The 57,671-nt window shown below is 41.9% G+C and carries 48 protein-coding genes and 1 tRNA gene (1 of these 49 running past the window's edge); 17 read left to right on the top strand and 32 right to left on the bottom strand.

Annotated features, from left to right (window positions below):
- The 10 genes from pepB to trmJ all read right to left on the bottom strand — a co-directional run.
- Positions 1 to 860, bottom strand: partial view of an aminopeptidase PepB gene (gene pepB, locus BTN98_RS01465; protein WP_060999009.1) — the 5' portion only. 424 nt of this gene lie to the left of the window's left edge; only the first 860 of its 1,284 coding nucleotides appear in the window; its start codon is at positions 858 to 860; its stop codon lies off the left edge, out of view.
- A gap of 146 nt (positions 861 to 1,006) precedes the next feature.
- Entirely contained in the window at positions 1,007 to 1,204 is a 198-nt protein-coding gene (iscX, locus tag BTN98_RS01460; protein WP_060999007.1) for a Fe-S cluster assembly protein IscX, read from the bottom strand.
- A gap of 121 nt (positions 1,205 to 1,325) precedes the next feature.
- Positions 1,326 to 1,664, bottom strand: coding sequence for an ISC system 2Fe-2S type ferredoxin (fdx, locus tag BTN98_RS01455; RefSeq protein WP_060999006.1), 339 nt, complete (start codon positions 1,662 to 1,664; stop codon positions 1,326 to 1,328).
- A 2-nt stretch (positions 1,665 to 1,666) separates the two neighbouring features.
- The gene (gene hscA, locus BTN98_RS01450; RefSeq protein ID WP_060999004.1) at positions 1,667 to 3,520 is read right to left on the bottom strand and encodes a Fe-S protein assembly chaperone HscA; all 1,854 of its coding nucleotides are present in this window, start codon (positions 3,518 to 3,520) and stop codon (positions 1,667 to 1,669) included.
- Between the two features lie 33 nt (positions 3,521 to 3,553).
- Complete coding sequence (hscB, locus tag BTN98_RS01445; RefSeq protein ID WP_060999042.1) at positions 3,554 to 4,069, bottom strand: co-chaperone HscB; 516 nt, start codon at positions 4,067 to 4,069, stop codon at positions 3,554 to 3,556.
- Between the two features lie 88 nt (positions 4,070 to 4,157).
- Positions 4,158 to 4,481, bottom strand: a complete 324-nt coding sequence (gene iscA, locus BTN98_RS01440) for an iron-sulfur cluster assembly protein IscA (RefSeq protein ID WP_060999002.1) — start codon at positions 4,479 to 4,481, stop codon at positions 4,158 to 4,160.
- 16 nt (positions 4,482 to 4,497) lie between these two features.
- Positions 4,498 to 4,884, bottom strand: coding sequence for a Fe-S cluster assembly scaffold IscU (gene iscU, locus BTN98_RS01435; RefSeq protein ID WP_060998999.1), 387 nt, complete (start codon positions 4,882 to 4,884; stop codon positions 4,498 to 4,500).
- A 33-nt stretch (positions 4,885 to 4,917) separates the two neighbouring features.
- Positions 4,918 to 6,132 (bottom strand): IscS subfamily cysteine desulfurase, encoded by a 1,215-nt coding sequence (locus BTN98_RS01430; RefSeq protein ID WP_060998997.1) that lies wholly within the window; start codon positions 6,130 to 6,132, stop codon positions 4,918 to 4,920.
- A 31-nt stretch (positions 6,133 to 6,163) separates the two neighbouring features.
- Positions 6,164 to 6,679, bottom strand: coding sequence for a Fe-S cluster assembly transcriptional regulator IscR (gene iscR / locus BTN98_RS01425; protein WP_060998996.1), 516 nt, complete (start codon positions 6,677 to 6,679; stop codon positions 6,164 to 6,166).
- Positions 6,680 to 6,788: 109 nt separating this feature from the next.
- Positions 6,789 to 7,529 carry a tRNA (cytosine(32)/uridine(32)-2'-O)-methyltransferase TrmJ gene (gene trmJ, locus BTN98_RS01420; protein WP_060998994.1) on the bottom strand — a complete coding sequence of 247 codons (741 nt, stop codon included), beginning with the start codon at positions 7,527 to 7,529 and terminating at the stop codon, positions 6,789 to 6,791.
- Positions 7,530 to 7,773: 244 nt separating this feature from the next.
- On the opposite strand from trmJ, the gene suhB reads away from it, so the two are divergent.
- Positions 7,774 to 8,574 (top strand): inositol-1-monophosphatase, encoded by an 801-nt coding sequence (gene suhB, locus BTN98_RS01415; RefSeq protein ID WP_060998992.1) that lies wholly within the window; start codon positions 7,774 to 7,776, stop codon positions 8,572 to 8,574.
- A gap of 133 nt (positions 8,575 to 8,707) precedes the next feature.
- On the opposite strand, the gene secF is transcribed toward suhB, so the two are convergent.
- From secF to queA, 5 genes are all read right to left on the bottom strand, one after another.
- The gene (gene secF, locus BTN98_RS01410) at positions 8,708 to 9,655 is read right to left on the bottom strand and encodes a protein translocase subunit SecF (RefSeq protein WP_060998990.1); all 948 of its coding nucleotides are present in this window, start codon (positions 9,653 to 9,655) and stop codon (positions 8,708 to 8,710) included.
- A gap of 12 nt (positions 9,656 to 9,667) precedes the next feature.
- Complete coding sequence (gene secD, locus BTN98_RS01405) at positions 9,668 to 11,521, bottom strand: protein translocase subunit SecD (protein WP_060998989.1); 1,854 nt, start codon at positions 11,519 to 11,521, stop codon at positions 9,668 to 9,670.
- A gap of 36 nt (positions 11,522 to 11,557) precedes the next feature.
- Positions 11,558 to 11,896 carry a preprotein translocase subunit YajC gene (gene yajC / locus BTN98_RS01400; RefSeq protein WP_060998987.1) on the bottom strand — a complete coding sequence of 113 codons (339 nt, stop codon included), beginning with the start codon at positions 11,894 to 11,896 and terminating at the stop codon, positions 11,558 to 11,560.
- A 26-nt stretch (positions 11,897 to 11,922) separates the two neighbouring features.
- Positions 11,923 to 13,092, bottom strand: a complete 1,170-nt coding sequence (gene tgt / locus BTN98_RS01395; protein ID WP_065190122.1) for a tRNA guanosine(34) transglycosylase Tgt — start codon at positions 13,090 to 13,092, stop codon at positions 11,923 to 11,925.
- Positions 13,093 to 13,341: 249 nt separating this feature from the next.
- Positions 13,342 to 14,394, bottom strand: a complete 1,053-nt coding sequence (gene queA, locus BTN98_RS01390; protein WP_060998983.1) for a tRNA preQ1(34) S-adenosylmethionine ribosyltransferase-isomerase QueA — start codon at positions 14,392 to 14,394, stop codon at positions 13,342 to 13,344.
- Positions 14,395 to 14,657: 263 nt separating this feature from the next.
- Here queA and BTN98_RS01385 point away from each other — a divergent pair, with 263 nt between their 5' ends.
- Positions 14,658 to 15,155: a CBS domain-containing protein gene (locus tag BTN98_RS01385; RefSeq protein ID WP_060998981.1), complete on the top strand. Its 498-nt coding sequence runs from the start codon at positions 14,658 to 14,660 to the stop codon at positions 15,153 to 15,155.
- 60 nt (positions 15,156 to 15,215) lie between these two features.
- On the opposite strand, the gene aceA is transcribed toward BTN98_RS01385, so the two are convergent.
- From aceA to BTN98_RS01370, 3 genes are all read right to left on the bottom strand, one after another.
- On the bottom strand, positions 15,216 to 16,523 hold the full coding sequence (gene aceA / locus BTN98_RS01380) for an isocitrate lyase (protein WP_060998979.1): 1,308 nt from the start codon (positions 16,521 to 16,523) through the stop codon (positions 15,216 to 15,218).
- A gap of 38 nt (positions 16,524 to 16,561) precedes the next feature.
- Entirely contained in the window at positions 16,562 to 18,175 is a 1,614-nt protein-coding gene (gene aceB, locus BTN98_RS01375) for a malate synthase A (RefSeq protein WP_060998978.1), read from the bottom strand.
- A 679-nt stretch (positions 18,176 to 18,854) separates the two neighbouring features.
- Positions 18,855 to 19,757, bottom strand: a complete 903-nt coding sequence (locus BTN98_RS01370) for a hydrogen peroxide-inducible genes activator (protein WP_060998976.1) — start codon at positions 19,755 to 19,757, stop codon at positions 18,855 to 18,857.
- 132 nt (positions 19,758 to 19,889) lie between these two features.
- On the opposite strand from BTN98_RS01370, the gene BTN98_RS01365 reads away from it, so the two are divergent.
- Complete coding sequence (locus BTN98_RS01365; protein WP_060998974.1) at positions 19,890 to 20,501, top strand: peroxiredoxin C; 612 nt, start codon at positions 19,890 to 19,892, stop codon at positions 20,499 to 20,501.
- A 234-nt stretch (positions 20,502 to 20,735) separates the two neighbouring features.
- Complete coding sequence (locus tag BTN98_RS01360) at positions 20,736 to 21,476, top strand: copper homeostasis protein CutC (protein ID WP_060998972.1); 741 nt, start codon at positions 20,736 to 20,738, stop codon at positions 21,474 to 21,476.
- 88 nt (positions 21,477 to 21,564) lie between these two features.
- Here the strand turns inward: BTN98_RS01360 and phoU are convergent, their stop codons facing one another.
- The 4 genes from phoU to BTN98_RS01340 are packed head-to-tail and all read right to left on the bottom strand — an operon-like array spanning position 21,565 to position 27,031.
- Entirely contained in the window at positions 21,565 to 22,272 is a 708-nt protein-coding gene (phoU, locus tag BTN98_RS01355; RefSeq protein WP_060998970.1) for a phosphate signaling complex protein PhoU, read from the bottom strand.
- A gap of 11 nt (positions 22,273 to 22,283) precedes the next feature.
- Positions 22,284 to 23,120, bottom strand: a complete 837-nt coding sequence (pstB, locus tag BTN98_RS01350; RefSeq protein WP_060998968.1) for a phosphate ABC transporter ATP-binding protein PstB — start codon at positions 23,118 to 23,120, stop codon at positions 22,284 to 22,286.
- A gap of 30 nt (positions 23,121 to 23,150) precedes the next feature.
- Positions 23,151 to 24,788: a phosphate ABC transporter permease PstA gene (gene pstA / locus BTN98_RS01345; RefSeq protein WP_065190121.1), complete on the bottom strand. Its 1,638-nt coding sequence runs from the start codon at positions 24,786 to 24,788 to the stop codon at positions 23,151 to 23,153.
- A 14-nt stretch (positions 24,789 to 24,802) separates the two neighbouring features.
- Complete coding sequence (locus BTN98_RS01340) at positions 24,803 to 27,031, bottom strand: ABC transporter permease subunit (protein ID WP_060998964.1); 2,229 nt, start codon at positions 27,029 to 27,031, stop codon at positions 24,803 to 24,805.
- A gap of 177 nt (positions 27,032 to 27,208) precedes the next feature.
- Between BTN98_RS01340 and BTN98_RS01335 the strand changes: the two genes are divergently transcribed.
- The 3 genes from BTN98_RS01335 to ppx all read left to right on the top strand — a co-directional run bounded on the left by BTN98_RS01335 (position 27,209) and on the right by ppx (position 31,446).
- Positions 27,209 to 27,715 (top strand): glycine cleavage system transcriptional repressor, encoded by a 507-nt coding sequence (locus BTN98_RS01335; protein ID WP_060998962.1) that lies wholly within the window; start codon positions 27,209 to 27,211, stop codon positions 27,713 to 27,715.
- A gap of 115 nt (positions 27,716 to 27,830) precedes the next feature.
- Positions 27,831 to 29,930, top strand: coding sequence for a polyphosphate kinase 1 (ppk1, locus tag BTN98_RS01330; protein ID WP_060998960.1), 2,100 nt, complete (start codon positions 27,831 to 27,833; stop codon positions 29,928 to 29,930).
- Positions 29,920 to 31,446 (top strand): exopolyphosphatase, encoded by a 1,527-nt coding sequence (gene ppx / locus BTN98_RS01325; protein ID WP_060998955.1) that lies wholly within the window; start codon positions 29,920 to 29,922, stop codon positions 31,444 to 31,446. The genes ppk1 and ppx overlap by 11 nt, the downstream gene beginning before the upstream one ends.
- A gap of 255 nt (positions 31,447 to 31,701) precedes the next feature.
- Here ppx and BTN98_RS01320 read toward each other — a convergent pair whose 3' ends face one another.
- The 6 genes from BTN98_RS01320 to BTN98_RS01300 all read right to left on the bottom strand — a co-directional run bounded on the left by BTN98_RS01320 (position 31,702) and on the right by BTN98_RS01300 (position 40,139).
- Positions 31,702 to 32,712 carry a PstS family phosphate ABC transporter substrate-binding protein gene (locus tag BTN98_RS01320; RefSeq protein WP_082732185.1) on the bottom strand — a complete coding sequence of 337 codons (1,011 nt, stop codon included), beginning with the start codon at positions 32,710 to 32,712 and terminating at the stop codon, positions 31,702 to 31,704.
- 27 nt (positions 32,713 to 32,739) lie between these two features.
- Complete coding sequence (gene phoR, locus BTN98_RS01315; protein WP_060998953.1) at positions 32,740 to 34,071, bottom strand: phosphate regulon sensor histidine kinase PhoR; 1,332 nt, start codon at positions 34,069 to 34,071, stop codon at positions 32,740 to 32,742.
- Between the two features lie 153 nt (positions 34,072 to 34,224).
- Positions 34,225 to 34,914 (bottom strand): phosphate regulon transcriptional regulator PhoB, encoded by a 690-nt coding sequence (gene phoB / locus BTN98_RS01310; protein WP_060998951.1) that lies wholly within the window; start codon positions 34,912 to 34,914, stop codon positions 34,225 to 34,227.
- A gap of 178 nt (positions 34,915 to 35,092) precedes the next feature.
- Complete coding sequence (locus BTN98_RS01305) at positions 35,093 to 38,629, bottom strand: SbcC/MukB-like Walker B domain-containing protein (protein WP_420874917.1); 3,537 nt, start codon at positions 38,627 to 38,629, stop codon at positions 35,093 to 35,095.
- The gene (locus BTN98_RS20560) at positions 38,590 to 38,889 is read right to left on the bottom strand and encodes an AAA family ATPase (protein WP_240616101.1); all 300 of its coding nucleotides are present in this window, start codon (positions 38,887 to 38,889) and stop codon (positions 38,590 to 38,592) included. Before BTN98_RS20560 ends, BTN98_RS01305 begins: the two co-directional genes overlap by 40 nt.
- Before the next feature lie 17 nt (positions 38,890 to 38,906).
- Entirely contained in the window at positions 38,907 to 40,139 is a 1,233-nt protein-coding gene (locus BTN98_RS01300; RefSeq protein WP_060998946.1) for an exonuclease SbcCD subunit D C-terminal domain-containing protein, read from the bottom strand.
- Positions 40,140 to 40,348: 209 nt separating this feature from the next.
- Between BTN98_RS01300 and BTN98_RS01295 the strand changes: the two genes are divergently transcribed.
- From BTN98_RS01295 to rdgC, 3 genes are all read left to right on the top strand, one after another.
- On the top strand, positions 40,349 to 40,834 hold the full coding sequence (locus BTN98_RS01295; protein ID WP_060998944.1) for a VOC family protein: 486 nt from the start codon (positions 40,349 to 40,351) through the stop codon (positions 40,832 to 40,834).
- A 252-nt stretch (positions 40,835 to 41,086) separates the two neighbouring features.
- The gene (locus BTN98_RS01290) at positions 41,087 to 42,313 is read left to right on the top strand and encodes an NAD(P)/FAD-dependent oxidoreductase (RefSeq protein WP_060998941.1); all 1,227 of its coding nucleotides are present in this window, start codon (positions 41,087 to 41,089) and stop codon (positions 42,311 to 42,313) included.
- A 106-nt stretch (positions 42,314 to 42,419) separates the two neighbouring features.
- Complete coding sequence (rdgC, locus tag BTN98_RS01285; RefSeq protein ID WP_174545296.1) at positions 42,420 to 43,331, top strand: recombination-associated protein RdgC; 912 nt, start codon at positions 42,420 to 42,422, stop codon at positions 43,329 to 43,331.
- Between the two features lie 78 nt (positions 43,332 to 43,409).
- Here the strand turns inward: rdgC and BTN98_RS01280 are convergent, their stop codons facing one another.
- The gene (locus BTN98_RS01280; RefSeq protein ID WP_060998939.1) at positions 43,410 to 44,573 is read right to left on the bottom strand and encodes a permease; all 1,164 of its coding nucleotides are present in this window, start codon (positions 44,571 to 44,573) and stop codon (positions 43,410 to 43,412) included.
- A gap of 313 nt (positions 44,574 to 44,886) precedes the next feature.
- On the opposite strand from BTN98_RS01280, the gene trhP reads away from it, so the two are divergent.
- Positions 44,887 to 46,278 carry a prephenate-dependent tRNA uridine(34) hydroxylase TrhP gene (gene trhP, locus BTN98_RS01275; RefSeq protein WP_060998938.1) on the top strand — a complete coding sequence of 464 codons (1,392 nt, stop codon included), beginning with the start codon at positions 44,887 to 44,889 and terminating at the stop codon, positions 46,276 to 46,278.
- A gap of 5 nt (positions 46,279 to 46,283) precedes the next feature.
- Positions 46,284 to 46,538, top strand: coding sequence for a YfhL family 4Fe-4S dicluster ferredoxin (locus BTN98_RS01270; RefSeq protein WP_060998937.1), 255 nt, complete (start codon positions 46,284 to 46,286; stop codon positions 46,536 to 46,538).
- A 94-nt stretch (positions 46,539 to 46,632) separates the two neighbouring features.
- On the opposite strand, the gene mepA is transcribed toward BTN98_RS01270, so the two are convergent.
- Positions 46,633 to 47,469: a penicillin-insensitive murein endopeptidase gene (gene mepA, locus BTN98_RS01265; protein ID WP_231730706.1), complete on the bottom strand. Its 837-nt coding sequence runs from the start codon at positions 47,467 to 47,469 to the stop codon at positions 46,633 to 46,635.
- A 911-nt stretch (positions 47,470 to 48,380) separates the two neighbouring features.
- On the opposite strand from mepA, the gene fdnG reads away from it, so the two are divergent.
- From fdnG to selB, 5 genes are all read left to right on the top strand, one after another.
- Complete coding sequence (gene fdnG / locus BTN98_RS01255) at positions 48,381 to 51,395, top strand: formate dehydrogenase-N subunit alpha (RefSeq protein ID WP_146106999.1); 3,015 nt, start codon at positions 48,381 to 48,383, stop codon at positions 51,393 to 51,395.
- 3 nt (positions 51,396 to 51,398) lie between these two features.
- Positions 51,399 to 52,274, top strand: a complete 876-nt coding sequence (gene fdxH / locus BTN98_RS01250) for a formate dehydrogenase subunit beta (protein WP_060998929.1) — start codon at positions 51,399 to 51,401, stop codon at positions 52,272 to 52,274.
- The gene (locus tag BTN98_RS01245) at positions 52,271 to 52,906 is read left to right on the top strand and encodes a formate dehydrogenase subunit gamma (protein WP_060998926.1); all 636 of its coding nucleotides are present in this window, start codon (positions 52,271 to 52,273) and stop codon (positions 52,904 to 52,906) included. The genes fdxH and BTN98_RS01245 overlap by 4 nt, the downstream gene beginning before the upstream one ends.
- Positions 52,907 to 53,008: 102 nt before the next feature.
- Entirely contained in the window at positions 53,009 to 53,899 is an 891-nt protein-coding gene (fdhE, locus tag BTN98_RS01240; RefSeq protein ID WP_060998924.1) for a formate dehydrogenase accessory protein FdhE, read from the top strand.
- 17 nt (positions 53,900 to 53,916) lie between these two features.
- The gene (selB, locus tag BTN98_RS01235; RefSeq protein WP_060998922.1) at positions 53,917 to 55,851 is read left to right on the top strand and encodes a selenocysteine-specific translation elongation factor; all 1,935 of its coding nucleotides are present in this window, start codon (positions 53,917 to 53,919) and stop codon (positions 55,849 to 55,851) included.
- 5 nt (positions 55,852 to 55,856) lie between these two features.
- Here selB and BTN98_RS20225 read toward each other — a convergent pair.
- Both BTN98_RS20225 and BTN98_RS01230 read right to left on the bottom strand, forming a co-directional pair.
- A tRNA-Sec gene (locus BTN98_RS20225) sits at positions 55,857 to 55,951 on the bottom strand.
- Positions 55,952 to 56,058: 107 nt separating this feature from the next.
- Entirely contained in the window at positions 56,059 to 57,039 is a 981-nt protein-coding gene (locus BTN98_RS01230; protein ID WP_060998920.1) for a sugar-binding transcriptional regulator, read from the bottom strand.
- Between the last annotated feature and the right edge of the window lie 632 nt (positions 57,040 to 57,671).

Here is a 57,671-nt window from a genome sequence, read left to right as displayed (position 1 = left end):
CCATCAGCTAACACTAATCGACCTTCAGCATCGGTATTAAGTACTTCAACTGTTTTTCCGTTTTTATACTTAATGATATCGCCAAGTTTTAATGCACGGCCTGAAATCATATTCTCAGCACAACATAGAATCAGTTTAATTCGCTTATTAAGCCCACGCGCCATCGCTAACGCTAATCCTCCCGTCGCTAAAGCTGCACCGCCCATATCCGCTTTCATTGCTGTCATACCCGTAGAAGGCTTAATGCTATAACCACCGGAATCAAAGGTAATACCTTTACCAACAACACAAGCGAAGACTGGCGCATTCGCATCACCGGTTGGGTTGTAATCTAAACGTAGCATCGCCGGGCGGTGATCAGAACCACGACCAACGGCATGAATACCATTCCAACCTTCATCTAATAAATCATTACCTTTAACGATTTTATAGGTAACATGTTCAGGAGCTAATGATTTAATGAACTCACCAGCACGAGCAGCCAATTGTGAAGGCGCAACTACATCTGCGGGTTGGTTAATAATATCGCACACCCAATTAATGGTTTTGATCCGTGCTTGCAATTCCGCTTCATCAAGCGCCGGTAAGGCCGACCACTGCACAGTATTGTTTGCTTTAGGATTACGGTAGCCTTGTAAGAACGCCCAAATTGCATCTAAGCCCCATGCCATGCCGGTTAAATTAACGGCTTTAATGCCTTGCGCGTCCAACCGACGACCAGCACGTTGAATATCGCCAAAAAGATCATTGGTCGTGACATGAATCACACAGCCTTCAGCACCAAAACTAATTAATGCATTGGTTCCCCACTGTGAACCTGCAGCTTGATGAGAAAGACCCACAGACATTATGGTAGACATTGATACGCTCCTTGATAAATATCACACAGCCAAAGCAATGAAACAAAGCTGATCACTGCGTTATTGTTATTCTATTTTTTCTCTAATAAGACTATGCTTATCAACCTTGAGAGGCAACAATAAAACAGGATTTTTCGGTATAGTGATTATTGCTCGTCAATCCAACACATCTGTACGGCTTCTAAAATCTTTTCATTGCAGTGATCAATATCATCATCAAATTCATCCAATGCAATAATCCACTCGCGAAGATCAGTAAAGCGAACTTGGGTTGGATCAACATCAGGGTGAAGTTCAATCAACTCAATGGCGATATCACGCGAATCAATCCATTGTAAGCTCATAATAAATCCTCATTTTTTTAATAAAAATAACAAATAAACTTAACTATCACTTGAATAAATGACCCTAATCAATAGCTAAAAAAATAGGTCACCACAATGGCGACCTATTTAGCTGTTTCGATTAATGTGCTTCGGAAGCAAGATTGACCGTATAACGTGGAATATCAACCACTAAATCTTCATCTGCTACACATGCTTGGCAGCTTAAGCGAGATTCAGGCTCCAGTCCCCATGCTTTATCGAGCATATCATCTTCAAGTTCATCGCTCTCATTTAGAGAGTCAAACCCTTCACGAACGACAACATGACACGTTGTACACGCACAAGATTTTTCACACGCATGCTCAATTTCAATACCATTGCGCAATGCAACATCTAGGATTGTTTCGCCAGATTGTGCGTCTAAAATTGCGCCTTCAGGGCAATGTTCTTCATTAGGTAAAATTATAATCTTAGGCATGCTTAAACCTCATCAATAGACTGACCAGCTAACGCTTGACGAATAGATTGATCCATTCGGCGTGACGCAAATTCTTGGCTGGCCTTATCAGTTTTCTTAATTCCTGCTTCAATTGCACGAGTATCTCCACTCTGACGTAATTGAACCAGTTCCATCATTACAGTTTCTAACTCATCGCGCTCTTGAACACTTAATAAGGTTTCACCATCTGTAGCCAATGCAGCGATTAAGCCCTCAAGTACACGATCAGCTTCAACCTGTTGTTCCGCTAACGCACGCGCATCTTTATCATCTTGAGCAAATGTCATTGAATCGCGGAGCATGGTTGCAATCTCATCATCAGAAAGACCATACGATGGCTTCACTTGAATTGATGATTGCACACCGCTACTTTTTTCCATTGCTGTTACCGACAACAAACCATCCGCATCCACTTGATAAGTGACACGAATATGAGCAGCACCTGCCGCCATTGGGGGAATACCCCGCAAGGTAAATCGAGCTAATGAACGGCAATCATTCACCATTTCACGCTCACCTTGAACAATGTGAACCGACATCGCTGTTTGGCCATCTTTAAAGGTGGTGAATTCTTGAGCGCGCGCCACTGGTAACGTAGTGTTACGTGGAATAATTTTCTCAATCATTCCGCCCATGGTTTCAATGCCTAATGACAATGGGATCACATCAAGTAGCAACATCTCTGAGTCGGGTTTATTACCCACCAGAATATCAGCTTGAATAGCTGCACCAATCGCAACCACCTGATCAGGGTCAATCGAGGTTAATGGCGTTTTACCAAAGAAAGTACCCACTAATTCACGCACTAATGGTACGCGGGTTGAACCGCCGACCATCACGGTTTCAATCACGTCATCAATAGTGATATCAGCATCTTTAAGTGCACGACGACATGCAAATAGGGTTTTTTTAATTAATGGGGTTACTAGTGTATTAAATTGCTCACGAGTGATGTCTCCCTGCCAACCTAGTACATTGATGGCAACGCTATCAGCGTTACTCAAAGCCACTTTAGCTTGTTGAGCAGCATCGTGTAATTCACGACGTTGTTGCGGGGTTAATACTTCCGTTAACTGAGCTTGAGTTAATATCCAATCAGCAATTAGCTGATCAAGATCATCACCACCTAATGCAGAATCACCACCGGTCGCTAATACTTCAAACACACCTTTAGACAGACGTAGAATCGAAATATCAAACGTACCACCACCAAGATCATAAACAGCAATTACACCTTCTTGACCAGAATCAAGACCATAAGCAATGGCTGCTGCCGTTGGTTCATTAAGTAAGCGCAAAACATTTAAATTGGCTAACTTAGCCGCATCTTTTGTACCCGCTCGCTGAGCATCATCAAAATAAGCCGGCACGGTGATCACAACACCTTCAAGATCGCCGCCTAAGCTTTCTACTGCACGCTGACTTAATGATTTTAAAATTTCAGCAGAGATTTGCACCGGATTCATCGCACCTTGGCGAGTCACTAACTGCGGTAAGCCATTTTCTGATGCGGTAAATTGATAAGGTAATTGCGGATAACGTTGCTCAATATCAACCAATGAGCGTCCCATAAGACGTTTTACCGATAAAATAGTATTGACAGGATCACGTTGCGCATACGCACGCGCAGCATCTCCCGTTAACACATGTTTGTCAGTATAGTGAACTACTGAGGGTAAAATTGAACGTCCTTCAGCATCTTTTAATGTTTCTGCAACGCCACTACGGACAGTTGCCACTAATGAGTTTGTCGTCCCTAAATCAATACCTACCGCTAATTTTTGTTGATGCGGTGCTGCACTTTGACCGGGTTCAGAAATCTGTAAAAATGCCATTATCATTCCTGTCTAAATAACGCAAGTTGCTGATTAGTCAAATAATGATTCTTCAAGACGTTCGACTTCATCACGCAACTTAACAATAAACTTTAACTTACGTACTGCATCTGCAGCTTCAAACCAATTTTCTTGATTAAGCAATTGTGCCAGCTTATGTAGCTGTTGTTGATACATAATTGCAGCTTGTTGTTCAAAATCTACTAATGCAGATTCAGGATCAGCACGCTCAGAAATCGCCTCTAATGCTTCCCGCAGCTCCATTTGCTGCATCAAGAAATCCATATCTTGCAGTGTCTTTTGCTCACCACGAATATCTTCATCACGTTCAGCAAGCATATATTCCGCACGAGAAACAGGGTTCTTTAACGTTTGAAAAGCATCGTTAATCTGAGCCGCTTTTTGTACCGACAATAATCGATCACGTTCAGATGCTGTAGCAAAGTTATCTGGATGGAATCGACGTTGTAACTCACGGAATTGTGTTGCCAATAAACCGCCATCAACATCAAATTGAAACGGCAATCCAAATAATTCGAAATGATTCATAATCGCAACCATATATAAAAAATAAACCTGACAACTCACTCGCCATAATGGCGACCAGCAGCCAGGTTTAATAAAACACTATGCGCAATTATACGTTGAAGCTTTCACCACAACCACATTCGCTAGACACGTTAGGGTTATTAAATTTAAAGCCTTCATTAAGGCCCTCTTTGGCGAAATCAAGCTCGGTACCATCTAAGTAAACCATGCTTTTAGCATCAACGATAATTTTTACGCCTTGCTCTTCAAAGACCTGATCCCCTTCGTCAAGGTTATCAACGAACTCAAGGATATACGCCATACCCGAACATCCTGAAGTGCGAACTCCGAGGCGCAAACCGATGCCTTTGCCACGGTTAGCTAAAAAACTCGATACGCGACTTGCAGCCGCTTCAGTGATAGTAATGGCCATACTTCAAACCTCAGAATTATTTTTGTTCGTGTTTCTTCTTATAATCGCTAACTGCTGCTTTAATTGCATCTTCTGCAAGAATTGAACAGTGAACCTTAACTGGCGGTAACTCAAGCTCTTCTGCAATTGCAGAGTTCTTAATTGATGCCGCTTCGTCTAATGTTTTACCTTTCACCCACTCGGTGATCAGTGAACTTGATGCGATAGCAGAACCACAACCGTAAGTTTTAAACTTTGCATCTTCAATGATGCCTTCTTCAGTCACTTTGATCTGAAGTTTCATTACATCGCCACAGGCTGGTGCACCCACCATACCGCTACCAATGTTTTTATCGTCGTTGTCAAATGAACCCACGTTACGCGGATTTTCATAATGATCGATGACTTTTTCACTATATGCCATGATAAATTCCCTCGAATAATGTCTAACCGCAGATTAGTGGTGTGCCCACTCAACCGTATCTAAATCAATGCCGTCTTTGAACATATCCCAAAGAGGTGACATTGCACGTAGCTTGTCGACTGCTTGTTTAATTTGAACTACAGCGTAATCAATTTCTTCAGCCGTTGTGAAACGACCAAAAGAGAAACGGATTGAACTATGTGCTAGTTCATCATTTAGGCCTAATGCACGTAGTACATAAGAAGGCTCTAAGCTCGCAGATGTACATGCAGAGCCCGATGATACTGCAAGATCTTTCAATGCCATTAATAATGACTCACCTTCAACAAACGCAAAACTGATGTTTAGGTTGTTGGGAATACGGTGCTCAATATCACCATTGATAGACATCTCTTCGATACCTTCAAGGCCTTTTAGCAAACGCTCACGCATATCAACAGCGTGTTGGTAATCTTGTGCCATTTCTAGCTTAGCAATACGGAATGCTTCGCCCATACCAACAATTTGGTGTGTCGGTAGAGTACCAGAACGGAAGCCACGTTCATGACCGCCGCCGTGCATTTGCGCTTCAAGACGAATACGAGGCTTACGACGTACATATAATGCACCAATGCCTTTAGGACCGTAAATCTTGTGCGCAGAAAATGAGATTAAGTCCACTTTCATTGTTTGAACATCAATCGGCAGCTTACCTGCAGATTGTGCAGCATCAACATGGAAAATTGTCTTGTTTTCACGACAAATTTCACCAATGGCAGCGATATCTTGAACAACACCAATTTCGTTGTTCACATGCATAATAGAAACCAGCACAGTATCTTCACGCATTGCGTCGCGTAGTTTAGCCAAATCAATAAGACCATTTGATTCAGGCTCAAGGTAAGTTACCTCATAACCTTCACGCTCTAATTGACGACATGGGTCAAGAACCGCTTTGTGCTCAGTTTTACATGTAATAACGTGCTTACCTTTCTTATTGTAAAAGTGGGCAGCACCTTTAATTGCAAGGTTATCAGATTCTGTAGCACCTGATGTAAACACAATTTCACGGGGATCGGCGTTGATTAGCTCAGCAATATACTCGCGAGCAGTATCAACCGCTTCTTCCGCTTGCCAGCCATAACGGTGTGAACGTGACGCAGGATTACCAAACGTACCATCCATTGTTAAACACTGAACCATTTTATCAGCAACACGTGGATCAACAGGGCAAGTTGCAGAGTAATCAAAATATATTGGCAGTTTCATTTTCTTCTCCGAAAACACGAACGTCTGGTCTCTAGGAGCGGACATCGACACCGATAGGGGCGCTGTCGTGTGATTTTTTATTTGCAAATGATGTTTTATTATTACCTTGTAGGATTACATCCTGACGATCAGCAATTGTTTGTACATCATTATCCTTCATCAGCTCACCAAGAGTGATGTTATTTAAAAATCCGCTGATGCGATCACTGAGATCATGCCATAAGGTATGAGTTAAACAACGAACACCACCTTGGCAACCACCTTTACCTTGACACTTAGTGGCATCAACTGATTCATCTACTGCTGCGATAACCATACCAACAGCAATATTGGCGGCATCTTCACCGAGGCGATAACCACCACCTGGACCGCGAACACTTGTTACTAAGCCCGCTTTACGAAGACGCGAAAAGAGTTGCTCTAGGTAGGACAACGAGATCCCTTGACGTTCTGAAATATCAGCCAACGGTACTGGTCCATTATGTGAATGCAATGCTACATCTAACATTGCCGTCACTGCGTATCTTCCTTTTGAAGTCAACTTCATAACATGGCTACCTACTTGAATTTATAGAGGCAGTCTCTCATACCCGACCAATTTGGTCAAGTATTTAACCCACTAAAACAGTAGGTCTTTCGCTGGCTTGCGAAAGCAGTTATTTATTGTTCTTCTCTAAGGTTTCAATCGTCTTTTCTACTGACGACAGAATGCCGCGTAAAATATTTAGTTCCTGCTGCTCAGGGCGAGCGCGGGTAAACATACGGCGTAATTTTACCATTACCATGCCAGGGTGATTTTTATTAATAAATCGCGTTTGGCTGGTCACTTTTTCAAGATGCTGATAAAACCGTTCAAGTTCATCAGCACGTGGGTATTCATCAACAACCGCTGTAGATTGATGCTTAGTCGCATCAAGGTATGCCATACGAACTTCGTAGGTTACCGTTTGAACTGCCATCGCAAGGTTCAATGAACTATATTCAGGGTTAGCTGGAATATAAACATGGCAATGACATTTTTGTAATTCTTCATTAGTCAGGCCAGTACGCTCACGGCCAAATAATATGGCTACTGGGTGCTGTTCAGACTCTGTAATAACTTTAATGCCATTTTCACGAGGATCTAATTGTGGCCACTCTAAGGTGCGAGAACGTGCACTTGAGCCAACAACTAATCCGCAATCCGCAACGGCTTCATCTAATGTTTTTACAATTTTAGCGTTCTTAACCACATCGGCGGCACCGGCTGCTAAAGCAATTGTATGACTGTCAATTTCACAGGCGGGATCAACAAGAACAAGGTTGGTTAACCCCATTACTTTCATTGCGCGAGCTGCAGAACCGATATTTCCAGGATGTGACGTGCCAATGAGGACAACGCGAATTTTATCTAACATGATGTCGCTATATTCCAGTCTAATTTAACGCTCAGAGATAGTAGCACAGCCATAACAAAAATGAAGAAAACATGTCTATTTGATGGTTGTTATTAGTTATTACTGTCATCAATAAATAAAATACCGTCATTATTCATTTTTTCAGCACTCGCTAACGTCGAAAAAATAACCACTTCCTTTTTTTTATAGCTCTGTTATACTCGCCGCCGCTTTTTAGTTCTTTAACATCCGTTGGGAAAATCCTATGCATCCGATGCTTAATATTGCCATTCGCGCTGTGCGAAAGGCTGGTGACCATGTCATTAAATCTCTAGAAAAACCTCAATCTATTGAGGTTGCTAATAAAGGTAATGATGTTGTTACCAATATCGATCATGAAGCAGAAGCTATCATCATCGAGACAATCCTAAAATCTTACCCTGATCACTGCATCATTGCAGCTGAGTCTGGTACGAAAGAAGGACGTGACAAAGAGTGTCAGTGGATTATTGACCCAGTGGATGGCACCAAGAACTTCGTTCGCGGTTATCCTCACTATGCAGTTTCTATCGCACTACGCATGCGTGGTCGTACAGAAGTTGCTGCAGTTTACGACCCAGCTCGTAACGAACTATTCACGGCTACTCGTGGTGCAGGCGCACAACTTAATAGCCTACGTCTACGTGCATCTCAGCCACGTGATCTAACAGGTACTGTGTTAGCAACAGGTCTTCCTTTTGCTGCTAAACAACACGCTGAAAGCTACCTAAAAATCCAAAATGCTTTATTTGTAGAATGTGATGACATGCGTCAATCAGGTTGTACTGCATTGGATCTTTGTTACCTAGCTGCTGGCCGTGTTGACGGTGTATTCAAGTTAGGCCAAAAGCCTTGGGAACTTGCTGCTGGTGAATTAATCGCGCGTGAAGCTGGTGCTATCTGTGCTGACTTTACGGGTAACACTAACTACCTAACGACTGGTAACATTGTTGCTGGTAACGCACGTGTAGTTAAGCCAATGCTTGCTAAAATCCGTGAATTCGGTAGCGACGCTCTGGCTAAGTAATCATTGATTACAACCCGCTAATAAAACGCCCTGCTGGTTAACAGCAGGGCGTTTTTTGTTGCCTATAAAAAACGGAGTCCGAAGACTCCGTATAATTAATGATGACTTTACCGATAGTAAAAGCTACTTACGGCTATGGCATCACATCAATTTCTTCACCTTCTTTATCTAATGGTGTCGGCATTAAGTGCTCACGGGTGATACCCAATTTAAGCGCTAACGCTGATGCCACATAGATTGAAGAGTAAGTACCGACGGTAATACCAATCAATAGTGCTAATGCAAACCCTTGAATCATTGCACCGCCTTTTAAGAACAGTGCAATAACAACAAACAAGGTGGTGCTGGAAGTAATTAATGTTCGGCTCAATGTTTGAGAAAGAGAGCTGTTCATAATTTCTTTAGCGGTTTGTTTGCGCATCTTACGGAAGTTTTCTCGAATACGGTCAAACACCACGATAGTATCGTTAAGTGAATAACCCACTACCGTTAGCAATGCCGCCACAATCGTTAAATCAACTTCAATTTGTAGAATCGAAAAAATACCAACGGTAATGATAATATCGTGTGCCAATGACAACACCGCACCTGCGGCTAAACGCCATTCAAAACGCACTGATACATAAAGCAAAATACACAGTAAAGCGATAAGAATCGCCAAGCCACCCGCTTCGGCTAATTCATCACCCACATTAGGGCCGACAAATTCTATTCGACGCATTTCAACTTGCTGACCTGTACCAGTTTTTAGGGCATCAATGATCTGGTTACCCAGAATTTCGCCTTTAATTCCATCACGAGGTTGCAACCGCACCATCACATCACGCGCAGTACCAAAGTTCTGCACGATAGCATCGCCAAAGCCTGATTTTGCCAATGACTCTCGAATTAACGGTAAATCGGCCGGCTCTTTAAAGCTCACTTCAATCAGCGTACCGCCAGTAAAGTCTAAGCCCCAATTCAAGCCTTTGGTTGATATTGTTGTAATAGAAGCTGCAATCATCATTAGCGAGAAAATAAACGCTAATTTTGACCAACGCATAAAATCGATAACTTTATCGCTATTTAATAACTGTTTCATTTATGCGTCCTCCTAGATTGACAACTTATCTATGCGTTTACCGCCATAGATTAAGTTAACCACAGCACGAGTACCGACAATTGCGGTAAACATCGAGGTTAAAATACCGATCGATAATGTCACTGCAAAACCTTTAATTGCACCTGTACCGACAGCAAACAAAATAATTGCTGTCATTAAGGTGGTGATATTGGCATCGGCAATGGTACTAAACGCATTGGCATAACCTTGTTGGATCGCTTGCTGAGGGCTTCGACCTTCACGTAATTCTTCACGAATACGTTCAAAGATAAGCACGTTCGCATCAACGGCCATACCGACGGTTAATACAATACCGGCAATACCTGGCAAGGTCATGGTTGCACCAGGAATCATCGACATCACACCAATAATCAATACCAGATTCATCATCAATGCACAGTTGGCAATTAAACCAAAACCACGGTAGTACAATAAGGTAAATAGCATTACTGCAACCATCCCCCAGATACACGCCTGAATACCCATATCGATATTTTGTTGACCCATAGATGGGCCAATTGTACGTTCTTCAACGATCGAAATAGGCGCAATCAAAGCACCAGCACGTAACAATAGTGCAAGGTTATGTGCTTCTGGTTGAGAATCAATACCTGTAATGCGGAAGTTACGTCCAAGTGCCGTTTGAATGGTCGCTTGGTTGATCACTTCTTCGTGCTTTTCAAGTATCACTTTACCTTCAGGTGTACGATTACCGCTGTCTTTGTACTCAGTAAATACTGTCGCCATTAATTTGCCGACATTATTACGTGAAAACGCCGTCATTTTGCTGCCGCCTTCAGTATCTAGCGAAATATTCACCTGTGGACGACCATATTCATCTGCACTTGAGGTTGCATCTGTAATATGAGAACCCGCTAGAATAACGCGTTTTTTCAATACTGCTGGACGACCATCACGGGTCATCTTCACTTCACTGCCCGCAGGTACTCGTCCTGCTGCGGCTGCACCAAGATCAGCATTACTATCAACTTCACGGAACTCAAGCGTAGCGGTTGCACCTAAAATTTCTTTCGCGCGCGCAGTATCTTGAACACCAGGTAGCTCAACCACAATCCGGTTAGCGCCCTGACGTTGTACCAATGGTTCGGCAACACCTAATTCATTAACACGGTTACGTAAAATAGTAATGTTTTGCTCAACAGCATAATTGCGAATTTCTTGAAGACGCGCTTCAGAAAAACCAGCTGTTAAAACAAAACGTCCTTTGGTATCAGTTTCAGTAAATACCATATCAGGATGAAGTGGCTCTAATACCGCTTTTGCTTGCTCTAATTGAGCAGCATCACGTAAACGTACAGAGACCGTTTGTTTGGTTTTATCGATGGCACGATAGCGAATTTTCTGTTGGCGTAGTTCAGCTCTGAAGGTTTCTTCTTGCTGGCCTAATAGTTTTTCCATCGCCGCATCCATATCCACTTCCATAAGGAAATGAACACCACCACGCAAATCAAGACCAAGCTTCATTGGTGTAGCACCAATTGCTTCTAGCCAAGACGGTGTTGAAGGTGCGAGATTGAGTGCAACAATATAGTTGTCACCTAATTCACTATTTAGAATATCGCGAGCGCTGATTTGAGTATCAGTATCGTTGAAGCGGACCAGTATTGAGCCTTTTTCAAAAACAACTGACTTATAAGGGATATTGTTCTTTTTTAAATCTTCGGTGACAGTATCCAAAGCGCTCATAGTAACTGAGGCGCCACGCGCCCCAGTTACTTGAATCGCTGGATCTTCACCGTATACGTTGGGAAGTGCATAAAGCAAACCTATAATTAGTGCGAACAACACTAATAAGTTCTTCCACAGAGGGTATCGGTTAAGCACTGCTATGATCCTTCAAAGCGAATGTTTTTTAGCGTCTTATAGAGACTTCATTGTGCCTTTTGGCAAAACTGCAGTAATGAAGTCTTTTTTGATAGTTACTTCAGTATTGTCGTTTAGCGCAAGAACGATGTAATCACTTTCAGATGATGACTTAGTAATGCGGCCTAAAAGACCACCGTTAGTCATTACTTCATCGCCTTTACTCATAGAGCTCATTAGCGTCTTGTGTTCTTTAACACGCTTAGCTTGTGGACGGTAAATCATGAAGTAAAAGATAACAGCAAACAGACCCAGCATAATGAATAACTGGTACGGTGAACCACCTTGAGCAGCGCCTTCAGTTGCTGCATGTGCTTGAGAGATAAAAAAGCTCATTTATAACGTCCTCGATTTATTATGATTTATACAATTTGTAATGGTGGAACTTCACGGTCACGACGCGCGTAGAATTCTTCTACAAATGCATCGAAACGATCTTCTTCAATCGACTTACGAATACTTGCCATTAAACGTTGGTAGTAACGTAAGTTGTGAATAGTATTTAAGCGAGCACCTAGAATCTCATTACATTTATCTAGGTGATATAAATACGCTTTTGAATAATGACGACAAGTGTAACAGTCACAATCAGGATCTAGTGGTGTTGTATCTGTTTTATGTTTCGCATTACGGATCTTGATCACACCGCCAGTCACAAACAAGTGTGCATTTCGCGCATTTCGCGTCGGCATTACACAGTCAAACATGTCGATACCGCGACGTACACCTTCAACTAGGTCTTCAGGCTTACCTACACCCATTAGGTAACGAGGCTTGTCTTCTGGTAGTTGTGGACATGTGTGCTCAAGAATACGGTGCATGTCTTCTTTTGGCTCACCAACCGCCAAACCACCAACAGCATAACCATCAAAGCCAATCTTCGTTAGACCTGCAACTGACACATCACGTAGATCTTCGTACACACCACCTTGAACAATACCAAATAGTGCATTTGGATTTTCAAGCTTATCAAAGTGATTACGGCTACGTTGAGCCCAACGAAGAGACATCTCCATCGACTTTTTAGCTTCATCGTGAGTCGCTGGGTATGGCGTACATTCGTCAAAGATCATTACGATATCTGAACCAAGGTCTTTTTGAATTTCCATCGACTTTTCAGCGTCCATGAAAATCTTGTCACCGTTAACAGGGTTACGGAAATGAACACCTTCTTCAGTGATTTTGCGTAGTGCACCAAGGCTAAATACTTGGAAGCCGCCTGAATCGGTTAAGATTGGGCCTTTCCATTGCATAAAATCATGCAAGTCGCCATGCATCTTCATCACTTCTTGTCCAGGACGTAACCATAAATGGAACGTATTACCTAGAATGATTTGAGCACCAGTATCTTCCACTTCTTCAGGTGTCATGCCTTTTACAGTACCGTAAGTACCTACAGGCATAAATGCTGGTGTTTCTACTGTTCCACGTTCAAACTGCAAACGACCGCGACGTGCGCGACCTTGAGTTTTATCTAATTCAAATTTCACAAGACCTCCAAAAGCCAGAGAAACAATCTGACAGGTTCCCATTACAGGATTAAGCCCCACAGGCGATTGCCTGATCAGCCACAAAAATAATGGCCGTATAACGACCATTGCTACTGACAACCTCAAATTACTAGCAATGATAGTAACGTTCAGCCGCAGCAAAAAGCATTTATTATGTTGTAAATTCTACAGAAATAAATTTATCTCATGTAGCAGAGGCAACAAAGGCTGCAATTGTAACAAAAAGCAGCCTAAATACTTAATTTTTAATAAGTGTTAACGTAATCAATATCACATATTTTTACGGGTAATAAACATCGAATCGCCGTAACTAAAGAAACGATATTGATTAGCAACCGCTTGATGATAAGCATTCATCGTATGCTCATAACCAGCAAATGCACTTACCAACATAATTAAGGTTGACTCTGGTAAGTGGAAGTTAGTGATTAATACATCCACTAACTGGAATTGGTAACCTGGGTAAATAAAGATTTCAGTATCACCAAAAAATGGTTTTAGTTCAGTGCCATTTTTAACCGCATCTTGCGCCGCACTTTCTAATGAACGTACTGACGTGGTACCCACAGCAATAATACGACCACCATTAGCACGAGTTTGATTAACCGCAGTCACCACTTCTGGTGGTACTTCAACATATTCAGAGTGCATGTGATGATCATTAATGTCATCAACACGTACCGGTTGAAAAGTACCTGCGCCAACATGGAGAGTTACAAAAGCAAAATTAACCCCTTTGGCTTTTAAATCAGCCATCAGTTTATCGTCAAAATGCAAACCCGCCGTTGGTGCAGCGACTGCACCAGGTTTAGCGTTATATACCGTTTGGTAACGCTCTTTATCGGCATCTTCGTCGGGGCGATCAATATAAGGCGGTAAAGGCATATGCCCTACCTGATCTAAAATTTCTAGCACCGTTTTATCACTGTTAAAACGAATTTCAAACAGTGTATCGTGGCGGGCAACCATTTCGGCAGAAAACTCACCATGCTCACCTAATAATAATTCATTACCAGGCTTTGGTGGTTTAGATGCGCGTACGTGAGCCAAAATAGATTTATCATCTAACATGCGCTCAACTAACACTTCAATTTTACCACCAGACGCTTTATGACCATACATACGCGCAGGAATAACACGGGTATTATTAAAAACTAATAAATCCCCAGCCTCAACGAGGTCTAACACATCTTTAAAACCTTTATGTGCTAATTCACCGCTATTGCCCGTCATATGTAGCAAACGACTCGCAGTACGCTCAGGTTGTGGGTAGCGAGCAATCAGCTCGTCTGGTAACTCAAAATCAAAATCAGAAACTTGCATCGTAATACGCCTTCAATAACAGCAGGCAGGCATTATACTTAACTCCACCAAAGATGCGAAACCCCGAGACAATTAAAGCGTATTTTCGATAATAAAACCGATGCCGAATAATCGCCGCTGTCTTGATTTACACATAATCGCTAACAGTTAATCATTGGTGACATTTAAAATTTATGACCATGATCATGGGATAGCCACCAATAATTCGCTACATTCAAATCAGGAAAAGACAATTAGCAATCGTATAAAAACAGGAGGTTTCTATGTTTACTGTTGCCGATATGATGACCCCCAAACCACATACATTATCTCGCAATGATTCTCTACTTGATGCTAAAGAGATGATGCAAACCCTATCTATTCGCCATATACCGATCACCGATCATAATCATCATCTCTTAGGATTAATTTCTCAACGCGATGTGCTTGCCGCTCAAGATTCTAATTTAAAATCCGTGATTGCCAACCATAGCAACTCACCGCTAGACGTATTACTGGAACATTGCATGAATCGTGATGTTTTTAGTGTGGATAGCCATGCTGGCCTTAAAGAAGCGGCACTGTATATGCAAAAACATCAGATTGGTTGTTTACCTGTGGTTGATAATCAGCAACTGGTCGGCATTATCACCAACAGTGATTTTGTTGCCATCGCCGTGACATTACTTGAAATGCAAGATGAAGTAGATCCGCTAGAGCAAGAACTAGATCGCCTTGATGATCTGAATGATATTGGTGATATCGACATCGAACGTGACTGATAAGCACGATCAAAAAGGGAGCATTATGCTCCCCTCGATAAATAAATCATTTATCAACGATTACTTAAACTGTTCTTCTTCGGTTGACCCTGTCAGCGCTGTTACTGACGAGTTACCGCCTTGAATAGTATTGGTCATGGTATCAAAATAGCCCGTTCCCACTTCCTGTTGATGAGCAACAAAGGTATAGCCTTTATTTGCAGCTTCAAACTCAGGACGCTGTACTTTTTCAACATAATGACGCATACCTTCGCCTTGCGCATAAGCATGTGCTAACTCAAACATGTTAAACCACATATTATGAATACCCGCCAGCGTAATAAACTGGTATTTATAACCCATGTCGGCTAATTCTTGTTGGAATTTAGCGATGGTTTCAGCGTCTAAATTCTTTTCCCAGTTAAACGATGGTGAACAGTTATACGCTAATAACTGATCCGGGTATTGCTCATGAATCGCTTCAGCAAATTTACGTGCTTCTTCTAAACAGGGTTTTGCCGTTTCACACCAAATTAAATCGGCATATGGTGCATAAGCTAAACCACGTGCAATGGCTTGATCAATACCAGCACGAACACGATAAAAACCTTCGGCAGAGCGATCGCCGATAATAAAGTCTTTATCATATGGGTCGCAATCTGATGTTAGCAAATCAGCCGCATTAGCATCGGTACGTGCAATCACTAAGGTTGTGGTGCCAGCAACATCCGCCGCTAAACGTGCGGCAACTAATTTTTGTACCGCTTCTTGAGTCGGCACTAATACCTTGCCGCCCATATGACCACATTTTTTCACTGACGCTAATTGATCTTCAAAGTGCACTCCAGCCGCACCTGCTTCAATCATATTACGCATCAATTCATAAGCATTGAGTACGCCACCAAATCCGGCCTCAGCATCAGCAACAATCGGTAAGAAATAATCGACACCGTCTGCTGGTGAACCACCATTTGACCATTGAATCTGATCAGCTCGACGGAAAGAGTTATTGATACGCTTCACCACCGCTGGCACTGAGTCAACTGGATATAACGACTGATCAGGGTACATGGCAGAAGCGGTATTATTATCAGCAGCAACTTGCCAGCCTGATAAATAAATAGCTTCAATACCTGCTTTAGCTTGTTGGACAGCTTGTCCCCCAGTTAGAGCACCTAAACAGTTCACATAGCCTTTTTTCGCACTACCATTGACCAATTCCCATAATTTATCAGCGCCTCGTTGAGCGATAGTATTTTCAGGAATAAATGAACCACGAAGATTAACAACCTCTTCAGCAGTATAAGTACGTTTCACGTGTTTCCAGCGTGGATTTTCAGCCCAATCTTGTTCTAGGGCTGCAATTTGTTGTTGGCGAGTTAATGTCATAATAATATCCCTCTAGTCAATATGGTGGTAATCCGTTATTACACTAAATAGTCATAACCTTTTAAGGTTAAGAAGTTATCTAACTCATCACTGGTCGCTAAGTGCGACATCAAATACGTCGCCTCTTCAAAACGACCATTCTCAATTCGTTCTTGGCCTAACTCTTGCTGCAATACTTGCATTTCTTCAGTTAACATTTGTGTAAATAATGCCTTAGTCACCACTTGACCATTGGATAGCGTTTTACCGTGTTTTATCCACTGCCAAATTGACGCACGTGCTATTTCCGCGGTGGCAGCATCCTCCATTAAGCCATAAATAGGCACACAACCATTACCCGAGATCCATGCTTCAATGTATTGTACAGCCACGCGAATATTGTGCCGCATTCCAGCTTCTGTACGCTCACCATCACAAGGAGCTAATAATTCTGCCGCAGTAATAGGCGCATCTTGTTCACGACTCACATTCAATTGGTTAATGCGTTGATCAAGTACATCATCAAAAATTGCGCGGGCGGTATCAGCTAACCCCGGATGCGCGACCCAAGTACCATCGTGGCCATTATTGGCTTCAAGGGCTTTATCCGTTTGAATCTTATTTAATACCCATGCTTGTTGCTGAGGGTCTTTAGCTGGAATAAAAGCAGCCATGCCTCCCATTGCTAATGCACCACGGCGATGACAAGTACGAACAAGTAACCGTGAATAAGCATTTAGAAAAGGTTTCTCCATGGTTACCACTTGGCGATCAGGCAAAATACGCTCAGGGAAATTACGTAAGGTTTTTATATAACTGAAAATATAATCCCAACGACCGCAGTTTAATCCCACGATATGTTCTTTGAGGTTAAATAGTATTTCATCCATCTCAAACGCAGCCGGTAAGGTTTCAATTAATACCGTAGCCTTGATAGTGCCACGGGTTAATCCAAATTCATCTTCGGTAAAACTAAAGACATCGCTCCACCAAGCAGCCTCTCGATATGCCTGTAGCTTTGGTAAATAAAAATAAGGACCACTGCCTTTGGCTAAAAGTGCTTGATGATTGAGATAAAAATACAACGCGAAATCAACTAGTGCGCCAGGAATCGGCAGCCCATTCCAAAGAATATTTTTTTCAACTAAATGCAGACCACGAACACGGCAAATCAATACCGCTGGATCATCATCAAGCTGATAATGTTTACCGGTTTGAGGATGGGTATAGCTAATGGTGCCATTGACCGCATCACGCAAATTTTGGTGGCCATCAATAATGGCATTCCACGATGGTGAAAAGGAGTCTTCAAAGTCAGCCATAAATACTTTTACGTTAGCATTTAAGGCATTTATCACCATTTTACGATCGACTGGACCAGTAATCTCTACGCGGCGATCTTGTAAATCGTGAGGAATATTTTGTATTTTCCACTCAGCCTCTCTGATAGCACGAGTGTCTGATAAAAAATCAGGTAGTTGGCCGCGATCAATCGCTAATTGCTGTTGTTCACGCGCCTCTAACAATAACGGTACTCGATCAGCGAAGCGTTCAACTAACCGCTCAATAAACGCTAACGCATCGGCGGTGATAATCTGTTGTTGCTGCTCTGTTAGAGGTTGCTGCAGTAATAACTGAGTATGATCATTTGCTTGAATGGCTGTTTCTATCATATGCGCCTCCAGCATGTAACTTAATCACCACTTTTATCAATAATAAAAGCAATGACTCCCTGTTAAACAAATTAAAGCATATATTTACGTTGCCGTAACAGTAGTAGGAATGCAAATAAATAACCGCATTTAAAAACCCACCACAAAACATAAAAAGACTAAATATCAATTAGTTAAAAATAAAATAGGAATGTGTAAAATACTAAATTCACAAAAATCTTAGCTATTTACTCGGAATTTAAATTTATATTCAAATAATGGTTTTTTGTATGTGGTTACGTAATTTAATTACATAAACAACGATAATAATATTTATTAAAAATCGCGTTTAAAACAGGAAGTGATATTCAAAAAATATATAAATGCATGATAAAAAACATAATTAATTATTAAAAAATAACAAAATGAAACAGGTTGCACCAAATGTTTGGAAGAGGAAAAAGAATTAGTTTGCAAGATGAAACAAATTTATTCAACAAAACAGCACGTTATAGATAAAACACTCGATAATAGAATCTTTTACTCATTGTTAAAAAAACAGTTTATTGCTCTGAAAACCACCAACAATAACCATTGCCAATATAATGCCTACAAAAAAGCCCAAATAATCATAATAACCGCCCTTGTCATTATTATGATTCGTTCAGGCTTTTATCATACCACTCGCAATTAAACCGCCTTACAGTAAGCCTTTAACAATCTCACCCAACTTTTCAAATACAACAGTACGGCTTGATGTTGGTCGCCACACTAAACCAATTTCACGGTATGCATCCTGACCTGGCGGCTCAATAACCACTAAATTTTGATTTTCTAAAATGCCGTGTTTAATTGCCATTTCAGGAATGAATGTCGTTCCCAAGCCATTGGCAACCATTTGCACTAAAGTATGCAAACTGGTTGCCGTAAAAGGATTTATTTTTTCTTTTGAGGTTAATTCACACGCAGAAACTGCATGCTCTGTTAGACAATGTTCTTTCTCTAATAAGAAAACCGATTTATCGGGTAAATCAGCATAATGTAATGGTATGGTTACTGAAGCTACTTGGTTTTTACTTATCACCATTTTAAATCCATCACGGCCAACGACCTTGCTCGACATGCCATGAATATCAACCGGTAGCGCTAAAATTAGCACGTCCATTTCACCATGCTGAAGTGCTTCTAATAAATTAACGGTCGTATCTTCACGCAAGAGTAAATTCAGCTTGGGGTATAAAATATTGACTTGCTGCACTAAGCCGCACAATAAAAAAGGGGCGATAGTTGGAATACAACCTACCCGTAATGGGCCTTCCATGACATCACCACTGCAACGAGAAAGCTCGACTAAATCACGACTACACGCTAATAGCTCACGTGCCCTATCGACAACTTGTTCACCCATAGAAGTAAAGACTAAGGTTTTCGCTTTAGTGTCACGTTCTACTAAGTGACAATCAAGTAACTCCTCAAGATTCTGAATACCAGAACTTAATGTCGACTGGCTCACAAAACACCGTTTAGCTGCCTCGCCAAAATGATGGGTTTCCGATAGAGTAACTAAATAATGGAGTTGTTTAAGTGATGGGAATTTATTCATCGTATTTTTCGATTACTTCAATCTATTTATTCTGCTTTTTTCAATTTAACAGTTTAGCTATAGTTTGTCTTGTCCAAGTATGGCGTCATCCCTAAAAGGTTGACAATACCCGAATATTTAAGGAGCACCAAAATGGTACTAGTAGGTCGTCAAGCACCAGATTTTACTGCTGCAGCTGTTTTAGGTAACGGCGAAATTGTTGATTCATTCAACTTTGCAGAATTTACTAAAGGTAAGAAAGCTGTTGTTTTCTTCTACCCACTAGACTTCACTTTCGTATGCCCATCAGAGCTAATTGCTTTTGATAAGCGTTTTGAAGATTTCCAAGCGAAAGGTGTTGAAGTGATTGGTGTTTCAATTGATTCACAGTTCTCGCACAACGCATGGCGTAACACTGCTGTTGAAGACGGCGGTATCGGTCAAGTTAAATACCCACTAGTTGCTGATATTAAGCACGAAATCTGCAAAGCTTACGATGTTGAGCATCCAGAAGCGGGTGTTGCTTTCCGTGGTTCTTTCCTTATCGATGAAGATGGCTTAGTTCGTCACCAAGTAATTAACGATCTACCACTAGGTCGTAACATCGATGAAATGCTACGTATGGTTGATGCATTGAACTTCCACCAGAAGCACGGCGAAGTATGTCCTGCACAGTGGGAAGAAGGTAAAGCAGGTATGGATGCATCACCAAAAGGTGTAGCAGACTACCTATCTGAGCACACTGCAGACCTAGGTAAGAAATAATTACCTGTAACACCATGCTCACGGTGTTATAAATTGCATTAGTGCTACATAGAGCCAAAGTCAGCTCAAATAAAAATAGAATGAGGCTCGGAATATACCGAGCCCTTTTTTTATCTGTTTTTTACTCGATCGTTTCGTTTTCAACCTACCGCACATTATTCATCACCGCTGTTCGCCCCGACTACAATTATCTTCTACACTGAAACTCCTCTTTTACAATATCGTTAATTATCAATGACTATTCAACTTGAAGTTTGTATCGATAATCTTGAATCACTCCATTATGCCAAGCAAGGTGGAGCAACTCGAATTGAACTGTGCTCCTCGTTAGCACTTGGTGGACTCACACCTAGCGCTGGGTTTATGCAGGCAGCAGCTAAATATGCCACAGTTCCCGTTTATGCAATGATTCGCCCTCGCCAAGGTGACTTTCTATTTAGTAATGAAGATGTTGAAATCATGCTCGCAGATATTTATGCGGCTAAGCAGGCTCGACTGCAAGGGGTTGTAGTTGGCGTATTAACACCACAGAGCTTGGTTGATAGCGACATTTTAAGCAGTCTTGTTAAACAAGCTCAAGAAATGGGGGTTACTTTTCACCGCGCGATTGATCAATGTGTTGAGCCAATGGCGGCACTTGATACCATTATGGCAGCGGGTTGTGAACGAATTCTCACTTCGGGTTTACAAGCCAATGCCTATGACGGTATTAGTATGATTAACCGCATGCATCAATATTGCGGTGAACGGTTAAAGATTATGGCTGGTGCTGGGGTTAATAGTCATAATGTACGTGAAATTATTGCTCGTACAGGAATTAATGAGGTTCATCTTTCGGGTAAAACCACCCGTCCAAGCCAGATGATCACTGTTGCAAAACAAGCACATATGGGCAGTACTGATATTGATGATTTTGAAATTCCGATCACAGGCGTAGAAAATATTGCCGCGGTGGTTGCTCAACTTAAATTGTGATAACACTCATTAGTTATCATTAAATCGGGACGTAATAGCTCATCACGTCCCGTTTACTATTCACCACGACGGCTTTACTTTCGTAGTGCTACAACATGTTTTTAATGTCTTCTGGATTAGTGTGGCGAATATCTTTGCCTTGCACAAAATAGATAATATATTCGCAGATATTTTGACAACGATCGCCGACTCGCTCAATTGAACGTGCAGCCCACATCACCTTCATCACATTAGGAATAGAATTAGGCTCTTCCATCATATAGGTCATTAATTGGCGTATGATCGCTTCATATTCACGATCAATACGGTCATCTTCTTGATAGACTTCAATCGCAGCTTTAACATCCATCCGTGCAAAAGCATCAAGCGTTTCATGCAGCATTCGCACTGCATGTTGACCTAACGATTCCAATGACACTAATAAGTTATATTGCTTATTGGTGAAATTCTCAGATGCCACTTTAGCAATACTTTCGGCAACATCACCAATCCGCTCTAAATCAGTAATAGTTTTAATGATTGCAATCACCAACCGTAAATCACTGGCCGTTGGTTGGCGCTTAGCAATAATACGAGTACACGCTTCATCAATCGCAACTTCCATTGCATTAACTTTATGATCGTCTCTAATCACGCGTTTGGCTAGTTCTTCATTTTGTTTATGCAGCGCTTTTAAACTATCGGCTAACTGTTGCTCAACCAAGCCCCCCATGGCTAATACATGGGTACGAATACTTTCTAATTCATGGTTAAACTGACCAGAAATATGACGGCCAAGGCTAATTGTATTTAACATTGTGTCGTTCCTTAACCATAACGCCCAGTAATATAATCTTCAGTGCGTTTTTCTTTGGGAGTCGTAAATATATCATTGGTACTGGTATATTCCACTAGTTCCCCCATATGCATAAAAGCAGTTTGATCTGAAACTCGCGCCGCTTGTTGCATGTTATGCGTCACGATAATAACAGTATATTTAGCCTTAAGATCATTAATCAATTCTTCAATGGTTAAGGTTGAAATTGGATCCAATGCAGATGTAGGTTCATCTAATAACAGAATTTCAGGTTCAATCGCAATCGCACGCGCGATCACTAATCGTTGTTGCTGACCACCAGAAAGACCAAATGCATTTTCATGCAAACGTCCTTTAACCTCATCCCATAATGCTGCTGAACGCAGTGAATTTTCCACCGCATCATCAAGCACGCGTCGATCGCTAACCCCTTGTAAGCGCAATCCATAAACCACATTTTCATAAATCGATTTAGGGAACGGATTAGGACGTTGAAATACCATTCCAATTTGACGCCGCAGCGCTGCAACATCAACATTTTTATCATACACATTCTGACCATGAAGCATGACTTTACCGTCAATATGGCAGCCATCAATTAGGTCATTCATACGGTTAATGCAACTTAACAAGGTCGACTTACCACAGCCAGAAGGGCCAATAAAGGCAGTCACCTGTCCTTTTGCTATCCGCATATTAATATCAAACAGGGCTTGAGTCTGACCATAATGCAGGTTTAAGCCTTCAATCGATAGTGCTGTTTTTTCATCAGGCAATAACGACAAATCCAACGGCGCAAAGAGCCCTGATGGCGACGTATCGGTAAAGAGAGAATGATCGTTATACATAGTTAAATCTCGTGTTATAAATACTCACCGTTACTGCTCTAAGGCGCGAAATTTTTCTCGTAGATGATTTCGAATAGCAATAGCGGTCAAGTTTAAACTGATAATAACCGTCACCAATAAAAATGAGGTGGCGTACACTAATGGCCGCGCCGCTTCAACATTTGGGCTTTGAAATGCAACATCATAGACATGGTAGCCTAAGTGCATGAATTTTCTATCCAAATGAACATAAGGAAAATGCATATCAAGCGGTAATGTTGGCGCCATTTTAACCACACCCACCAGCATCAATGGCGCAACTTCACCTGCCGCACGCGCCACCGCTAAAATAAGTCCAGTCATGATTGCAGGGCTTGCCATCGGTAATACAATCCGCCATAAGGTTTCAGCTTGGGTTGCGCCAAGTGCTAATGAACCATTACGGACTGAACTTGGAATCCGCGCTAAGCCTTCTTCGGTTGACACAATCACCACTGGTAAGGTCATAATCGCGAGCGTTAATGCTGACCATAAAATGCCTGGCGTACCAAACGTAGGAGTTGGCAATTGAGCTGAGAAAAACACATCGTCAATGGTGCCACCCACCATATACACAAAGAAACCTAATCCAAACACGCCATACACTATCGATGGCACACCGGCGAGGTTAATCACCGCTATACGGATCAATTTAGTTAACCGATTATTGCTCGCATACTCATGTAAATAAACCGCAGCCAGCACCCCTAATGGCGTCACCATCACGCTCATTAATAACACCATAAATACCGTACCAAAAATGGCAGGAAACACGCCACCTTCGGTATTGGCTTCACGTGGTGCATCGGTTAAAAACTTATAAACCTGATGACCCCAGTGCTGCACTTTTTCAAACCACGATAAATTATTAGGCCGCCACATATCCAACACTTGCATCATTGGAATAGTCACATCGGTGCCATTTTGATCGCGTAATACTAGGGCATCGTTATCGAGTTGCCGTTGCAGCGCAAATAACCGATTCTCAATATTCTTATAAATCGTATTGTAATTGGCTTGCTCACGATCAATACGTAAGCCATCTGCAGTGGTGAGCTTGCCACTTAATTCTAGGCGGCGTTTTTCAATTCTTAAGCGTTCTAAATGCCAGTTAATATTGGCAATCTCGTTACTTTGCAATGAACGTAATTCAGAGCGTACTTTATCGGCGTGTGCTAACGCATTTGGCAACTGTGATAACGACTGCGGCTCACCCGCTTCAATCACATGCAGCGGATAACCATAAAACTTACCATTACTTTCGCGATCGACCACGGCAATATTATTGGCAATTTTTTGATCAACAATTTGAGTGCTTAATACGGTTAAGAAATCTAATGCGCCCTGACCACGATTGCCTGTTTTAATCAAATAACGCGGCACGCTATCTTGAGTAAACTGGCTGACATCGACTCCTGCATCAGCGAGTTGATCGACTGGCACCATAGTTCGCTGATAAAGCTCACCGATCACCACTTGATGCTTACCATTAAGGTTGACATCAAACTGATACACAGGTGCAGGCCAAAAATAACTTAAGCCTTTGTAACCTATCAATAATAACAAACCAAGCACCGCTACTAAACTTAAACTAACCGCACCTGCTGTTAACCAAATCCATGGCGAACCGGATTTAAACCATTTAATCATTGCTGTATCACTTATTATAACGAACTGTATTTTTCGCGTAATCGTTGGCGAACGACTTCAGCAATCGTATTAAATACAAAGGTAAACACAAACAGCACAAATGCTGCTAAGAACAGCACGCGATAATGTGAGCTTCCCACTTCTGATTCAGGCATTTCAATCGCGATGGTTGCTGCTAAGGTACGTAACCCTTCTAGCAAGTTCCAATCCATCACCGGCGTATTACCGGTTGCCATTAACACGATCATGGTCTCACCCACTGCCCGTCCTAAGCCCATCATAATGGCTGAAAATATGCCAGGGCTAGCGGTCAATAGCACCACCTTAGTTAGGGTTTGCCATTGAGTTGCACCTAACGCTAATGAGCCTTTAGTTAAGTGTACTGGCACCGAGAAAATAGCATCTTCAGCAATGGTAAAAATAGTCGGAATAACGGCAAACCCCATCGCTATGCCGACAATCAGCGCATTACGTTGATCATAACCAATCCCAAGGTGATTATTGAGATACCCTTGCAAATCACCATTAAAAAACTGAATCTCAAGCCACGGACTTAAACCAAAGCAGCCATAAGTGACAGCAACAATCACCGGAATCAGTAACGCAATATGAAAGCCATTTGGGATCCGTGACCGCCACTGCCCGGGCAGCATAGACCAACTCCAGCCGACTACAAGAATACTGAGCGGTAAAAAAAACATTCCAAGCGCAATCCCTGCGAGATATTGTTCAACTATCGGCGCAAGCCATACACCAGCAAGAAAACCTAAAATAACCGTTGGCAGAGCTTCCATGAGTTCTACCGTTGGTTTAATCACTTTCCTAACCTTATTTGACATAAAATAAGCGGTATAAATTGCACCAGCAAGGGCTAATGGAATCGCAAAAAACATCGAATAAAGGGCAGCTTTTAAAGTACCAAACACAATCGGAACCAAACTTAATTTAGGTTCAAATTCATCACTGGCAGAGGTTGATTGCCATACATAATCAGGCTCGGCATAGCCTTCATACCACACTTTTTGTAGCAAGGATGATAGCCCAATATCAGGATGGGCATTTTTAACTTGGTAGCTCTGCCAGCGGTCATCATTTAACGTCACCAACAAGTTAGCCTTAGGTGAAATAGCGATGTCAGTCGGTACCTTAGTAAAGACTTTTTCTTTATAGATCACCTTGCGCTCAGCAGTGTAATACGCCGACGTTGTGCCATCTTTTTGAATCGCGAAAAAACCCTTACGATAATATTCCGGCACGATTTTAACTAACGGGCTAGCAGAAAAATGAAATGTTCTCACTTTAATCAATTGCCGTTGCCCTTGTTTAACTACTTCAAACCACTGTGAAATAGTATTATTAGAGTTGGTAATTAATAACGAATTCGCACCAGATAATAACGTAATCGCTAGCGGCTTACTGTTGCCGGTGGCGACATTTTCAATTTTACGTAAGAAAGCCGTTTCAGCCGTCAGTTTATATAAATATAAATTTGAGCCACTCAAAACATACAGTGTTTTGCCGTCAGGGGTTAATTGCAAATCATCTATTTTGGCTGGCGCATTATTAATCTTAAACTGATGTTGTTGCCAGCCTTGCGCGCGTTGAACGACATTTTCAGGTAATACTAAGCTCAAACCATAAAGCTGATTATTGGCGGTTTTAGCCACGATAACAGTACGATCATCGCGACCAGAAATCGCTAATTGAGTAATCGCTTCATGAGTAGGTGTGACAGTTAATGGGACGTTACCAAAAGGAAATTCAATTTTAGGTTGTAACTGTTTATGTGTCGCAGTAAAGGTAAGCGCAAAGTCAGCTTTAACCACCACGACTTTGCCTTCTGAAGAGCCATAAGCAACCATACCATCACGGGGCAAACTCACGGCATAAGCACTTGGGTTAGCCATAATAGTCTGCTGCTTAACCACTTCCGCGGAGTGAGATTGAGTCGGTAAATTAACGAAAGTTACCTTACCATCATCACTAAATCGGTAAGCAATAGTATTACTGTCATCGACCCCTAATAACGCGGTGTTATGGGGAGTAGGTAATGAGAACTGTTGTTGTGGCGTTACAGAAACAGAAGAAAAAATAGGCACAATCACATACAGCAAATAAAAGAAAATCAGCATTAACGTGATCAATACAAAAATGCCACCAGCTGTTACCCCCAGACGAGCTAATTTATCTTTAGCGCGACGAAAGCGATTCTCTTTGCTTAATAATGTGCTGGCGTTTGCCATTATGACCTCTAACCTATTTATACGCTTAAAAGTGTATTGCTATTTTATGACAGATTTATGACAACGATAACTGTGGTCATTATTTGAGTTGGCTAAATCACATTTTGCAGCCATGATTAAAAAACAACCATTTTATTTGCGTGCCATCATAGTGTTATAACGACAAGGATTGATGTGATGAAACAACTGATTGTAACTATCATCGGTAAAGATAAACCTGGGCTTGTAGAACAGTTATCTGACACCGTCTATCTTAATCATGCTAATTGGGTCAGCAGTTCACTGAGTCAACTCGGTGGTCAGTTTGCTGGCATAATACAAATAGAGGTAGCAGCACAATACGTAATTACACTGCGCCAAGCCTTAACCGCAATTGAAGATCTACACATTCATATCGTCGACGATCATACTCAAACAGCTGTGCCTTATATTGCTCAGCAACTGACGGTGACCGGTAATGATCGCCGTGGTATCGTGAAAGAAGTCACTCAGCATTTAACCCAGCTTGGGGTCAATATTGCCAAACTAAAAACTGATACTCGCAGCGCACCTAATTGGGGCTATCCGATTTTTGTGGCTGAATTTCAATTGCACACACCACCAGAAATAAATACAGATATGATTCAGCAACAACTGGAACAGTTAGCAGATGATTTAACTATAGATATTGAAACGCTTAGCTAAATCAATCAGATGGCATACACTAAGGCAATGTAACGCGAATCATCATGCTTTACCATGCCATTTATTTCAATATTCCGTGTTGATGGCTGTGAAGTAATAGGGATATTGACATCAAATGACTAGCAACCACCGTTATCTTGATAAAGAACTCAGCTGGCTTTCATTTAATCAACGAGTATTACAACAAGCAGCAGACAAATCAGTGCCGCTGCTTGAGCGCGTACGTTTTATTGGTATCTATGCCAATAATATTGATGAGTTCTACAAAGTACGGGTCGCGAAAATTAAGCGGCAACTATTACACCACAACGGCGACCATCAACCAGCGCAACAATTATTAGATCGCATTCAACACCAAAGCTTACAAGCCCAACAACACTTTGATGCTATTTATAACGCCCTGCTAAATGAGATGGCGCAACGACATATTTATCTGATTAATGATCTTCAACCACTAGCTTGTGAGCAACAGCAGTGGCTACAACACTATTTTCATCACTCAATTTTGCCGCAGCTGACGCTCATTCCATTAACCGACACTGTCGACTTAATTAAGCGCTTACATCATCATTGTTCTTACTTAGTCGTTATGATCACTCGTGCCACAAGCATTGATTATACGCTGGTTGAAATTCCCACTAACACCTTACCGCGGTGGCTACAGCTGCCATCAACTAATCATCAATATTCACTGATGTTGGTTGAGAATATTATTCGCGCCTATATTGATGACGTTATTGATACTGTTACTGATGCTCAAACCACTTATGAGCAACTGAGCGTGTATAGCATCAAAATCACGCGCGATGCCGATTATGAGCTCAAACCCAACAACCATGATGTATTACACCAATTATCACACCACTTACAGCAACGGTTAACGGCCAAGCCATTGCGGTTAGTGTATCAACACACCATGCCAGCGCCACTGCTGCAATTATTAACTGATAAGCTCAGACTGTCTGATTTCGATACGCTGATCGCGAGCGAGCATTGCCAACACCTTGATGATTTAAGCGCGTTTCCTGCTATTGGCAATAAATACCTTCATTATGCGCCTTTACCGACCATTAACAGTGCTGCCTTTAATCAGGCAAGTAATGTGTTTACCGCTATAACTGCCCAAGATATTTTATTGTATTACCCCTATCACAGCTTTGAGCATATGCTAGATTTTGTCCATCAAGCGGCACGCGATCCAGCAGTGCGCCACATTAGCATCAATATTTATCGGCTCGCGAAACAATCACGAATAATTGATAGCCTAATAATGGCAGCCAATAATGGTAAGCAAGTCACGGTGGTAGTCGAGTTACAGGCGCGGTTTGATGAACAGGCAAATATTGATTGGGCGCAGCAGTTAACCGCTGCTGGGATCACGGTGTTATTTGGTGTCGCTGAAGTGAAAATTCATTCCAAATTATGTTTGATTACTCGCCAAGAACAGCAACAACTGGTCGACTATGCCCATATTGGTACTGGTAACTTTAACGAACAAACCGCGCGCATCTATACTGATTTTTCATTGTTTACGTGTCAACGTGCCATAACCCAAGAAGTGCGACAATTATTTGATTACCTTGCAAATCCAAAGGCTAAAGTCAGTTTCAACCACTTAATCGTATCGCCAATCAATGCGCGCGCGCGTTTATATGCCCTGATTGACTCTGAGATATACCATGCTCAACACCAGCGTTCGGCTGGCATTACGCTCAAGCTCAATAACTTAATTGATAACGGCTTAATCGATAAACTTTATCAAGCCAGTCAGCATGGGGTTAAAATCCAATTGATCATTCGCGGCATGTGCAGCCTAATTGCTGGTGTTCCGCATCGCAGTGAGAACATTACTATCATTAGTATTGTTGATCGCTTTCTTGAGCATTCGCGGGTATATATTTTTACCAACAATGGCAGCCCTAAAGTATTTATTTCCTCAGCTGATTGGATGCAGCGTAATATTGATCGCCGTATTGAAGTCGGTTGCCCTATTTTATCGCCGTCGCTTAAACAACGTATTATCGCTATCACCAAACTCCAGTTAGCCGATAACGTGCAAGCACGAGTAATAGACCCAGCGCTAAGTAACCGTTATGTCAGCCGCGGTAAACGACCTAAGATCCGCTCTCAAACCGCCATATATCACTATTTAACTCATGTAGAAGCACAATCGCAACGGCTCGCGCATAAGGAGCATCAACACCATGCTAAATGATAATCACCCCACTCAAGCTTTCAATGAGCCACCACCACGGCACATTGCAGCGCTTGATCTTGGCTCTAACAGTTTTCATTTAGTAATTGCGCGGGTTATTGGTCAGCGACTGCAAATTATAGGGCGCTATAAACAACGGCTACAGCTAGCATCAGGGCTTGATAGCCAACACAACCTTAGCCAAGCTGCGATTGAACGTGGTTTAGCCTGTTTAGCCATGTTCGCTGAACGGCTGCATGGTTTTGCCCCTGAAAATGTTCGTATTGCCGCGACTTATACCCTTCGTCAAGCGCGCAATGCCGATATTTTTATTGGTCGTGCCAAGGCTATTATTCCCTACCCAATTGAAATCATTGCCGGAACAGAAGAAGCGCGGTTAATTTATTTAGGCATAGCACATACTGAGCCCGAACAAGGCAAAAGACTGGTTATTGATATCGGTGGCGGTAGCACCGAGTTAGTGATTGGCTCAGGGTTTGAAACCGATATTATTGCCAGCAAACACATTGGCTGTGTGAGCTACCATCAAACCTTTTTCAGTGATGGTAAACTCAATCATGCTAATTTTGCCGCAGCACAATTAGCCGCGCGCCAAAAGCTTGAAACCATTGCTAATCAATATAAACAGCTGGGCTGGCAAAAAGTATTAGGCACATCAGGCACCATTAAAGCCATTCGCGCCGTATTCATTGCTCAAGGTCATCACGATGGTGTGATCACGCAACCACGATTACAACAATTAATCACCACGATAATCAGCTATAAACATCAACAGCAGTTAGTGTTAGCCGGATTAACCCCAGAGCGCCAGCCCGTTTTTGCCGCTGGGGTTGCGATTGTCAGTGCGATTTTTTCGGCGCTTGATATTACCGCCATCCATTTTTCCAATGCGGCCTTACGGGAGGGATTACTGTATGACATGGAACAACGTTTTCGCCATTGTGATATTCGCAGCCAAACAGCCACAACCATGGCGCAGCAATATAATATCGATATGCTCCAAGCCCAACGGGTAAAAAACACCGCCTTAGCACTGTATGTACAACTGCCACAGCCAGCAACAGATAAAGACTCAAACTTAACCACACTATTGGCGTGGGGAGCATTATTGCATGAGGTCGGGCTCAGCATCAGTTACCCTGGTTTTCATCGTCACTCAGCCTATATATTGCGTTATAGCGCTATGCCAGGGTTCAGTGTTGATCAACAAACACTGCTAGCAACCTTAGCCCGTTTTCAACGCAAGCGCTTAAAGCTAGATGAAATGCCCCCCTTAACGATTTATAAACGTAAGCAAGTCTATCCTCTAATTCGCGCATTACGATTAGCAGTGACGTTAAATGGCCAACGCAGTACTGCTCCTCAACCAGCCATTAGTGTCAGCGTCAATAATGAACACTGGCAGTTAGTGTTTCCGGCTAACTGGTTAGCAACCAATACTCTCCTTGCCGCCGATCTAGCCATCGAGCAGCAGTATTGGCATAAGGCTGGCTGGAAATTGACGATTGGGGAGTGAGTGGCGATAAATTAAAACAGGATTGTGATAGCTAAACAGCAACTTTTGCGGGCTTTTAAATGATATCTGTGTGACGGCTCTATTTTTGAATTTAATAACATCGTTAACAACATCGCCATGCTGTATTTTGGCTGTTATTGACGGTTTAAACATCTTAAAACGAGCCTTATAACCCAAATTTAAGATGAACAGCGATCAGGTAGTGCGGGATAGATGCATTATGTTAAGGCTACTTCTGTAACCTTAACACCCACCTCAATCTTTCAGCCCCAACTTGACCATGTTTTCTTTGACGATCGCGACCGGTAATGGAATATAACCGTCTTTTTGCACAATATTTTGCCCATTACTCGATAGAATAAAACGCAGAAACTCTTGCTCCATCGGTGCTAAAGCTTTGTTGGGGTGTTTGTTAATATACAAATACAAATAACGTGATAATGGGTAGTTGCCATTGATCGAGTTCTCAACTGTCGCGTCAACATAATCAGAGCCTTCACGGGCAACGGGAATAGCACGAATACCTGTGGTTTTATAGCCAATCCCAGAATAGCCAATTGCATTTAATGAGGTTGAAACAGACTGTACCACTGAGGCTGAACCCGGTTGTTCATTAACGTTATTTCGAAAATCACCACGGCATAAAGCGCGCTTTTTAAAGTCTCCATAAGTGCCTGAGACTGAATTACGACCAAATAATTGAATGTCACGCTGCTGCCAACTATTTGGTAAACCTAATTGCCCCCACCGAGTGATCGGCACTAAAGCGCCACAGCGTAGAGTGCGTGAATATATTGCATCTAGCTGCTCGAAATTAATTCCTTTAAGCGGATTATCTTCATGAACAAACACCGCTAATGCATCCACCGCGACTTTAATTGCGGTCGGTTTATAACCGTATTCTTTTTCAAACGCTTCAATTTCTTTGGTTTTCATTTGACGACTCATCGGCCCTAATTGTGCCGTTGCTTCCACCAGCGCAGTCGGGGCGGTTGATGAGCCTGAGGTTTGAATTTGAATATTAACGTTCGGGTATTGGCGTTTAAATGCCTCGGTCCAATAAGTCATTAAGTTGGCTAAGGTATCTGAGCCGACTGACGATAAATTGCCCGAAATACCACTGACTTTATGATACGGCTGGAGCTGGGTATCTACTGCGATCGCGGCAGCGGTATTGGTTGCCGCAGCAGCAGATTCAGCGGCAAATAGACCCAATAACCACACGCCAGTGATCGCACTAGTGATGGTTTTGGTTAGCGCTGACATTAACATAAGGTATCCTTACCCAAGTGATTACTCATTATGAACCACGGTATCAAGCAGCGCGCTATCAGCGACTAACCGACTTGGTAATGTGAATGAGAAGGTGCTGCCTTTATCGAGTTCACTATCAATTTCTAAGTGTGAATCATGGTGACTAAGCGCATGTTTAACAATCGCTAGCCCTAACCCACTACCACCAGTTTCACGCGAGCGAGCTTTATCAACTCGATAAAAACGTTCAGTTAAGCGATGAATATGTTGCGCAGCAATACCTTCACCACTGTCAGTGACTTCTAATCTTGGCCCCATTGATGAGCGATACCAACGTACATGGATTGCAGCATCATTAGGTGTATGTTTAACCGCGTTATAAACCAAGTTTGAAATCGCACTACGGAGTTGATCATCATCACCCAATACTTTTAAGCTGTTATCAACATCAAACGTAATCGACTGATTTTTATTACCACTAAGGGAAATCGCTTCTTTTTCTAAAATATCGAGCATTGCAGGCACATCAACAATTTCTTCTAGTTCAATCGTTGGTGCTGCTTCAATTTTAGATAATGTCAGTAATTGCTCAACCAATGCATTCATGCGCGCCAATTGCTCGGTCATCACACCATGAGCACGATCCCACATCGGCCCCATTAGCATTTCAGGATCTTGTGCCATTTCAAGATAGCCTTGTAACACTGTCATTGGTGTGCGTAATTCATGCGATACATTGGCAAAAAAGTTACGTCGCATGCCTTCCAATTGTTTTAACTGCGATACATCACGTACAGCCATCAGATATTCACCCTCGGTGTAACGCATGATCCGCAGCTCTAAAGTACGGTCATAATTCATCGGCGAGGTGATTTCTAATGGAGTATCAAATGTTTGACGAGAAAGATAGCGTACAAAATCAGGGCTACGTAATAAATTACTGATCGGTTGACCGCTATCATCAGGCCAACGTAAACCTAATAATTGCTGGGCTAATTTATTACACCAAACAATGTTACCTTCACTGCGAAACACCACCACCGCATCGGGCAGCGATTCAGCACCATTACGGAAACGGCGAATCAAGGTAGTTAATTCTTTACGGCGGCGACGATTACGTTGTTGTAAACGGTAGATACCATTAAACAGCGGCTCCCAACTACCAGAACCTGAAGGTGGGGTTAAGCTGCGATCTTTCCATAACCAATTCGACATCTTAAGTTGATTATGAAAATGCCAGCCGAGTTGAATCCAAGTGGCAATTAATAAAAACCACGGTAGATAGCCAAAAATAACCCCAAGCACGAGCCAAGGCAGATAAAATAATATCAGCTCCCCAACCAGCCGTTTCCATGTCAACCTTTCCACCATGTGTTACTCCTAGCAGTAACGGAGGAGTAGTGTGGTTCCGTTATGCTATTTTTCTATTCGATAAAACCGACACAACCTTCATTGTTATCGTAGTCTCACGATAACAATGAAGGTTAATAGTTTGCTACTGCTAAGGCGTGCAAAAACTGATGCTTACATTCGAGTGGAGAAACGGTATCCCGCCCCGCGCACCGTTTGAATCATCTTATCGTGGCCGTCATTTTCAAGCGCTTTACGCAAGCGACGAATATGAACATCAACGGTACGATCTTCAACATAGACATTGGTGCCCCACACATTGTTGAGCAATTGTTCACGACTATAAACACGCTCTTGGTGAGTCATAAAAAAGTGCAGCATCTTAAACTCAGTCGGCCCCATATCGAGTGGCTCATCGGCTGAGGTTACGCGGTGTGAAACAGGGTCTAATTTCAAACCTTGAACGTCAATTACATCATCTAAAGCGGTTGGCGAAGCACGGCGCATCACGGCTTTTAAACGTGCCATAAGCTCTTTAGGTGAAAATGGTTTTGTGATGTAATCATCCGCGCCCACTTCTAACCCACGTACTTTATCTTCTTCTTCGCCACGGGCAGTTAACATCACCACTGGAATTTGGCGGGTCAACTCATCACGCTTTAAATGTTTGATTAAATTAATACCTGAACCACCAGGTAACATCCAATCCATTAAAATCAACTCCGGATACGGTTCGCTCATTTTTTCTAATGCGCTATCGTAATCTTCAGCTTCAATCGCCTGATATCCATTTTGCTCTAGTACAAAACACAGCATTTCACGAATCGGTGCTTCGTCCTCTACTACAAGAATCCGTCTTACCATAATCAAATATACCTAGTCGGTTGCTTTCTCTGACATGCGTTATTATGTGTGTAAATTATGACACTTTTGTGACTTTTGCAGAGAAAGCTGGTTTTAATAGAATCAATAACAACAGCAAAAATTAATCTTATTATTTGATATTACAACAAAAATAACCAAACACTTACTGTAAATCTTATTACCCTTTAATGACAATTTGACTACGACCGCCCCCCATAGCTTCCACCGCAACTTGCACTCCAATCCGCTCGACTAATGTGCCTACATGCGAGATCACACCAATCTGGCGTCCATCTGCTTGCAGCGCATCTAAACAAGCTAATGCCATTTCTAAACTTTCAGGATCGAGGGTACCAAACCCTTCATCAATAAACAGCGATCCTAATTGGCGAGTATCTGCCGCCAGCGAAGCTAATGCTAGTGCTAATGACAACGACACCAAGAAACTTTCACCACCGGAGAGTGATTCAACACTGCGCACTTCATCACCCATATCATGGTCGATAACTTGCAAAGCTAATGGACTTCCCGGTACTGGCTGCAACGCATAACGTGGCGCTAAGTCTTGCAGGTGTTCGTTGGCAGCGAGCACTAATTGTTGCAGAGTTAAGCCCTGGGCCAAGGTTCTAAATTTATTACCTGTAGCTGAGCCAATTAACTCATTCATTTGCAACCACAACTCAGTTTGAGTTTGTTGAGCGGCTAAGGCACTACGAAGATCGCCTGCTTGTTGCTGTGCTTGCTCGCCTTGCTCTAAACGTTGGCGTAATTGGAATACCTGATCATCTAATTGTACTTTTTCAGCCTGCCATTGCGTCAACATTTGCTGTTGCATTACAACGTCATCGCTCATCTCATGGTCACTAAACCACTGCTGAGCTAATTCAACGGTTGGCTCAAAATCAGCTTGGGCTTGTTGGCGCTCTTTAACAATGGTTTCACCTTGAGACACCGCTTGCTCTAGTTGTTTTAACTCGTTGCGCAGGTGTTGTAACCATGTCTCATCATGACTTAACAACGCAGTTAATTCAGCATCGGTTAACGCCAGTTTTTCTAACCATGCTTGCCACAATTGTTGCAACTGTTGTTGTGCCGTTTCAAATTCGGCTAGCTGCTGGGTCGCATGATGCTGTTTGGCGAGTTCAGCGGCAATTATTTCAGCCAATTGGTTTAATTGGGTTTGTCGTTGTTGGTATTGTTGTTGCTGCACTTCAACATCATTTTTAGCTTTACGCTCAATGGTTGCTAACGGCACTTCACCAATTAATGCAATTCGTTGTTGCCAACAAGCTTGTTGTTCTTCAACCAAACGCGTGACTTTTGCTCCAATTTCAGTGGCTTGTTGCTCTCCATGTTGAACACTATTGGTCAAAGTTGCTAATGCTGGAGCCAACTCAATAAGTTGTTTCTCAAGCTGTTGCTGTTGTTCAACATTGGCTTGATAGTGCTCAATTTGTCGTTCTAAATCGGCAATAAAGCCCGCTTTATCTTGCTGTGCTAACCCTGTAAGCCAACTGTCATTACCATAAATTGCCATCAACGCCTGTTGTCTTTCGTCAACCACATTTTGCAGACTGCTAACTTGCGCACTAAAGGCATTAAGCTGCTCTTGCGCTTGCGTTTGCTGTTGGGTTAACAAATGATATTTATCTTTATGTTCAGTCTGTTGCTGGATTAATTGCTGCAACTGCTGCTGCTGTTGCTTTACATTTTCAATCAGAGATTTACGTTGTTCACCCTGCACTTTAATCTGTTGCATTTGGGTTGCCGCATCCTCCAACGCTTGTGACCAGCTCGCTTGATAATGCGCAAGCTGAGCGACATCGCTGTCAGTCGCTAACACAATCTCTGCCAAGGTAATGGCGTTGAGATCGGCTGCCATTAAATCTGTCCACTGACATTGCTGCTGCTTAACTAACGTTTCAATGCTGTTGTTAAAACCAGCAATATCTTGCTCAAGCTCAGTTTTACGTTGTTTATCTTGAGCAACAGATTGGGTTAACTGTCGTTGTTCGGCGTGAGCATCTTGCAGCTGTTGCGCTAATTGTTGTAGTCGCTGTTGCTGCTGACTAATAATGGTTTCAACTTGCGGATTATGCTGCTGATAAGGATGCTCTTTAGAGCCACATAATGGGCACGATTCGCCTTCAATTAACTGCTCACGATAATCGGTTAAATTCATCACTGCGCGACTTTGGTTAAGCTGTAATTCGACTTCTTTATGCTGCGCATTCAATTGCAATAATTGGGGCATTAATGCCGTTAAGCGTTGATCACAACTAGCAATATGAGAGACTAATCCTTGCAGTTGCAGCTGAAATTTATCCCGCTGTTGCAGCACGCCATGCCATTTATCAAGCCCAAATAAACTCTCTTTAAGTAAGCCACTTAATTGCTGATAAGCACCATAGTGTTGGCGCTGTTGATCTTGGAGCTGCTCTAACGCTGCTAGATCGTGAGCTGAAGCTTGCTGAGTTAATTGCTGCTGGCGCTGATCCAAGGCTGATAGCTGTTGATCAAGCTCAGTCTGCTGCTGAGTAATTGTTGCTAATGTTGTTTGACGTTGCTTAATATCTGTTTGCAACTGCCCAATTTGGCTTTGTGCTTGTTGATACTGGTTAAGGTTATCTTTGATCGCATTTTGCTGCTCAGCCAAGGCTTTTACTGCTTGCGTTTGCGACAATGTCCCCGTTAGCTGTTGCAACTGAGATTGAGCGAGCTGTTGCTGTTGCTGCTGACTCGCCAATTGCTGACATTGCGCCGTTAACTGGTTATTTAACTCTGCTAATTGCTGTTGTAACTCAACACTTTGCTGCTGTAGACCAGCGCGTTGTTGTTCAATGCTTGCCGCTTGCTTTAGCTTTGGCTCAAGCTCGGTTAACGCCTGTTGTGTTTGCGCCAATTGGTGCTGGCTTTGCTGAACATTATCTTGCAATAACTGTTGCTGGTGCTGCTTAGCTGTTAACTCTGTGGTAGTCGATTGCAGCGTTTGTTGCCATTTGCTTACTTGCTGTTTAGCTTGTGCTAATAATGTGAAATCACCACGAGCAGGCAATGCTTGTTCATATTTTTTGAGTTGTACATAACGCGGCTCAGCCAACTGTTGCGCCTGCTTAGCTTGCGATAACTGCAGCTCACTTTCAGCACTGCGTTGAGTAAGTTTGGCAGCATTAACGATCACATCTTGATGGTGCTTTAATTGCTCTAGCTGTTGTTGCTGGCGATTAACTTGCTCACGTGTCGTCGCCAATTGGCTGGTTAACAATTGCTGCTCTTCATCGGTTAACAATGCAATGTCACCTAACTTAGCTTGTAACTGAGTCAGTTTTAATTTTTCATCTTTGGCACGTTCATGGGCTGCAATCGATAATCGACCGTAGATCTCACCGCCAGTCATGCGCTCTAATAAGGTCGCACGCTCATCGGCACCGGCTTTTAAAAAGGCGGCAAACTCACCTTGGGGTAACATCACTGCACGTCGAAACTGATCAAAACTAAGCCCGATTAAGCGTTCAATTTCAGCTTGTAATTCTTGTTTTTTACCCGCAAAACGCTGCCCTGTTTCTAAGTTTTCAAGCCACTGCTCTGCCGCTTGCATTTTACCTTCCGCACGACCACGAGCACGACGTACTTGCCAATGGCTACGCCACTGCGAACCATCATTAGCAATAAAATCTACTTCGGCAAAACCATCGGCTTTACCGCGCGATAAAATACTGCGAACATCATTGGCTTTAATGCGGTTCTCATCGCTATCGCGTCCAATTTCGGCATCATTTTTTTATTTGATTGCAGCCGTGGAATACGATCATATAACGCTAAACAAATCGCATCGAGTAAGGTTGATTTACCTGCACCCGTTTTACCTGTGATCGCAAATAAGCCCGCATCCGCTAAGCGGCCACCAGCAAAATCAATCTCAAATTTGGTTTGTAAACTGGCTAAATTTTCACCGCGCAGTGCAAGAATTCTCATGGTATTACTCCCTATTATTATTGTTGTTCTTCAACTTGCGCTAATAAACTTTCAAAGGCGGCACTCATCTCAGCGTCAGGCTCACCGGCGTATTTTTTAGCCCAACTAAGGGAAAATACTTGTTGCGGTAACACCTCAGATAAACGTTGATGCTGCAAGCTATGTTGCTGTTCATCATGCTTATAATGGGGAGTAATTTTGGCTAATCGTACTGATTTACCTTCTAAAGCTTGCAACACTTTTTCACGTAGCAAAGCTTGTGGTTTATCAAGTAAGACGTGGACTTCTAAAAACGGTTGTTGCTCACGCGGCAGTTCATCATCAGGCAAAGCTTTAAGTGCCACTAACACTTCATCTAGTAGGGCTGCTTTAGCGGGAACTTTTAGCATATCAACACTACGTGGAATAGTGAGCGGCTCAATCTTAGTAACTTCAGCGCCGTCTAATTCAACCACCACTATTTGATGACTGTAATTACGCTCTGCCATTGACAGTGGAATTGGTGAGCCGCAATAACGTACATGTTCTTGCTTGGCAACTTTTTGAGCTAAGTGTAAATGGCCGAGGGCAACATAGCTGACATCATCGGCAAAAATAGTCGCTGGTAGCGCATGCTGATTACCGCCAAGCACTCGTCGTTCTGACATTTCAGATATCTGTCCAGACGCCATATACGCATGACCCATACCGATTAACGCTTGCTGCGGCTGTTTGCGTTCACGGGCTGTAGCGGTCATTTCGGCATATAACACTTCAACCCCTTTAATCAGTCGATCATCGGTTTCAGCTAAGTTTTCAGTGCGTAAATCAGCGCTACGTAAAAATGGCACCGCCAACACCCATGCTGCTTGTTCACCAACGGCATTAGTTAATGGCACTAACATGCGATCGCAATCTAACTCGCCATTGGCTAAACGATGAATACCACCGACTAAATGCAAATCAAAGGCTTTTAATAACGCTTGTGGCGCATCAAGTTTGCTCGGTGAATCGTGGTTACCACCGATCATTACCACATCAAGATTAGGTAGTGTTTTGGCTAGTCGTGCTAAAAATCGATATAACATTTCCCATGCACTAGCAGCAGGATTGGCAGTATCAAAAATATCACCCGCCACTAATAAGGCATCCGCTTGTTGCTGCTCAAGTGTTTCAGCAAGCCAGTCTAAAAATGCTTGATGTTCAGTTGCACGACTATAGCCATGTAATTGATGACCAAGATGCCAATCAGATGTATGGATAATTTTCATAATAGGAATAACACTACCAAGCCAGAAATAATCATCAGATTGTACCGTGTCAACCAGTAACTACACAGATATTTGATGGCTAACTTCCCCTCACCATAACGAAGTGTTATTATTTTAATAAAAATTGATAATTTTATGTTATTTGAAATATCGCATAGTATTACTCCAACGAAACATAGCTACTTACTAATCAGTATCGAAGGTAAATTATGAAAATGAATCACGTAGGCATCATGGTTGGCGATATGGATACCGCGGTTGAGTTTTATACCAAAGCGCTTGGTCTTGATGTAGTTATGGGTAATACCAAAGTGACAGAAGAGCGTGAAACCGCAATTGGTAGAATGTGTATTGCTGTCTTTGGCGAAGGCTTTGAAGGTTTCAATATTGCCCATTTATTAACCCAAGATGGTATCGGTTTTGAACTGTTTGAAATGAAAAACCGTCAACAGCGTCATGAGGTTGATTTCTCTCGTATTGGTATTTTCCACTTCTGTCTTCAGACCGATGATTTTCATGGCGTTATTGCTCGAACTGAACAATATGGTGGTAAAGTTCGTATGGATATCATGCGTTACCATCCTGAAGATGAAAACAACACCTCACAAATGGTTTATTTAGAAGACCCGTTTGGTAACCTATTTGAGCTTTACTCACATACTTATGAAGAAACTTATTCTGCAAAGTATGAATAATCTTTTTAATATCAGGGATTGGTGTCCGCCAATCCTTGTAAATTAATAACTTCCCCCTTAAAGACGTAATCGCCACCAATAAAAATCCCATAATGTAACTATTCAATCTAGACTAAATAGTAATTTTAATACTTATCATTTCGTCTTTCTCTTAAATGTATTCAATATAAATGTAACTTTTGTTTTTGTTGATATGTCGATAGTGATAACTAACTCATTATGAACGGACTCATAATAACTTGAGGTGTTTATATGTCACGGATCGTTATTGTTGGTGGTGGTGCTGCAGGTATTGAACTATCCACATTACTAAATAAAACAACAAAAAAAGAAGATAGTATCATTTTAGTTGAACCAGAAACTCACCACTTCTGGAAGCCGCGCTTACATGAGATAGCAGCAGGCACTTTTGATAGTGATCTCGATACTGTGTGTTATTTCACTCACGGTGCACGACACGGATACCAGCATTACCAAGCGTCTATGACTGATATCAACCGCGACAATAAAACCATTTCTGTCTGTGGTGCTGCCGATGGTGTTAACTATCAACTAGATTACGATTATTTAATTATCGCCATTGGCGCGGTAAGTAATGACTTTAATACTCCAGGTGCTCAAGACCATTGCATCTTTTTAGATTCGGCCAATCAAGCACGCCAAGCATGGCATCGAATGAGTTTCATCCTACGCGCTGGCGATACTCGCACAGTTAATATTGTCGGAGCTGGTGCTACGGGAGTTGAACTGGCAGCAGAGCTTGAACGGGTCAGTAGAAAACTTCAACGTTATAATGGTACACCGCTAACAATTAATTTAATTGAAGCAGCTGATCGCGTATTACCCAATAGCCCTGAAAAAATGTCGCGTAAAGTTCAGCAACAGCTTGAGAAAAATAATATTAATGTATTACTTCAAACACGCATTAGCGAAGTCACCGATAAAGGCATGATCACCAGTGATGATCGTACTCTTGATGCCGATATACAATTTTGGGCCGCTGGTATTAAAGCGCCTGATTGGCTCAATGGTATTGGCGGCTTAGCTTATAACCGTATCAATCAAATTGAAGTTAATATGAATTTAACCACAACCGTTGATGACTGTATTTTTGCCCTTGGTGATTGCGCCTCTATTCCACAACTCGATGGTAGTTTTGTTCCCCCTAAAGCACAGGCTGCTAATCGCGCAGCTGAACATTTAGCTAAAAGTCTTGGTGGCTTTTTACAAGGTAAACCTCTTACTGATTTTATCTTTAAAGATGGTGGGATGGTGGTCGCTGTCGGGCACTATTTTGCGGTTGGCTCTTTTGCTCCTGGTTCAAAAATGGAGAGCAAATTTATATTACATGGACTGCTGATTCGTCGCGTTTACGATACTATTTTCCGTTTGCACCAAAAAACCATCAGTGGCATGTTTACCGTTTCTCGGTTAATGCTCTCTAAGCGTCTTAAAGCTATTTTTAAACCAAATATATAGTAATTACGCTATCTGCAACCTCAATCACAAACGTCACTTAGTAATTTGCAATGGTTAGGTTAAGATACTCCCCCAACTGTTTACCCTAGGAAGCGTGACTAGCATGATGTGGTTTAAAAATATACTGACTTACCGTTTTACGCGTGAGATTGACTTAAATGCAGACCAAATAGAAAAACAGCTGGAAGAATTCCGCTTTACTCCGTGTGGTAGCCAAGACATTCAAAAATTTGGCTGGGCACACGCACTGGGTAAGCATGGCGATATGTTTACCCATGTGTCTGGTGACAACATTTTGATTTGCGCGCGCAAAGAAGAAAAAATGCTGCCAGCGTCAGTGATCAAAGAATCATTGAACAACAAAGTTGAAATGCAGGAAAAAGATCTTGGTCGTAAACTGAAAAAGACTGAGAAAGACACCCTAAAAGATGAAATCGTGATGGATTTATTACCTCGCGCATTTAGTCGTCAGCACCAAACTTACGCGTTAATTATGCCTAAATTAGGCTACATTGTGGTTGATGCGGGTAGCTACAAAAAAGCCGAAGATGTTTTAGCGTTATTACGTAAATCTATTGGTAGCCTACCTGTCGTGCCTGTGGTATCTGAAAAGCCATTGGCATTAACCCTGACAGAATGGGTACGCAGCAATCAATCACCACAAGGTTTTACCATTGGTGAAGAAGCTGAATTTAAAGCTGTTGAAGAAGACGGTGGCGTGATCCGTTGTAAACAGCAAGATTTAAACTGTGATGAAATTTTAGCTCACATTGAAGCCAATAAAGTGGTCACTAAACTAGCGCTTAATTGGCAAGATCGTATCGACTTCATTCTAGCAGACGACTTGAGTGTTAAGCGTCTTAAATTCTCTGATGAAATTAAAGATCAAAACGAAGATATTGATCGTGAAGATATGGCTCAACGTATTGATGCTGACCTATCGTTAATGGGCGGTGAGTTCTCTGCCTTTTTACCGAACCTGTTTGATGTTATCGGTGGCTTAGAAAATAAAGGTTAATCCTAATTTTTCTCGAACCTACACTTAGATAACAAAAAAGAGCCGTCGCGTTATTAACGTTACGGCTCTTTTTATATGCTACATGCTCATCCCCACACCTGCATTGGCTTTTTTACCAAGGTAGTAATACCAAATAGAAGCAGGAATAAAGATCAAGTTCATCACTGTGGTCATATTAAAACCAAAACCTGATTGATTTAATGCACGTACAGTTTGATCGCTTGTTACCCAACCAAAACCATTGAATATCGCATCAACACATAAACCAGTAAATAAAATTGCTACAAATAGCAACCCAACCATCCATTTAGCAGGACGCTTACCGTAGTATTTTTGATAAACACGGATCATCGGAATGGTTAGAACATCCGATAGAATAAAGCCAATCACGCCACCAAATGAAATCCCACCATGCCATAATGCCGCGGCTAAAATCAGATTACCGACTGAACATACATAAGCAATCATCGCCACAAAAATACCAATGATCACATCTAAGAAAGAGTGTAACCATACCGGTAAGCCTGCATCATTACTGATAAACAATGCTCGCCAACCGTCTTGAGGCATCAAAGCAATAAGAATTGAAGAAACCACTACCCCAATAAGGATCTCTTTACCAATCATGGCAATATCCATCTGGAAGAAACCCGCAGATTTTGTGATTTTTTCCATAGTGGCAGATTGAGGTTTAGCTGCCATATCCATGTCGCAATCACTGTCATCAGACTTCATCTTAAACATATCCATACCACAACTGGCTTTTTGTGGCTGTGCATCTTCTAAGTGCTGACGTAATTCTTGTTCGACATCTTGTGGAAAAAAGCGACTAAATAAAAATCCAACCGTGGCAATTAAAATCAAACCACCAATCACTTCACCCCATAAAAATGTCCAGCCCATTAATGCAACTAAGACAATGAACATTTCAACAATCAAGTTAGTACTTGAAACTAAAAATGCCATTGCATTAGCAACAGTGGATTTTTTTACTAAGAGAGTATGAGATAACGACGCCGCAGCATAAGAACACGATGACGACACCATCCCTAAAAACGTGGTGAAACCGAGGCTTACAGGGGTTGTTTTACCTAGGTGTTTAACCACACTTGAAACCGGTATTAAATTGCGGATCCATGAAGACAATATTAAACCAAATGCCAACGGCCAGAATATTTGCCAAATCATATTACCAAAGGTTGAAAACACGTGGATAACTAACCCACTAATATCATGACCCATCATAACTACCTTCTTGATGTATGCCACCACTCACTAGCGACAATATTGTGCCTATAAACACTTATAGTGCCCTAAAATATAAACTCTGTATTAAATGCATAATAAGTATGTATTTTAATACATCTATATCTCAATTAACTAAATTACGCTAATTGTACATATACCCTGATTTGCAATAGTGTTGATTTTTCATACGTGATAATGATTAAGAAAATTGGTAATGTGGGAATGAAAAACGTAGAATCTCGCCTCCTCCCTATAACACTAGGTGTTATAGGCTGATTTGGAATCAGACATCTAAGAGAACTGAACAATGTTTAAACCAGAATTACTATCTCCAGCCGGTAGCCTTAAAAACATGCGTTATGCCTTTGCCTATGGTGCAGATGCTGTCTACGCAGGCCAACCTCGTTACAGCCTTCGTGTTCGTAACAATGAATTCAATCTCGATAACCTGAAAATTGGTATTGATGAAGCGCATGCACAAGGTAAAAAGCTGTATGTGGTTTGTAATATTCAACCGCATAACTCAAAGCTTAAAACCTTTATTCGTGATTTAAAGCCAATTGTAGATATGGGTCCTGATGCGCTTATCATGTCAGATCCTGGTTTGATCATGATGGTTCGTGAAGCATTTCCTGAAGTAGTAATTCACCTTTCAGTACAAGCTAACGCAGTTAACTGGGCAACCGTTAAATTCTGGGCTAGCCAAGGCGTTGAGCGTGTGATTCTGTCTCGTGAACTATCACTAGAAGAGATCGAAGAAATTCGTGAGCATTGCCCGGATACTGAACTAGAAATCTTTGTTCACGGCGCACTTTGTATGGCGTATTCTGGCCGTTGTTTGTTATCTGGCTACATCAACAAACGCGACCCAAACCAAGGTACATGCACGAACTCATGTCGTTGGGAATACAAAGTAGAAAAAGCCGTTGAAAACGATGCTGGTCAAATCGTTGAAACACAAGATGCGATTCAAATTCAAGAGATTGAAGAGCGTCCTAGTAATACACTTGGTCTTGGTAAGCCAATTGATGACGTAGTATTACTGAGTGAATCTCACCGCCCAGAAGAAAAAATGGCGGCGTTTGAAGATGAGCATGGTACTTACATCATGAACTCTAAAGATCTTCGTGCGGTACAGCATGTTGAGCGCCTAACCAAAATGGGTGTGCATTCATTAAAAATTGAAGGTCGTACTAAATCGTTCTACTACTGTGCACGTACTGCGCAAGTTTACCGTAAAGCGATTGATGACGCAGTTGCAGGCAAGCCATTTGATGATTCACTACTTGGCACATTAGAAAGCCTAGCGCACCGTGGCTATACTGAAGGTTTCCTTCGTCGCCACACCCATGATACTTATCAGAATTATGATTACGGTTACTCTATTTCTGACACCCAACAATTTGTCGGCGAGTTCACCGGTGTACGTCGTGGCGAACTTGCTGAAGTTGAAGTGAAAAATAAATTCGTTGTTGGCGATAGCCTTGAAGTAATGACGCCAAAAGGTAACGTTATTTTCAAACTTGAAACCATGGAAAACCGTAAGTCAGAAGTGATTGATGATGCAAAAGGTAATGGCCACTTTGTGTTTATTCCTGTGCCATCAGATATGGATCTCGATTTTGGTCTATTAATGCGTAATTTAAGTAACGGTGAAGACACTCGTAACCCACACGCACCTAAAAAAGATGGTAAATAAGCACTATGGCACTGCTCATTACAACTAAATGCATTAACTGTGATATGTGTGATCCTGAATGCCCCAATGAGGCAATCACCATGGGCGATGAATTTTACGAAATCGACCCTGAACGCTGCACAGAATGTAAAGGGCACTATGATAAGCCAACCTGCCAGTCAGTTTGTCCTATTACCAATTGCATTATTACTGATCCTGAGCGAGTTGAATCAGATGATGAACTGCTTGAAAAGTTTGTCACTCTGCAAGGCCTAGCTTAGTTATTCAATAATAAACCGTATAAAAAAAGCGCCGCTCAGTTAACTGGCCGGCGCTTTTTTGTTTTATTTATCAACCACGAGCACCTAGCAAAGATTAGCTTTTCAATACGATATTACACATCGGCGGCAATACTTTTTTCGGTTTAGGTTTCGGCTTTACATTGGTAATCGGTTTAGTGGTTACCGGTGCTTTATACGTTGGCGACCATGAAGCAAGCTCTTTACCACAACCATCACCTGCTGGCGGTGGTGTTTGCGGCTCACAAGTAGTACTTCCCTCAGGGCAATGTAAACGAACGTGGAAATGGTAATAATGACCAAACCAAGGTCTCACTTTACTTAGCCAATCACGCTGTTTCCATTCGGTTTTACATAGCTGTTGCTTGATCACTGGATGAACAAAAATTCGCGCAACTCGATCATCACTAGCAGCTAATTGAATTAATTGTGCTTGCTTACTGCTCCAGTTCTTTTCAATGATCTGGTAATTTTTCACATCAACCATTGGCAGCGCAGACACCGTTTTTAACGCTTGCTGTGATAATGGTTTTTCAGGGATACGTAACCAAATATCTGCATCTAATCCTGTTTGGTGGCTCGCATGGCCTGACGAGAAACGTCCCCCCCGAGGCATTGCAATATCACCCACCAGCACATTACCGATTTTTAGTTGCTGTGATTGCTTCATCAATTGTTGTAAAAAAACAATCATTTCACTATGACCAAAATAACGACCACGTTCAGAACGTATCACTTGATAACCATCACCTTGCAACGGTAAATTTTCACCACCAGCAAGACAACCATTAGCATACGAGCCAATCGAGCTTGAATCGCCACTGCTAGGTTGTTTCACTTTCTCCCACGGTGTCGCCATGGCTGTTTGACTTATGCACACAAGCATTAAGCCCGTAGCTATCTTCCTTAACACTTTATTCTTCCTTTTTATCATTGGTAGCATTAATAATAACGTAACAGGTTAACGATGCAAAATTAAGCCACTAAAAATATCACTACCTGTTGTAATTATCACTTAAAAGATTATTCATTAATTTTTTCACATGATTATGTTTTTTAAAATGGAAAATAAGCAAAGAAAAACATACCCATTTTTAGTTATTAGTTTATTTATTTAATGGCTAAATTTTACTTTATAAATTTAACATTAGTTTTATTTTATAAAACATACTGATATTGGTAAATAAACATGCTTAACATCGGTTATTAAATCACCACCGTATTTTTCAAATATGGCACTTTAGATTTCAGTAAGCAACATTAATTTATAGATCAGCATGTCTAGTTTACCATTCAATATCAATATTAAATTATCACCATCATTTCAATGAACATTGATATCATTATTTAATAACGTCAAAAACAAAATATAAGTTACTGATTAAAGTGAATATAAAGCAAATATATATATATAACCTTTACACTATTCGATTTATACCTAATCCAATGAAAATCACTAAACTAACTATTTTTAAGGTTTAAATTTTTAATTTAATTATTTTAAACGGCTGCAATACATTGTATAAATATATTTACCATTAAAAACAGGGCATGAACAAATAACAAAAAACAGTAATCACAATAAACAGCTATTTCTTATTAAAAAATGATAATGAATCTTATTATTGCTTTTAATTGTTATTAAACCAACATTAACGCTAATGACTTATTAATAATATTTAAACAGCCATTTATATACGTTATTTTATCAGTCTATTTTTAATTCCCCCTCTCTTAATTGCAAAATTTGACGACGTTATATTCACCCATATAATAACCGCAAGAATTTACCCTCTTCTTTATTTCTAATAAGGTCTTTTGAGATTGAATATAAGTAGACGTCAATTATTTAAATTGTGCGCAGGGGCTGTAGCAACAACAACTATTGCTTCCCTTGCCACAATTCCGCAAAAAGCGTGGGCGCAAGCTCGTGACTTCAAATTAACCGCAGCAAAAGAAACACGTAATACCTGTTCTTATTGTTCAGTTGGCTGTGGCACATTACTGTATAGCACAGGTGCTACTGGCGGTAATATTAAACAAAAAGTGTTCCACGTTGAGGGTGATCCCGATCATCCAGTAAGCCGTGGTGCATTATGTCCTAAAGGCGCGGGCCTAGCTGGTTTTGTTAACAGCGAACAACGTTTGAAATTCCCCGAATACCGCGCTCCAGGCTCAGATAAATGGCAACGTCTAACATGGGACGAAGCATTTAGCCGTATTGCTAAGCTAATGAAACAAGACCGTGATGCTAACTTAGTAAAAACCAATGATGAAGGCACCACAGTTAACCGCTGGCTAACAACAGGTATGCTTTGTGCCTCAGCAGAAAGTAATGAAAATGGTTGGTTAACTCAGAAATTTGCCCGTGGTTTGGGTATGGTTCCTGTAGACACTCAAGCGCGTATTTGACACGGCCCAACGGTAGCAAGTCTTGCTCCAACATTTGGCCGCGGCGCGATGACCAACAACTGGGTCGACATTAAAAATGCCGACTTGATCCTTGTTATGGGCGGCAACGCAGCAGAAGCACACCCTGTAGGCTTCCGCTGGGCGATTGAAGCTCAAAAAACTAGAAACGCTGAAATCATTGTGGTTGATCCACGTTTCACGCGTACAGCAGCTGTTGCTGATCACTATGCACCGATCCGTTCAGGTGCTGATATTGCTTTCCTATTAGGTGCTATTCGTTACCTAATCGCTAGCAGTCAAGTGAATCACGAATATGTTAAAGCATACACAAACGCAAGCTTTATTGTACGTGATGATTACGCATTCCATGATGGTCTTTTCTCTGGCTATGACGCCGAGAAACGTAAGTATGATCGTAGTTCTTGGTTCTACCAACTTGATGATCAAGGTTATGCCCTAAAGGATGAATCACTGCAACATCCTCGCTGTGTATGGAACCTACTTAAAGATCACGTTGCACGTTATACACCTGACGTTGTATCAAATATCACCGGTACGCCTGTTGATATGTTTGATCACATCTGTAAAGCACTGGGTAGCACAGCTGCTAATAACCGTGTTGCCACTATTTTGTACGCAACAGGTTGGACTCAGCACTCTAAAGGCGCTGAAAACATTCGTTGTATGGCAATGATCCAGTTACTACTTGGTAATATGGGTATGGCTGGCGGCGGTGTTAACGCTCTGCGTGGTCACTCAAACATTCAAGGTATCACTGACCTTGGGTTGCTAGCACAAAGTTTACCGGGTTACTTAAAACTGCCGTCTGATAAAGATGTTGATTTAGCCGCTCACCTTAAGCACCACACTCCAGTGGCACTTGAAGCGGATCAAACCAACTACTGGCAGCATTACCCAGCATTCTTCGTGTCATTACTGAAGTCTTTCTACGGCAAAAATGCAACGGCTGAGAATAACTTTGGTTACGATATGATGCCCAAATGGGATCAAGGCTACGACATGTTGCGCGTGTTTGAAATGATGAACAAAGGTGAAATGAATGGCTACATTTGCCAAGGTTTCAACCCTGTTGCTTCAATGTCAAACAAGCAAAAAACCTTAGATGCTTTATCTAAACTGAAATACTTAGTGGTTGTCGATCCACTTGCAACTGAGACTTCTACGTTCTGGCAGAATAAACCGAACGTCAATGAAGTTGATACAGCAAGCATTGAAACTGAAGTATTCCGTTTACCTTGTGCCTGTTTTGCTGAAGAAGATGGCACCATTGTAAGTTCAGCGCGCTGGTTACAGTGGCACTGGAAAGCAGCTGATATGCCAGGAGAAGCCAAAGGTGACGCTGAGATTCTAGCCGGTATCTTCTTGAAGATGCGCGATATGTACCAAAAAAATGGTGGTACATACCCAGATCCTATTCTGTCTCTTGACTGGAATTACGCTATCCCTTCTGCGCCAAATACTAAAGAATTAGCGCAAGAGCTTAACGGTAAAGATGCTAACGGTAAGCAGCTATCAAGCTTTAGCAAACTAAAAGCTGATGGTTCAACTAATGCGGCTTGTTGGTTATACACCGGTAGCTGGACTGAAGCAGGTAACCAAACTGCACGTCGTGATAATAGCGATCCATCAGGTTTAGGTATTGCGCCTAACTGGGCATGGTCTTGGCCTGCAAACCGTCGTGTATTGTACAACCGTGCATCAACACATCCTGACGGTAGCCCATGGGATAAAACACGTACTCTGGTTGAATGGAATGGTAACAAGTGGATTGGTCCTGATGTACCTGACTTTAACGCTAAATTGCCACCATCAAGCAATGCTGGCCCATTTATCATGCAACCTGAAGGCGTAGGTCGTCTGTTTGCACTTGATAAAATGGCTGAGGGCCCGTTCCCTGAGCACTACGAACCATTTGAAACACCGATTGGTACTAACCCATTACATAAAAATGTGGTTTCCAACCCAGCGGCACGTTTGTTCAAAGATGATGCAGCGCAGTTAGGCACCAAAGAGAATTTCCCATTCGTGGGTACCACTTACCGTCTAACAGAGCACTTCCATACATGGACAAGTCACTCTCATTTCAACGCGGTATTACAACCTGAACAATTTGTAGAAATTGGTGAAGGTTTAGCGAAAGAGCGTGGCATCAACAATGCTGACATGGTGCGTGTAACTTCTAAGCGTGGCTCTATTGAAGCTAAAGCTTATGTGTCTAAGCGTATTACGCCACTGCATGTTAACGGTCAAGCTGTTCACACTGTTGGTATTCCTATTCACTGGGGCTACGAAGGCGATACTAAGCCAGGTTACCTTGCGAATACGTTATCGCCATGTGTCGGTGACGCTAACTCACAAACGCCTGAATATAAGGCATTTTTGGTTAACGTAGAGAAGGTGAAGTAAGCCATGGGTATGGAATCACAGAATATTATTCGTAGTTCTGCTACATCGTCGATTACTCCATCTCCTGATGCGCGTGAGCGTCAAATTCAGGTAACAAAGTTAATCGATGTCACCTGCTGTACTGGCTGTAAAGGCTGTATGGATGCGTGTAGTGAGTGGAACAACTTACGCGGAAAAGTAGGCACCTTTGAAGGTTCTTACCAAAATCCGCCTAATACGACCGCTGAAACTTGGACCACTATCCACTTCAAAGAAATTGAAGAAGATAATAAATTCAAATGGTTATTTAGCAAACATAGCTGCATGCACTGTTCAGATCCTGGCTGTTTAAAAGCGTGTCCAGAACCTGATGCTATCGTGCAATATGAAAATGGTGTTGTCGATTTCAACTCGGAAAAATGTGTGGGTTGCGGTTACTGTATCGCTGGCTGTCCATTTGATATTCCGCGTATGAACCCAGTTGATAACCGTGTTTACAAATGTACGTTATGTCTCGATCGCCTTCAGGCAGGTCAAGTGCCGTCATGTGCTAAAACCTGTCCAACAGGCGCATTACGTTTTGGTTCTCGTGAAGAGATTCTTGAGTATGCCAATCAACGTGTTGCAGCACTGCAAGCAAAAGGTCATAAAAAAGCCGGGATCTACAACCCACAAGGCGTTGGTGGTACACACGTAATTTACATACTGCACGATATTACTGATCCTGAGCGTTACGATCTGCCTAAAGATCCTAAAATCAGCGAAACTGTGAAGTTATGGAAAGATGATCTCAAGCCACTCGCCGCTGCCGGTTTAGTGGGTACTTTAGCGCTGGCTGCTATCCACCGTGTAACGGTTGGTCGTAGTCGCGTGGCTGAAGATGAAGGAGATGAGAAATGAGTTTAAACAAAACGATTTTACGTCATAAACCTTTAGATCGTGTGGTGCATTGGACAGTAGCATTAACAGGTATCTGGACGTTATTGTCTGGTCTATCTTTTATGTTTGCCCCACTGCACTTCCTTAGCTATGTCTATGGCACGCCACAACTTGCGCGTATTTTGCATCCATTTGGTGCGATCGTGATGACAGTTGGGCTATTTTTCTTAGTGATCCGTTACTGGAGCCATAACCACTTTGAAAAAGGTGATCTCCAGTGGATGTTAAAAGTTAAAGATGTTTTAACTGAGAACGAAGAAAACGTACCAGAAGCAGGTCAATACAACGCAGGTCAGAAAATGATCTTACGTCAGTTTATTGCCTGTGGCGTATTACTACTAGTAACTGGCCTGATTGCATGGCGCGCTTACTTTTCAGCCTACTTCAGCATTGATGTGGTTCGTATTGCATTGATTGTGCACTCAATCACAGCGCTTGTTTTTGCCTTAAGCTTAATTATCCACGCCTACATGGCATATTGGGTAAAAGGCTCAATTGACGGCATGTTAGAAGGTAAAGTTTCTTCAGCTTGGGCTAAGAAACACCACCCGCGTTGGTTCCGTTCGCTATCTAGCAACAAAGATCAACACTAACAACACAGCTCAAGAACCAATAATCCTTGTTGTTTATTGGTTCTTTATTTCTATACCAACCTTGGCGTACTAAGGTTGGTATTCTTATAATTGGATACCTACATGAGCGTTCACATTTTAGATAAAGACACCATTATTAAACAAAAAAGTGACGGCTTTCGTCCGCTAATTATTGGTGATCCTGCCACCATTTTTCATGCCCGCGCTGCCCGGTTACGTCAGTTGGCACAAGACTCTTTTATGGCAGATTACCTGTTATTAGCAGGACAGGTCGTCCAACAACAATTGCATTTAGTTGATACGTTTAATGGCGCAGTACAGCAACAGTTACAAGCTAAAACATTAACATGGCCGATTGAAATTGATAGTAGTTGGCAAGCTATTTTAGATCCAATGCTAACCCAATTAACCTCAGCACTACGCCCTGTTGTTAGTGATGATATAGTCAAAGTTATCGACAATATTAGCCAGATTGATCAGCAAACACTGCAGCATTATTTTCATGCTTTACAACAAAACCAAGCTGAACGTGTACCTGCTGATATTGCGATTATTCTTTGGAGCTGTATCAATACACTAATGAGCCTAATTGTGGCTAACACCCAATTAGACTGGCAACCAGAAGCCAATGCTAAACAATCACATTGCCCTCTTTGTGGTGGAGCACCTGCAGCAAGTTTAATTCAAGGCAGTGGTCATCGTTACTTGCATTGCAGCCAATGTGAAGCCCAATGGCATCGACTGCGCGCTGAGTGTACTCAGTGTGGTGATGGTGAAAATATTCAACTTCAAAGTGAAACACTAGAAGATAGCGTTCGTGCTGAAACTTGCAGCCATTGCCAAAGTTATTTAAAAATGTTGGTGCTAGAGAAGAATCCACAGTTAGATCCTATTGCTGATGATTTAGCAACAATTGTTCTAGATCAGAAACTGGGGGAAATGGAATTTTATCGCAGCGGTTTCAACCCATTCTTACTGCCTCTGGCTCAATAACGCTTTAGAGTAACACTATGATTATTGCTACAGCTGGCCATGTCGATCATGGTAAAACAAAACTATTACACGCCCTGACTGGGATCAATGCCGATCGACTGCCAGAAGAGCAACAACGTGGGCTCACTATTGATTTAGGCTATGCGTTTATGCCTTATCAATCAATAACATCTAATCAGCACCAGACATTAGGTTTTATTGATGTTCCCGGGCATGAGAAATTTCTCTCCAATATGCTAGCAGGCGTCGGCACAGCCCATCATGCAATGCTGATTGTGGCTGGCGATGAAGGCATGATGCCACAAAGCCATGAACATTTGACGATTCTGCGCTTATTAGCCATGGATAGCCTAACAGTAGTGATCACTAAATCAGATCTCACTACCGTTGAGCAACAGCAGCAGCTTGAAGCTAAAATAAGCCTGTTATTACTTCAATATGGCTTTACCCAAACCACTATTTTTCATTGTTCAGCCATCACTCATCAAGGTATTGTTGAGCTCAAACAACACCTGATTGAGCTAGCTGATAGTGAACAACACCACGATGATAGCCTTAATTTTAAACTGGCAATCGACCGCGCTTTTCACGTTAAAGGCTCTGGCTTAGTGGTAACAGGAACCGCTATCAACGGTCAGGTCAATGTTGGTGATAGCTTATGTTTAATAAGCCATAACAATCTTAAAAAAGGCCATAGCCAGCCTCAGGTTGTGCGAGTAAAAACTATTCATGCACAGGGTAAACCTGCTGAATGTGCAACAGCCAATCAACGGGTAGCGCTTAATATTAGCGGTGATATTGATAAAGCGAGCTTAAACCGTGGGGATTGGTTATTACATACCGCGCCAACAACTATAATCAAACGGATCACGGTTAAATTAACCGCTAATCAACTGATTAAACACTGGCAAAATGTTCAAATATTCCATGCAGCGACCCATACTACTGGTCGTATTGCATTATTAGAAAATCAGCAATTAATCGCAACTGACAGCGCTCTGGCTGAAATCAGCCTTGATACGCCATTGTGTTTAACCGAACAAGATCGTTTATTAATCCGCGATCCGGCTCAGAAAACCAATCTTGGTAGCGCGATTGTAATTGATCTACTGCCGCCAAATCGTGGCAAGCGCAAACCACAACGCCTTGAGTACCTCCATCAACGCGCTCATATCAATACGCTCAATGAGATCATTGAATTTAAGCTGCAACATGCACCACAATCACGCCAACAATTAATTGAACAACATCAGTGTAATGCTGCTGTTATTAGCCAATTATTAGCCGCTAATGAAACTATCAATCAACATGGCGACTACCTGTGCTATGACAGCTATCAGCAGGCATTACAGCAACAGATTATCACCACGCTAGAATGCTATCATCAGCAAGCGCAAGATAACCTTGGCGTCGGCAAAGAGCGACTATATCGTATGGCGGCACTTAACCAACCAGCCGCGATCTTTAACGCAGTTATCAACCAACTACTCAATCAACAGTTGCTAGCCAACACTCGTGGTTGGCTACATTTAGCCTCCCACCAATTGCAGCTAACAGAAACCGAGCAACAATGGTGGCAGCAAATAGAACAAGTAATGCTTGCTGAGCCCCAGCCTTGGTGGGTACGTGATCTTGCCGCTGAAATTAGCGCGGATGAAAACGAGATTCGCAAATTGAGCTATAAACTGGCGCAATTAAGCTACGTTGCCGCTATTGTTAAAGATCGTTATGTTACCCATGATTATCTAGTAAAAATGGCCACACAAGTGCGTCAACATACCGCCCAATATCAAAAATTAGAAACCGCTGAATTTAGAAATATCAGTCAGCTCGGGCGAAAAGTTGCAATTCAATTATTAGAATATTTTGACAAGATTGGTTTTACGAAACGTAAGTTTAATTATCGCGAATTAAAAGATCAGGATTTATTGCAGGAACAAGATAAAGAGTAACAAAGTGGCGGAAGAACATAGGAGTCGAACCTACCCAGGACTGCTGGCAGCCCTACCCGGATTTGAAATCCGGACGCATCACCGGATACGACGTTCTTCCTTTATTTTGAAGCTGTATTTTATTTGTTTAAGGTATATTCTGCAACCGCTATCTAATCAAGATCTAGATAGCGGTTTCTTTTATAGAACAAGTGCCTAAATAAGCACCTATTTCATCTGTTGATCAAGATTTAAAATCGTTAATGCATTACTGACACTGGTTGCTAATACATCAACCACGCCAGATCGTAGTGCGCCTAACAAGGCTAATGCTTTACTGTTTTCAGCCGCAGTCACCACCACGGTAGGAATATGCCGCAGTTCATTCATGGTTAGACCAATAACACGATCGCTCATCATGGTATCTGCTTGCTTACCCTGACTATCAAAGAAATCATAGCCCGCAATATCACCTACAACACCTTTACGAATTCTAGCTTCAACAATTTCTTGAGGCGTGAACCAACCTAATTTGACCATGTGACTATTTTCATTCATATCGCCAACGCCAACTAACGCCACATCAGCACGACGGGCACGATCTAAGGTTTCTTTAACAGTACCATTTTTCATGAATGCTTCTTTAACAATGATGTCATCAACATACGCTGGCGCATAAAGTGTTTCACTAATACCATCATATTTTTTGGCAAGTTGGCGACAAATATGATCGGCATTAATCGCATTACCAGAACGGTGAGTGCCACCAATACCGCATACAAAACGGCAGTTACGCTGTGGTACTACGCCAACATGATTAGCAATTGAGGCTATATTACGCCCTTGACCAACCGCAACCACCATATCATCAGATAAGGTGGTTGCAAGATAGCTTGAAACAAGACTCGCCACTTGTTGGCGTTGAGATTCATCATCAGGTTGATCTAACGCAATCAACGCCCGCTTCAGATTAAAGCGTTCAATTAATTGCTGTTCTAGTTTTTCACTAAATACGGGGTGATATTTAACCGTGATCTCAACCACCCCTTCATCCCGTGCTCGACGAAGTAAACGGCCAATCTTGGCACGAGACATTCCAAACCGTTGTGATATTTCTTCCTGCGTTGCGCCTTCTTGATAATAAGCAATAGCAATTTCAGTTAACTGATCACTCTCAGCATGATTATTATCATTATTCAAACTGCTCATCACTTGTCCTTTATATACGGCTGTTAGATCAAAAACTTATTCTAACACTGTGATATCAAAACCGAGAGGTTATTCCTAAACCCACAATAATAAATAACGTACAGCTTTTTTATTAATAATCACCAAAAACCATACCATCTTTTTAAGTTATCATAGGCACAACCATAGGAAATACTTATCTTATTGATAATAAAGCAATGTTTAGTTTGTACAGCTTTTGGAGTATATAAACCCAAAAGCTATTTTATTTAGACTGTCATTTTAATTTATTGCTTAGTTGCTAATCTTTCGATTCAGGTTTATTAAATAAATATGAGCGGACGAGACTCGTCATACCGAACATCAGCACGTCCATTTTCCATCAAATAATAGTCGTGACAGGCCGCTAAGCTTGCTAATCGAAACTAACTATGCCAACTTCACAGCTACTATTTCCTACCGTGAGATTACGAACAAGATAGGGAATCGATTATCATCACGTTGCAGAGTTATTATTTTAACTGCCTTTTTATTGGTTTCTTTAATGCTCAAACACGTGATATGCAGATCACGGATAGCTCGTTCCTCTCTTCCGAGATGACGGATAATAACCTACGCTATTACTACCATTTTCTACCGACGAAAAAAACCTA

It is taken from the genome of Photobacterium aquimaris (assembly GCF_002954455.1).
GTDB classification, from domain to species: Bacteria; Pseudomonadota; Gammaproteobacteria; order Enterobacterales; family Vibrionaceae; genus Photobacterium; species Photobacterium aquimaris.
Note: the sequence above shows the minus strand (reverse complement) of the source record. Positions and strands in the feature narration are given on the sequence as shown.

What these genes read in the sequence shown, in the direction of transcription:
- BTN98_RS01320 (WP_082732185.1), bottom strand. Translation starts at nt 32,712, where the DNA reads ATGTCAGCGCTAACCAAAACCATCACTAGTGCGATCACTGGCGTGTGG.
- rdgC (WP_174545296.1), top strand. Translation starts at nt 42,420, where the DNA reads ATGTGGTTTAAAAATATACTGACTTACCGTTTTACGCGTGAGATTGAC.
- fdxH (WP_060998929.1), top strand. Translation starts at nt 51,399, where the DNA reads ATGGGTATGGAATCACAGAATATTATTCGTAGTTCTGCTACATCGTCG.
- iscX (WP_060999007.1), bottom strand. Translation starts at nt 1,204, where the DNA reads ATGAGCTTACAATGGATTGATTCGCGTGATATCGCCATTGAGTTGATT.
- iscU (WP_060998999.1), bottom strand. Translation starts at nt 4,884, where the DNA reads ATGGCATATAGTGAAAAAGTCATCGATCATTATGAAAATCCGCGTAAC.
- hscA (WP_060999004.1), bottom strand. Translation starts at nt 3,520, where the DNA reads ATGGCATTTTTACAGATTTCTGAACCCGGTCAAAGTGCAGCACCGCAT.
- BTN98_RS01335 (WP_060998962.1), top strand. Translation starts at nt 27,209, where the DNA reads ATGAAACAACTGATTGTAACTATCATCGGTAAAGATAAACCTGGGCTT.
- BTN98_RS20560 (WP_240616101.1), bottom strand. Translation starts at nt 38,889, where the DNA reads ATGAGAATTCTTGCACTGCGCGGTGAAAATTTAGCCAGTTTACAAACC.
- BTN98_RS01340 (WP_060998964.1), bottom strand. Translation starts at nt 27,031, where the DNA reads ATGGCAAACGCCAGCACATTATTAAGCAAAGAGAATCGCTTTCGTCGC.
- aceA (WP_060998979.1), bottom strand. Translation starts at nt 16,523, where the DNA reads ATGACATTAACTCGCCAACAACAAATTGCAGCCCTAGAACAAGATTGG.
- selB (WP_060998922.1), top strand. Translation starts at nt 53,917, where the DNA reads ATGATTATTGCTACAGCTGGCCATGTCGATCATGGTAAAACAAAACTA.
- yajC (WP_060998987.1), bottom strand. Translation starts at nt 11,896, where the DNA reads ATGAGCTTTTTTATCTCTCAAGCACATGCAGCAACTGAAGGCGCTGCT.
- fdhE (WP_060998924.1), top strand. Translation starts at nt 53,009, where the DNA reads ATGAGCGTTCACATTTTAGATAAAGACACCATTATTAAACAAAAAAGT.
- aceB (WP_060998978.1), bottom strand. Translation starts at nt 18,175, where the DNA reads ATGATAGAAACAGCCATTCAAGCAAATGATCATACTCAGTTATTACTG.
- pstA (WP_065190121.1), bottom strand. Translation starts at nt 24,788, where the DNA reads ATGATTAAATGGTTTAAATCCGGTTCGCCATGGATTTGGTTAACAGCA.
- BTN98_RS01365 (WP_060998974.1), top strand. Translation starts at nt 19,890, where the DNA reads ATGGTACTAGTAGGTCGTCAAGCACCAGATTTTACTGCTGCAGCTGTT.
- BTN98_RS01270 (WP_060998937.1), top strand. Translation starts at nt 46,284, where the DNA reads ATGGCACTGCTCATTACAACTAAATGCATTAACTGTGATATGTGTGAT.
- hscB (WP_060999042.1), bottom strand. Translation starts at nt 4,069, where the DNA reads ATGAATCATTTCGAATTATTTGGATTGCCGTTTCAATTTGATGTTGAT.
- tgt (WP_065190122.1), bottom strand. Translation starts at nt 13,092, where the DNA reads ATGGGAACCTGTCAGATTGTTTCTCTGGCTTTTGGAGGTCTTGTGAAA.
- pstB (WP_060998968.1), bottom strand. Translation starts at nt 23,120, where the DNA reads ATGTATAACGATCATTCTCTCTTTACCGATACGTCGCCATCAGGGCTC.
- BTN98_RS01290 (WP_060998941.1), top strand. Translation starts at nt 41,087, where the DNA reads ATGTCACGGATCGTTATTGTTGGTGGTGGTGCTGCAGGTATTGAACTA.
- fdx (WP_060999006.1), bottom strand. Translation starts at nt 1,664, where the DNA reads ATGCCTAAGATTATAATTTTACCTAATGAAGAACATTGCCCTGAAGGC.
- ppx (WP_060998955.1), top strand. Translation starts at nt 29,920, where the DNA reads ATGCTAAATGATAATCACCCCACTCAAGCTTTCAATGAGCCACCACCA.
- phoU (WP_060998970.1), bottom strand. Translation starts at nt 22,272, where the DNA reads ATGTTAAATACAATTAGCCTTGGCCGTCATATTTCTGGTCAGTTTAAC.
- BTN98_RS01360 (WP_060998972.1), top strand. Translation starts at nt 20,736, where the DNA reads ATGACTATTCAACTTGAAGTTTGTATCGATAATCTTGAATCACTCCAT.
- BTN98_RS01370 (WP_060998976.1), bottom strand. Translation starts at nt 19,757, where the DNA reads ATGAATAAATTCCCATCACTTAAACAACTCCATTATTTAGTTACTCTA.
- trmJ (WP_060998994.1), bottom strand. Translation starts at nt 7,529, where the DNA reads ATGTTAGATAAAATTCGCGTTGTCCTCATTGGCACGTCACATCCTGGA.
- secF (WP_060998990.1), bottom strand. Translation starts at nt 9,655, where the DNA reads ATGAAACAGTTATTAAATAGCGATAAAGTTATCGATTTTATGCGTTGG.
- iscA (WP_060999002.1), bottom strand. Translation starts at nt 4,481, where the DNA reads ATGGCCATTACTATCACTGAAGCGGCTGCAAGTCGCGTATCGAGTTTT.
- BTN98_RS01385 (WP_060998981.1), top strand. Translation starts at nt 14,658, where the DNA reads ATGTTTACTGTTGCCGATATGATGACCCCCAAACCACATACATTATCT.
- BTN98_RS01430 (WP_060998997.1), bottom strand. Translation starts at nt 6,132, where the DNA reads ATGAAACTGCCAATATATTTTGATTACTCTGCAACTTGCCCTGTTGAT.
- phoR (WP_060998953.1), bottom strand. Translation starts at nt 34,071, where the DNA reads ATGGTGGAAAGGTTGACATGGAAACGGCTGGTTGGGGAGCTGATATTA.
- BTN98_RS01245 (WP_060998926.1), top strand. Translation starts at nt 52,271, where the DNA reads ATGAGTTTAAACAAAACGATTTTACGTCATAAACCTTTAGATCGTGTG.
- BTN98_RS01300 (WP_060998946.1), bottom strand. Translation starts at nt 40,139, where the DNA reads ATGAAAATTATCCATACATCTGATTGGCATCTTGGTCATCAATTACAT.
- trhP (WP_060998938.1), top strand. Translation starts at nt 44,887, where the DNA reads ATGTTTAAACCAGAATTACTATCTCCAGCCGGTAGCCTTAAAAACATG.
- iscR (WP_060998996.1), bottom strand. Translation starts at nt 6,679, where the DNA reads ATGAAGTTGACTTCAAAAGGAAGATACGCAGTGACGGCAATGTTAGAT.
- queA (WP_060998983.1), bottom strand. Translation starts at nt 14,394, where the DNA reads ATGCAAGTTTCTGATTTTGATTTTGAGTTACCAGACGAGCTGATTGCT.
- BTN98_RS01295 (WP_060998944.1), top strand. Translation starts at nt 40,349, where the DNA reads ATGAAAATGAATCACGTAGGCATCATGGTTGGCGATATGGATACCGCG.
- ppk1 (WP_060998960.1), top strand. Translation starts at nt 27,831, where the DNA reads ATGACTAGCAACCACCGTTATCTTGATAAAGAACTCAGCTGGCTTTCA.
- phoB (WP_060998951.1), bottom strand. Translation starts at nt 34,914, where the DNA reads ATGGTAAGACGGATTCTTGTAGTAGAGGACGAAGCACCGATTCGTGAA.
- suhB (WP_060998992.1), top strand. Translation starts at nt 7,774, where the DNA reads ATGCATCCGATGCTTAATATTGCCATTCGCGCTGTGCGAAAGGCTGGT.
- BTN98_RS01230 (WP_060998920.1), bottom strand. Translation starts at nt 57,039, where the DNA reads ATGAGCAGTTTGAATAATGATAATAATCATGCTGAGAGTGATCAGTTA.
- BTN98_RS01280 (WP_060998939.1), bottom strand. Translation starts at nt 44,573, where the DNA reads ATGGGTCATGATATTAGTGGGTTAGTTATCCACGTGTTTTCAACCTTT.